Annotated in this window: 48 protein-coding genes; 29 read left to right on the forward strand and 19 right to left on the reverse strand. The window is 44.8% G+C overall.

Annotated elements, in window-relative coordinates; genetic code table 11:
• From ACTQ16_RS09205 to nadB, 3 genes are all read right to left on the reverse strand, one after another.
• Positions 1–498 (reverse strand): hypothetical protein (locus ACTQ16_RS09205; RefSeq protein ID WP_441937105.1); only part of this gene is annotated, 498 nt, incomplete at its 3' end.
• A complete protein-coding gene (locus tag ACTQ16_RS09210) occupies positions 498–845 on the reverse strand; it encodes a helix-turn-helix domain-containing protein (RefSeq protein WP_441937107.1) in 348 nt (115 codons plus the stop codon). The genes ACTQ16_RS09210 and ACTQ16_RS09205, both read right to left, overlap by 1 nt.
• 291 nt (positions 846–1136) lie before the next feature.
• Positions 1137–2726: an L-aspartate oxidase gene (gene nadB, locus ACTQ16_RS09215; protein ID WP_294968885.1), complete on the reverse strand. Its 1590-nt coding sequence runs from the start codon at positions 2724–2726 to the stop codon at positions 1137–1139.
• A gap of 151 nt (positions 2727–2877) precedes the next feature.
• Here nadB and ACTQ16_RS09220 point away from each other — a divergent pair, with 151 nt between their 5' ends.
• From ACTQ16_RS09220 to ACTQ16_RS09240, 5 genes are all read left to right on the forward strand, one after another.
• Positions 2878–3297 (forward strand): PH domain-containing protein, encoded by a 420-nt coding sequence (locus tag ACTQ16_RS09220; protein ID WP_441937109.1) that lies wholly within the window; start codon positions 2878–2880, stop codon positions 3295–3297.
• A 28-nt stretch (positions 3298–3325) separates the two neighbouring features.
• Positions 3326–4603: a D-alanyl-D-alanine carboxypeptidase/D-alanyl-D-alanine endopeptidase gene (dacB, locus tag ACTQ16_RS09225; RefSeq protein WP_441937199.1), complete on the forward strand. Its 1278-nt coding sequence runs from the start codon at positions 3326–3328 to the stop codon at positions 4601–4603.
• Between the two features lie 22 nt (positions 4604–4625).
• The gene (locus tag ACTQ16_RS09230) at positions 4626–5879 is read left to right on the forward strand and encodes a mechanosensitive ion channel family protein (protein WP_441937111.1); all 1254 of its coding nucleotides are present in this window, start codon (positions 4626–4628) and stop codon (positions 5877–5879) included.
• A 151-nt stretch (positions 5880–6030) separates the two neighbouring features.
• A complete protein-coding gene (gene mutY / locus ACTQ16_RS09235) occupies positions 6031–7080 on the forward strand; it encodes an A/G-specific adenine glycosylase (protein ID WP_441937113.1) in 1050 nt (349 codons plus the stop codon).
• A gap of 37 nt (positions 7081–7117) precedes the next feature.
• Positions 7118–7906, forward strand: coding sequence for a DNA/RNA non-specific endonuclease (locus tag ACTQ16_RS09240; RefSeq protein WP_441937115.1), 789 nt, complete (start codon positions 7118–7120; stop codon positions 7904–7906).
• Positions 7907–8034: 128 nt separating this feature from the next.
• On the opposite strand, the gene rbr is transcribed toward ACTQ16_RS09240, so the two are convergent.
• The 3 genes from rbr to ald all read right to left on the reverse strand — a co-directional run bounded on the left by rbr (position 8035) and on the right by ald (position 11631).
• Entirely contained in the window at positions 8035–8577 is a 543-nt protein-coding gene (rbr, locus tag ACTQ16_RS09245) for a rubrerythrin (protein WP_441937116.1), read from the reverse strand.
• Between the two features lie 154 nt (positions 8578–8731).
• On the reverse strand, positions 8732–10360 hold the full coding sequence (locus ACTQ16_RS09250) for a Na+/H+ antiporter NhaC family protein (RefSeq protein ID WP_441937118.1): 1629 nt from the start codon (positions 10358–10360) through the stop codon (positions 8732–8734).
• Between the two features lie 164 nt (positions 10361–10524).
• Positions 10525–11631 (reverse strand): alanine dehydrogenase, encoded by a 1107-nt coding sequence (ald, locus tag ACTQ16_RS09255; protein WP_349226753.1) that lies wholly within the window; start codon positions 11629–11631, stop codon positions 10525–10527.
• A 213-nt stretch (positions 11632–11844) separates the two neighbouring features.
• Here ald and ACTQ16_RS09260 point away from each other — a divergent pair, with 213 nt between their 5' ends.
• The 7 genes from ACTQ16_RS09260 (at position 11845) to ACTQ16_RS09290 (ending at position 17478) form a co-directional block, all read left to right on the forward strand.
• The gene (locus tag ACTQ16_RS09260) at positions 11845–12552 is read left to right on the forward strand and encodes an SIMPL domain-containing protein (protein WP_441933875.1); all 708 of its coding nucleotides are present in this window, start codon (positions 11845–11847) and stop codon (positions 12550–12552) included.
• Positions 12553–12604: 52 nt separating this feature from the next.
• Complete coding sequence (locus tag ACTQ16_RS09265) at positions 12605–14014, forward strand: hypothetical protein (protein WP_441933873.1); 1410 nt, start codon at positions 12605–12607, stop codon at positions 14012–14014.
• A 17-nt stretch (positions 14015–14031) separates the two neighbouring features.
• Positions 14032–14568 (forward strand): thioredoxin, encoded by a 537-nt coding sequence (trxA, locus tag ACTQ16_RS09270; RefSeq protein WP_441937120.1) that lies wholly within the window; start codon positions 14032–14034, stop codon positions 14566–14568.
• A 148-nt stretch (positions 14569–14716) separates the two neighbouring features.
• A complete protein-coding gene (gene eno / locus ACTQ16_RS09275) occupies positions 14717–16024 on the forward strand; it encodes a phosphopyruvate hydratase (protein WP_441937121.1) in 1308 nt (435 codons plus the stop codon).
• A gap of 90 nt (positions 16025–16114) precedes the next feature.
• On the forward strand, positions 16115–16861 hold the full coding sequence (locus ACTQ16_RS09280) for a ZIP family metal transporter (protein ID WP_294968919.1): 747 nt from the start codon (positions 16115–16117) through the stop codon (positions 16859–16861).
• Positions 16862–17000: 139 nt separating this feature from the next.
• Positions 17001–17252, forward strand: coding sequence for a DUF4160 domain-containing protein (locus ACTQ16_RS09285; RefSeq protein ID WP_117693517.1), 252 nt, complete (start codon positions 17001–17003; stop codon positions 17250–17252).
• Entirely contained in the window at positions 17194–17478 is a 285-nt protein-coding gene (locus tag ACTQ16_RS09290; RefSeq protein WP_228113194.1) for a DUF2442 domain-containing protein, read from the forward strand. The genes ACTQ16_RS09285 and ACTQ16_RS09290 overlap by 59 nt, the downstream gene beginning before the upstream one ends.
• Here the strand turns inward: ACTQ16_RS09290 and ACTQ16_RS09295 are convergent.
• The 5 genes from ACTQ16_RS09295 to dapF all read right to left on the reverse strand — a co-directional run bounded on the left by ACTQ16_RS09295 (position 17464) and on the right by dapF (position 23543).
• Positions 17464–17967 (reverse strand): AzlD domain-containing protein, encoded by a 504-nt coding sequence (locus tag ACTQ16_RS09295; protein WP_441937123.1) that lies wholly within the window; start codon positions 17965–17967, stop codon positions 17464–17466. The two genes, ACTQ16_RS09290 and ACTQ16_RS09295, sit on opposite strands and share 15 nt — an antisense overlap.
• Positions 17873–18151, reverse strand: coding sequence for an AzlC family ABC transporter permease (locus tag ACTQ16_RS09300; RefSeq protein ID WP_441937125.1), 279 nt, complete (start codon positions 18149–18151; stop codon positions 17873–17875). Before ACTQ16_RS09300 ends, ACTQ16_RS09295 begins: the two co-directional genes overlap by 95 nt.
• A gap of 1011 nt (positions 18152–19162) precedes the next feature.
• Positions 19163–21352: a glutamine synthetase III family protein gene (locus ACTQ16_RS09305; RefSeq protein WP_441937129.1), complete on the reverse strand. Its 2190-nt coding sequence runs from the start codon at positions 21350–21352 to the stop codon at positions 19163–19165.
• Between the two features lie 56 nt (positions 21353–21408).
• On the reverse strand, positions 21409–22641 hold the full coding sequence (locus tag ACTQ16_RS09310) for an LL-diaminopimelate aminotransferase (protein ID WP_441937131.1): 1233 nt from the start codon (positions 22639–22641) through the stop codon (positions 21409–21411).
• A 62-nt stretch (positions 22642–22703) separates the two neighbouring features.
• Positions 22704–23543 carry a diaminopimelate epimerase gene (gene dapF, locus ACTQ16_RS09315; RefSeq protein WP_441937133.1) on the reverse strand — a complete coding sequence of 280 codons (840 nt, stop codon included), beginning with the start codon at positions 23541–23543 and terminating at the stop codon, positions 22704–22706.
• A gap of 456 nt (positions 23544–23999) precedes the next feature.
• Between dapF and ACTQ16_RS09320 the strand changes: the two genes are divergently transcribed.
• The 3 genes from ACTQ16_RS09320 (at position 24000) to ACTQ16_RS09330 (ending at position 27143) form a co-directional block, all read left to right on the forward strand.
• Positions 24000–24356 (forward strand): P-II family nitrogen regulator, encoded by a 357-nt coding sequence (locus ACTQ16_RS09320; RefSeq protein ID WP_006849503.1) that lies wholly within the window; start codon positions 24000–24002, stop codon positions 24354–24356.
• Between the two features lie 110 nt (positions 24357–24466).
• Positions 24467–25735, forward strand: a complete 1269-nt coding sequence (locus ACTQ16_RS09325; protein WP_297158441.1) for an ammonium transporter — start codon at positions 24467–24469, stop codon at positions 25733–25735.
• Between the two features lie 124 nt (positions 25736–25859).
• Positions 25860–27143, forward strand: a complete 1284-nt coding sequence (locus tag ACTQ16_RS09330) for a glycoside hydrolase 5 family protein (RefSeq protein ID WP_441937135.1) — start codon at positions 25860–25862, stop codon at positions 27141–27143.
• Here the strand turns inward: ACTQ16_RS09330 and ACTQ16_RS09335 are convergent.
• Genes ACTQ16_RS09335 through ACTQ16_RS09350 form a run of 4 tightly spaced genes read right to left on the reverse strand, consistent with a single transcriptional unit; the run spans position 27103 to position 29983 of the window.
• Positions 27103–27345 (reverse strand): hypothetical protein, encoded by a 243-nt coding sequence (locus ACTQ16_RS09335; RefSeq protein ID WP_441937137.1) that lies wholly within the window; start codon positions 27343–27345, stop codon positions 27103–27105. The two genes, ACTQ16_RS09330 and ACTQ16_RS09335, sit on opposite strands and share 41 nt — an antisense overlap.
• A 17-nt stretch (positions 27346–27362) precedes the next feature.
• Positions 27363–28949 (reverse strand): ATP-binding protein, encoded by a 1587-nt coding sequence (locus ACTQ16_RS09340; RefSeq protein WP_441937139.1) that lies wholly within the window; start codon positions 28947–28949, stop codon positions 27363–27365.
• A gap of 12 nt (positions 28950–28961) precedes the next feature.
• Positions 28962–29828 carry a DUF5677 domain-containing protein gene (locus ACTQ16_RS09345; protein ID WP_441937141.1) on the reverse strand — a complete coding sequence of 289 codons (867 nt, stop codon included), beginning with the start codon at positions 29826–29828 and terminating at the stop codon, positions 28962–28964.
• A gap of 11 nt (positions 29829–29839) precedes the next feature.
• Positions 29840–29983, reverse strand: a complete 144-nt coding sequence (locus tag ACTQ16_RS09350) for a hypothetical protein (RefSeq protein WP_294715753.1) — start codon at positions 29981–29983, stop codon at positions 29840–29842.
• Positions 29984–31110: 1127 nt separating this feature from the next.
• On the opposite strand from ACTQ16_RS09350, the gene ACTQ16_RS09355 reads away from it, so the two are divergent.
• From ACTQ16_RS09355 to ACTQ16_RS09370, 4 genes are all read left to right on the forward strand, one after another.
• On the forward strand, positions 31111–31407 hold the full coding sequence (locus tag ACTQ16_RS09355) for a helix-turn-helix transcriptional regulator (RefSeq protein WP_441937143.1): 297 nt from the start codon (positions 31111–31113) through the stop codon (positions 31405–31407).
• 82 nt (positions 31408–31489) lie between these two features.
• Positions 31490–33307, forward strand: coding sequence for a GmrSD restriction endonuclease domain-containing protein (locus tag ACTQ16_RS09360; RefSeq protein ID WP_441937145.1), 1818 nt, complete (start codon positions 31490–31492; stop codon positions 33305–33307).
• A gap of 66 nt (positions 33308–33373) precedes the next feature.
• Complete coding sequence (locus tag ACTQ16_RS09365; RefSeq protein ID WP_441937146.1) at positions 33374–34054, forward strand: hypothetical protein; 681 nt, start codon at positions 33374–33376, stop codon at positions 34052–34054.
• A gap of 720 nt (positions 34055–34774) precedes the next feature.
• Entirely contained in the window at positions 34775–34906 is a 132-nt protein-coding gene (locus ACTQ16_RS09370; protein ID WP_441937147.1) for a hypothetical protein, read from the forward strand.
• 527 nt (positions 34907–35433) lie between these two features.
• Here ACTQ16_RS09370 and ACTQ16_RS09375 read toward each other — a convergent pair.
• From ACTQ16_RS09375 to ACTQ16_RS09385, 3 genes are all read right to left on the reverse strand, one after another.
• Positions 35434–35835, reverse strand: a complete 402-nt coding sequence (locus ACTQ16_RS09375; RefSeq protein ID WP_441937149.1) for a C-GCAxxG-C-C family protein — start codon at positions 35833–35835, stop codon at positions 35434–35436.
• A 290-nt stretch (positions 35836–36125) separates the two neighbouring features.
• Complete coding sequence (locus ACTQ16_RS09380; protein ID WP_441937151.1) at positions 36126–38207, reverse strand: VapE domain-containing protein; 2082 nt, start codon at positions 38205–38207, stop codon at positions 36126–36128.
• Positions 38208–38485: 278 nt separating this feature from the next.
• Entirely contained in the window at positions 38486–38932 is a 447-nt protein-coding gene (locus ACTQ16_RS09385) for a DUF6078 family protein (protein ID WP_441937153.1), read from the reverse strand.
• Between the two features lie 534 nt (positions 38933–39466).
• Between ACTQ16_RS09385 and ACTQ16_RS09390 the strand changes: the two genes are divergently transcribed.
• From ACTQ16_RS09390 to ACTQ16_RS09435, 10 genes are all read left to right on the forward strand, one after another.
• Positions 39467–40195, forward strand: a complete 729-nt coding sequence (locus ACTQ16_RS09390; RefSeq protein WP_295024365.1) for a BrxA family protein — start codon at positions 39467–39469, stop codon at positions 40193–40195.
• A 37-nt stretch (positions 40196–40232) separates the two neighbouring features.
• Positions 40233–40784: a hypothetical protein gene (locus ACTQ16_RS09395; protein WP_441937155.1), complete on the forward strand. Its 552-nt coding sequence runs from the start codon at positions 40233–40235 to the stop codon at positions 40782–40784.
• Positions 40785–40800: 16 nt separating this feature from the next.
• The gene (gene brxC / locus ACTQ16_RS09400; protein WP_441937157.1) at positions 40801–44469 is read left to right on the forward strand and encodes a BREX system P-loop protein BrxC; all 3669 of its coding nucleotides are present in this window, start codon (positions 40801–40803) and stop codon (positions 44467–44469) included.
• A 102-nt stretch (positions 44470–44571) separates the two neighbouring features.
• Entirely contained in the window at positions 44572–45660 is a 1089-nt protein-coding gene (locus ACTQ16_RS09405; RefSeq protein ID WP_441937158.1) for a helix-turn-helix domain-containing protein, read from the forward strand.
• Between the two features lie 3 nt (positions 45661–45663).
• Positions 45664–46182 (forward strand): hypothetical protein, encoded by a 519-nt coding sequence (locus ACTQ16_RS09410; protein WP_441937160.1) that lies wholly within the window; start codon positions 45664–45666, stop codon positions 46180–46182.
• A gap of 154 nt (positions 46183–46336) precedes the next feature.
• Entirely contained in the window at positions 46337–50080 is a 3744-nt protein-coding gene (pglX, locus tag ACTQ16_RS09415) for a BREX-1 system adenine-specific DNA-methyltransferase PglX (protein WP_441937162.1), read from the forward strand.
• Between the two features lie 21 nt (positions 50081–50101).
• Positions 50102–52303 (forward strand): PglZ domain-containing protein, encoded by a 2202-nt coding sequence (locus tag ACTQ16_RS09420; protein WP_441937163.1) that lies wholly within the window; start codon positions 50102–50104, stop codon positions 52301–52303.
• Positions 52304–52339: 36 nt separating this feature from the next.
• Positions 52340–54373: a protease Lon-related BREX system protein BrxL gene (gene brxL / locus ACTQ16_RS09425; protein WP_441937164.1), complete on the forward strand. Its 2034-nt coding sequence runs from the start codon at positions 52340–52342 to the stop codon at positions 54371–54373.
• A gap of 23 nt (positions 54374–54396) precedes the next feature.
• A complete protein-coding gene (locus tag ACTQ16_RS09430) occupies positions 54397–55008 on the forward strand; it encodes an HAD family hydrolase (protein ID WP_441937166.1) in 612 nt (203 codons plus the stop codon).
• A 222-nt stretch (positions 55009–55230) separates the two neighbouring features.
• Positions 55231–56370 carry a DUF418 domain-containing protein gene (locus ACTQ16_RS09435; protein WP_295345978.1) on the forward strand — a complete coding sequence of 380 codons (1140 nt, stop codon included), beginning with the start codon at positions 55231–55233 and terminating at the stop codon, positions 56368–56370.
• A 61-nt stretch (positions 56371–56431) separates the two neighbouring features.
• Here ACTQ16_RS09435 and ACTQ16_RS09440 read toward each other — a convergent pair whose 3' ends face one another.
• Complete coding sequence (locus ACTQ16_RS09440) at positions 56432–57592, reverse strand: dicarboxylate/amino acid:cation symporter (RefSeq protein ID WP_441937168.1); 1161 nt, start codon at positions 57590–57592, stop codon at positions 56432–56434.
• Positions 57593–57671: the final 79 nt, after the last annotated feature.

A 57671-nucleotide genomic window follows, 5' to 3' on the forward strand; every position in this document is an offset into this window, starting at 1 on the left:
GTACTGGTCTCTATGTCCACGTCTCTCAGCCACATGCCACGTTAGGATTTCTTTCGTAAAGACATCGAAATACATGGTCAACTCAAAGAAGAACCAAGAGTATTTGATGACTGTCATGTCAGAGACGATAACTTGTCGAGGTCTGTCTACCGTGTCCCACGTGGAATAAATGAGGTTGGGGTACTTATCCTTTACCTTACGTGGTTTGTAATGTATCTTGTGTCTCGTTTGTGACTGAATACCAAGATATTGGAAGCATTTATAAGAGAAATTGTCGCTGATACTCAACTGTAAATTGATTCTTATGTACGCCGCCACCCACCTGTAGCCATGTGTAGGGTGTTCCGAGTGTATGTCCTCAACCACACCCACCATGAACTCACGATTGATCTCACGGGATGAAGGCTCTCTTCTAAGCCACTTGTAATACCCCGACCGACTTACTCCCATCATCTTGCAGATATCCTTGACAGGATACTCGTGCGATAGCATGTCCACTATTTTGAACTCTTCATTTTAAAACGAACATACTCCGTTTGCCCATCCTCGTTCTGCCTCACCAGATATTTTTTTTTGAGCCGTTCATTCTCAATACGCAAGCGTAGGATTTCTCGCTTATACCCCTCCTTGGTTTTGTCAATGCCCTCAGGAAGTATGTTCCCAATCTCAGCATCAGCACGAGCCAACCCCTCTATGCCTGCTTCTTCATATTGCTTCAGCCACTTCTTAAAAGAAGTTTCCGAGACATTGTTTGCCCTGCAGAAATCACCGAGCTTAACTTTGGAGTTTCCCTTGAACTTACGAATCAAGAACTCCTTTTCCAATGGATTTAAATGCTTTGCCATAAAAAGTTTCCTTTCTGGTGAATACTTGACGATAAGATAACCGTGCTTCGGCAAGTTGTGTGCCCTGTAGAGAGGGCGTAGCCCGAACGTAAGGGCACACAACTCTATCTGCTTGCAAAGGTAATCATTTTCCATCAGTTTTCCACCTTTCTGTGTCTACTTTTTGAGGGGCAGCAAAAGTGTAGTCATCAAAGTCATTAAGGATTTGAGCTTTCATATAAGCAAAGAAAAAGCCGCTAGGATATCGTGTGAGAATATCCTGGCGGCTTTATATGGTAGCTTGAAAAAACTTTATTTCTTGTCGTAAGCGTGAACAGGGTAGTCGATGGTATAGTGAAGACCACGGCTCTCCTTGCGCTCGATAGCCATACGGGTGATGAGGTAACCTACATTGATCATGTTGCGGAGCTCGCAGAGCTCCTTGCTCACCTTGACACGCTTGAAGAGATTCTCGGTCTCTTCGTAAAGAAGGTCGAGGCGGTCCCAGGCACGCTTCAGGCGAAGGTCGCTGCGCACGATGCCCACGTAGTTGCTCATACATTCGCCCACCTCCTTGACGCTCTGGGTAATCAATACCTTCTCCTCGTTGGTCAGGGTACCCTCGTCGTTCCAGGCAGGAACCTTCTCGTTGAAGTCGTATTCATCCACATGCTCCAGACTGTGCTTGGCAGCAGTCTCGGCATATACCACAGCTTCGATGAGAGAGTTGCTGGCAAGACGGTTGCCACCATGCAGACCGGTGCAGGAGCACTCGCCCAAGGCATAGAGGCGGTTGATGCTTGAACAGCCGTTCAAATCTACCTTGATACCACCACACATGTAGTGAGCTGCTGGACGAACTGGGATATAATCCTTGGTGATATCGATGCCGATGCTGAGACACTTGGCGTAGATATTTGGGAAGTGATGCTTGGTCTCCTCAGGATTCTTATGGGTAACATCCAGGCAGACATGATCCAGACCGTGAATCTTCATCTCCTTATCGATGGCACGTGCCACGATGTCGCGAGGAGCCAGGCTCAATCGCTTGTCATATTTCTCCATGAAGCTCTCGCCGTTAGGCAAACGCAAGATGCCACCATATCCACGCATAGCCTCGGTGATGAGGAAGGCAGGATGAGTCTCTCCTGGATGATAGAGAGCTGTAGGGTGGAACTGTACGAACTCCATATCGGCTACGGTACCCTTGGCACGGTAAACCATCGCCTCACCATCGCCGGTAGCAATGACAGGGTTGGTGGTAGTCTGATAAACAGCACCACATCCACCGGTACACATCACGGTAACCTTGCTCAGATAGGTATCCACCTTCTGGGTTTCAGGATTCAGAACGTAGGCTCCGTAACAGTTAATATAAGGTGTACGGCGAGTAACACGGGCACCCAAGTGGTGCTGGGTGATAATCTCTACTGCAAAATGATTTTCCTTGATATCAATGTCTGGGCAGTTGCGTACAGCCTCCATCAGACCGCGCTGGATTTCAGCACCCGTATCATCTGCATGATGAAGAATGCGGAACTCGCTATGTCCGCCCTCACGATGAAGATCGAACTTGCCGTCCTGCTGCTTGTCGAAGTTGACACCCCATTCCACGAGCTCCTTGATCTGCTCCGGTGCCATGGTGACAACCTGCTTCACTGCCTTATAATCGCTGATATAGTCACCAGCAATCATCGTATCTTGTATGTGCTTGTCGAAGTTATCTACTTCCAGGTTGGTAACTGACGCAACACCACCTTGTGCAAATGAAGTGTTCGCCTCATCGAGAGAGGTTTTGCAGATCATGCACACTTTACCTTTATGCGCTCTGGCTACTTTCAGGGCGTAACTCATACCGGCAACTCCTGAGCCGATAATCAGAAAATCATACTTATAAACCATGTGAGTTTATTCTAATAATGCTTAATTGTTTGCAAAAGTACTAATTTCTCTTTAATAATGAGTAAAAAGAGACGGATTTTTTGTAATTTTGCACCGAAATTTATGGTAATATGGTCTTTAAGACTATCAAAATGACAAATATTAACAAGATATGGCAGATAGAACTTTTCATAAACGCTTTACATTGACAGCCCGTTTGGGGGTGGCTGTCTTTGCATTTTTGGCTGGCTATTTCTTCTGGGTGAAGATGGCGATTATCGGCATCTTCCTGGCCATTGTCATCGTGGGCATGATAGAGCGTATTCTGAATACTACTTATACCTTTAAGAAGGTAAAACCTATCGACCGGGATTATGAGATGGAGTATCTGATCATCAACGAAGGAAGGTTCTCGTCCAACAAGAATGTACCGGTCTGCGACATCATAGATGTGCATCCGGTGAAGACTTTTATGGGACTGGACAGGTGTGTAGTGATAGAATATGGTCATAAGAACATGGTGGCCGTTCAGCCTGATAATGAAGAGGCTTTTGAGAAAGAAATTAAGAAACGACAAAGAAGTGAAGAATGAGGAACGAAGAGTGAAGAATTCAATTGTGATGGAAAAGATTAAATATATGATGTTGAGCCTGATGATGGCGATGGTTGTTGCATTGCCAATGCAGGCTCAAGATGTGAATGATGACGAGGTGGTAGAATCGCAGGACGAGACAGAATTGGCTGATTCTACCTTGATTGACTCCCTGGCTACTGATACCCAGAAGTTGCCTTGGCCTGTCTCGGTTCAGGTTGGTCTGGACAAACTCCTGGAGAGTAAGATGTTCGAGACATCGCAGGTGGGATTGATGGTATGGGACCTGGAGGCCGATTCCTGTATCTACAAGAGAAATGAGCGACAGCTGATGCGCCCGGCTAGTACAATGAAGCTCCTGACTGCTATTACGGCATTGGATAAATTGGGCGGTTCTTACCAGTTTAAGACGACTCTCAAGTATACTGGAACCATAGAAAATGGAGTCTTAACCGGCGATGTTTATTGTATCGGTGGCATGGATCCCCGTTTTAACAGCGATGATATGGCAGCCTTTGCCAATGGGTTGAAGGAGATGGGCATCGACACCATCCGTGGCAGTATTTATGCAGACCGTTCTATGAAGGATGCTACTCTGTTGGGCGAAGGATGGTGCTGGGATGATGACAATCCGGTGTTGTCGCCTTTGGTATTCTCCCGTAAGGACATCTTTATGGATAGATTTCTGGCAAAACTGGAGGATGTAGGTATTCTCTACGAAGGGATGTATTCTACCATAAAACCTTGTCCGGCTAATGCTTTTACCATCTGTACCCGTTTCCATACAATGGATCAGGTGCTGCATAAGATGATGAAAGACAGTGATAATCTCTATGCCGAGAGTATGTACTATCAGATAGCTGCCTCTACCGGCAACCGGTCAGCCAGTGCCAAGAGTGCCAGAAATGTGGAACGACAGTTGATTAGAAAAATTGGACTCGATCCGTCCCGTTATAAATTGGCTGATGGTTCCGGGTTGTCTTTGTATAATTATCTGAGTGCCGAACTGGAGGTAAAATTGCTGCGTTATGCTTATAAGAATGATAATATCAAGGAGCATTTGATGCAGTCACTGCCTATCGGGGGAGTGGATGGCACGTTGAAGAGGCGAATGAAGAATAGTTTTACTCATGGTAATGTAAGGGCAAAGACCGGTACTTTGACGGGTATCATCTCACTGGCTGGATATTGCAAGGCTGCCAATGGTCATGAACTTTGCTTTGCCATTATTAATAATGGTATCATGCATGGCAATAATGCCCGTAATTTTGCAGATAAGGTTTGTACCTTGCTCTGTCAACCGTAATTTAGTTAAGACTTAATAGTTTATGGAAGAAATTCGTAAGTTTGTAGATGAAATGATAACATGGGCCGGTGTCACAGGTGATTATGTGCCTATGCTTCGTCATATTTTGCTTACCGTCACCGCTTTCTTGCTGGCGATGCTGAGCGATTTCCTATGTCGGAAGATATTGGTTCCGTTGATATCCAAGATAACGGAGAAGACGGAGGCGTCTTGGGATGATGTGCTTTTCAACAAGAAGGTGCTTACTTCTGCCTGCCATATCGTTCCCGCCGTAGTTATCTGGTCGCTCATGCCGCTTATCTATCTGGAATATCCGATATTCAAGGAGATTCTGGAGCGTGCTACGGGTATCTATATCGTAGTGATGTCGGTACGTACGGCTTTGGTTTTCATCGGTTCTTTCAAAGGATTGGAGAATGGGGATGAGCGCCGTTCTTCGGCTCAGCAGTATTTCCATACCGTCTGCGGCGTACTTCGAGTGTTGATGCTCTTTGTGGCTGGAGTGGTTGTGGTTGCTATTTTGCTGGGTAAGAGTCCGATGACCTTGTTTGCCGGCTTGGGTGCTACTTCTGCTGTTTTGATGTTGGTATTCAAGGATACCATCCTCGGTCTGGCTGCCGGTGTGCGACTCACCAGTAATGATATGCTGCACAAGGGCGACTGGATTACCGTGAAGTCGGTGGATGCCAATGGTATTGTGGAGGATATGTCGCTTACTACCGTAAAGGTGCGTAATTTCGATAATACCATCGTTACCATTTCGCCAGCTACCCTGGTGAATGGTTCGTTCCAGAACTGGATTGGTATGCAGAAGAGTGGGGGAAGAAGAGTAAAGCGAATTGTTTATTTCGATTTCCGCAGCATCCGGTTGGTAGATGAGACTTTGAAGCATACCTTGCTTGCCAAGCATTTCGCCACAGAGGATTCCTTTAAGTTGAAGGAATCTCTTCAGAAGGTGATAGAAAAGGATATAGAGGCGGGAAAGGATATAGAGGATCTGAAGAATCCTGCTGCCCTGGCTCCAACCAATCTTCAGCTTTATCGCAGGTTTATGGAGAAATATCTGCGTCAGCGCCCTGAGGTGAATACGGAACTTACCTTGATGGTTCGTCACATGGAAGCTACCCAGTGTGGTCTTCCTATCGAATTCTATTTCTTCATCAAGGATAAGGTTTGGGTCAATTACGAGCATATCCTCGCCGATATCATGGAACATGCCTATGCGCTTGCCAATGAATTCGGTCTGAAAATTTATGAGCAATATCCGGAACAGTAATTACTTTGAACATTGAGATTTGAACTTTATGAATAGTTACTGTTTCGGCGGATTTGCAATCCGCCGCCGTATGGGTAACTATTGCGGATTTGTAATCCGCTAAAAGGACCGAAGCAAGAAAGTAACGCCCTGAAAGGGCAAAAGCATAATAATGATCAATAACTCTTTTTTTTCAACAGAAATATTCCGTTGGTTTCGTGAAAACGGCAGGGATTTGCCTTGGCGTGAAACCCGCGACCCTTATGCCATCTGGCTGAGCGAAATCATCCTTCAGCAAACCCGCATAGTCCAAGGTTGGGAATATTGGGAACGGTTCATGCAAACCTATCCCAAGGTAGAAGACCTGGCTGCAGCCAGCGAGGATGATGTCTTGAAACTCTGGCAGGGTTTGGGGTATTATTCCCGTGCCCGCAATCTTCATGCTGCTGCCAAGCAGATTGTGGCTCTCGGTTCTTTCCCCAACACCCTTGACGGCATCAAATCCCTGAAGGGAGTAGGCGATTATACCGCTGCTGCCATCGGCTCTTTCGCTTTCGATATTCCGGCAGCTGTGGTTGATGGCAATGTCTATCGGGTGCTTTCCCGATACTTCGGTATTGATACTCCCATCAATTCAACCCAGGGGAAAAAAGAGTTTGCTGCTCTGGCGCAATCGCTCTTGCCTGCATCCGATGCGGCATCCTATAATCAGGGAATGATGGATTTCGGTGCGATTCAATGCACTCCCCAGTCTCCGAAGTGCCTGCTCTGTCCGCTTGCCGAAACCTGCGAGGCTTTGCGTAGTGGCAGGGTAGAGGAACTGCCTGTCAAGAACAAGACCGTGAAGGTGAAAACCCGCCATCTCTCCTATATATATATAAGGTGTAAATCTTCGGTGGCGGATGGTTCTGAAATTCCAGAACCGATGATAGCCATCCATCGACGTGGCGAAGGGGATATCTGGCAGGGATTATGGGAGCCTTATAATATTTCGGATGTCAAGGAACTTCCTTCTTTCGTGAAGAATCCGATATTATTGGCTAAAGATGTCAAGCACGTTCTGACTCATCGCATCCTTCTTGCCGACTTCTATCTCCTGGAAACTGACTGCCGTCCTCAACTCCCAGATGATTACATCTGGATCAAGGAAAGTGAGATAGAAGACTATGGGGTTCCGAGACTGATAGAAATCATGTTGGAAAAGATTAATCCAGCAGAATAGGATAAATACATAATAATCTCTTCATATAGAATTAAAGATGATTCAATTCAATAAGAAATTGAGAGGATGGCTGCTGCTTGGCATCATCGCTCTGCTCTCTACTTTGGGCTTGTCATCCTCTATGTTGCCGGCAGCACAGGAGGATGCACCGGGGATAGAAATCCCTGTTTCCAAGAAAAAGGTATCGCAAACCATCAGAAAGCGTTTTGCCTATACCGTATCATATAATCACGATACCCGTCAGCCTAATTGGGTGGCATGGTCATTGACCCGCGCTCATGCTTCAGGAAAGTTGAAGCGTGGCGACTTTGAGGATGATATGGATATGCCATCACCTAAGGGAATGAAGGCAGATTACTACAACAGCGGTTATGATAGGGGTCATCTCTGTCCGGCTGGCGATAACAAGTGGAATCAGAAGGCTATGGACGAGTGTTTCCTGATGACCAATATGTGTCCCCAGACCCATGCCTTGAATGCGGGTGTCTGGAATAGTATCGAACAGCAGTGTCGTACCTGGGCAAAGAAATACGGTAAGGTATATATCGTATGCGGTCCGATATTCCTGAATAAGCAGCATCGCAAACTGGGTAAGAACAAGGTGGTGGTGCCTGATGCTTTCTTCAAGGTAATCCTCCGAACTGGCAAGAATCCGCAAGCCATCGGTTTTATCTGTCGCAACCAGGGAGCTACCGGCTTGCAGAAAAAGGACTTCGTCAACTCGGTAGATGAGGTGGAGCGTATCACCGGCTACGACTTCTTCTCCAAACTTTCTGATAACATCGAGAAAAAGATAGAGGCAAAAGCCGATATCAACCAGTGGTAAAAAAGAAAATCCCCTGATGCATATCTTATTGCATCAGGGGATTTTTATCTGGTTCTATAGGAAGTCTTCTATATGATAGGTTCTATGTTATAATCCTATCCTATCGTTCAATTTCCTGTAATAGAATCTTAGTAGTTCTGAGCCTCAATCTGGAAGTAGCTTTGTGGGTGGTTGCAGACTGGACAAACCTCTGGAGCCTGCTTGCCTACTATGATATGACCGCAGTTAGAGCACTGCCAGATGCAGTCGCCGTCGCGAGAGAAGACGAGCTTGTCCTGCACGTTCTTCAAGAGCTTGCGATAACGCTCCTCGTGGTGCTTCTCGATTTCAGCCACCATCTCAAACTTGGCAGCAATCTCCTCGAAGCCTTCCTCGTGAGCTTCCTTTGCCATGCGTGGATACATTTCTGTCCACTCATCGTGCTCACCATTGGCAGCAGCCTCCAGGTTCTTCTCTGTATCCTGGATAGCACCGCCCTCCAGGTACTTGAACCACAACTTAGCGTGCTCCTTCTCGTTGGCAGCTGTCTCCTCAAAGATGTTGGCTATCTGAACATAACCGTCCTTCTTAGCCTTACTTGCAAAATATGTGTATTTGTTACGAGCCTGTGACTCACCAGCGAATGCCTCCTGGAGGTTCTTCTCTGTCTTTGTACCTTTCAATTCCTTCATAATGTCTACTTTTATAATATTAATATGTTCTTTATTAAATTCTTTTGCAAAGAAAATGCAAACGAGCGCAATGAAAGCTTGCTTTCAAATTGCCGAGTGCAACTTTTTATGCAAAGATATTAAAAATATTTTCAATATTCAAATAAATTAAGAACTATTTAACTTTTTGGCGCTTATTTAAATAAAATAAAGCAAAACCGAGCATGGCAACACCGAAGATCCACGAGATGATGGCACTGGTTACCATTCCCAGCGTATGGGTGAAACCTGCCACGATGAATGTCAGGAAGCTGACGGTAGCTACAGTCAAGGCATAAGGCAACTGAGATGAAACATGATGCACATGCTTGCACTCGGCTCCTGCACTCGCCATGATGGTGGTATCGCTGATAGGTGAGATATGGTCGCCACAGACAGCACCTGCCATGCAGGCAGAGATGGAAATGATGCGCAAAGGGTCGGCCCCTGGGAATACTGCGATACAGATAGGTATCAGGATACCGAAGGTTCCCCAGGATGTACCTGTGGCGAAAGCCAGGAAGGCAGCAACTAGGAAGATGATGGCTGGCAGGAGCATCTGGAGTTCAGAAGCGCTGCTTGCCACTACGCTAGATACATATTCTGCTGCACCCAAGGAGTCGGTCATGCTCTTCAGGGTCCATGCCAGGGTAAGAATCAGAATGGCTGGTACCATCGCCTCGAAGCCCTTGATCAGACTACTCATCGCTTCATCGAATGGTAAGGTCTTGCGAGCTGTAAACATCACGATAGTTAGAATCAGGGCTGCCAATGAACCAATCACTAGACCTATAGAGGCATTGCTGCCTGCAAAGGAATCTACGAAATTCATATAGTTGGCATTGTTGGCATCAAAGAAACCTCCCGAATATACCATACCTGCCATGCAGAAGATAATCAACATAATGATTGGAATCACAAGATCGCTCACAGAGCCTTTGCTCTTGGATGATTCTTCCTGCTTCGCTCCCACACCATGCTCCACGATCTGTAGCTTGGTATCGCTCACCTCGTCGAGCTTTCCTCCGTTGGTGCGTTCATACCATTCTTTGAGTCTTGCGTCATATTTGCTCATCGCCTTGAAGTCGAAGCCCAAGATCACGATGCCAAACATAAAGAGGATGGTGAAGAATGCGTAGAAATTATAAGGTATCGCCTTGCAGAAAAGTGCCAGTCCGTTCTCGCCTCCCGATACGAAGCCCGATACTGCTGCTGCCCAACTGGAGATTGGGGAGATGATGCAGACAGGAGCTGCTGTGGAGTCGATGAGATAGGCAAGTTTCTCCTTGGTTACGCCGTTGCGCACTGCGATAGGGCGCATCACAGAACCTACGGTAAGGCAGTTGAAGTAATCATCGATGAATATCAGAATACCGAGCAGAATGGTGGCAATCTGCACACCAATCTTCGACTTTACGTGCTTGGAAGCCCATCGGCCGAAAGCCGCAGAACCACCCGCCTTGTTCATCAGTGAAACGATGCTGCCCAATACCACCAGGAATACCAGAATGCCTACATTCCATGGGTCGGAAAGGCAATGTATCAAACCGTATGTCTTGGCATCATCGCCTTCACCTACAGTGTGGTTGGTCAGGTGAACGAGGAATCCGTCGAATCCTGTTCCCATCGAAATACAATATTGAACGGCACCCAGAATCATACCGATAAAAAGAGAAGAATAGACCTCCTTCGTCTTCAGCGCCAGAGCGATGGCGACGATGGGAGGCAGTAACGACCATGCGGTCCCAATCATGTTGTAATCCATTTATTATTAATATGTTTTTAAATTTTTGAATATTCCCTTGCAGAATCGCTGCCCACGAGTCTATCTTTATCATTGGAAAGGCACACAAAAAACATCATAACTTTTAAACCCAACGGAATCGAAGGGCTTAAAAGTTATGTTTCATGAATTTATAATGCGATCTCCTATAATACCATCTCTTCGTATTCCAATCCGAAGACATCGGCAACCGCCTTGAATACTACCTTGCCATTCACGATGTTCAATCCCCGATACAAAGCCTTGTCTTCCTTGCACGCCTTTCGCCATCCCTTGTCGGCAAGAGCGAGGGCATACTTCAGGGTGGCATTGGTCAAGGCGATGGTTGAGGTATGAGGCACGGCTCCCGGAATGTTGGCTACGGCATAATGCACAATGCCATCTACCATGAATGTCGGATCGGAATGGGTGGTTGGATGAGAGGTCTCGAAGCATCCTCCCTGGTCGATAGCCACATCCACCAGTACGGTGCCAGGTTCCATCAACTTCAGCATGTCTCTGGTAATCAGGTGTGGAGCTTTGTCTCCCGGAACGAGTACGCTGCCCACCACGATGTCTACATCTGAAAGTTCTTTTCGGATGTTGTGCTCATTGGAGTAGAGGGTGTGCGCATTGATCGGCAATTCCATCTCCAACTGGCGAAGACGAGGCAGACTGATATCGGTAATCCACACATCAGCGCCTAATCCTGTTGCCATTCTTGCTGCAGCTTCTCCCACGGTTCCACCGCCTAGAACGAGAACCTTCGCACGGTTCACGCCCGGCACACCGCTGATCAGCTTACCCTTGCCGCCCTTGGTCTTCTGCAGATAGTAGGCACCATTGATAATCGCCATTCTTCCTGCTACCTCACTCATCGGAATGAGCAGTGGCAGATGATGGTTGTCGGTTTCTACCGTCTCGTAAGCCAGGCAGACAGCACCACTCTTGATCATGGCATCGGTGAGCTCTCTGTCGCAGGCAAAATGGAAATAAGTAAAAACAAGCTGATCCTGATGGATGAGTGGATATTCCTCGGCGATAGGTTCCTTCACCTTGATAATCATCTCAGCCTCGCGATACACACTCTGGATGTCGGGCAGGATCCTGGCTCCTACCTTCTCATACTCTTCATCAGCAAAGCCACTGTTCTCACCAGCGGTATGCTGCACCATCACTTCGTGTCCATGTCGAATGAATTCAGCTACACCAGCAGGAGTCATTCCTACACGATTCTCATTATTCTTGATTTCTTTTGGAATACCTATCTTCATGATGTTATGTTTTTAAAGGTTATACATCATTTTAACGGGATAAAGATAGTGAAAAAATCAATAGGTTGTATCGTTTGTATAGAAGATTTAACATATCTTTCTTGCCTGGTTAAGATTAGAACATAAAAAAGATTAAAAAAGATGGCTGCTATCATCTTTTTGCTTATCTTTGTCCTCGTAAGCATTTCAAACTTAATAAATGGAGGACTTATTATGAATGTCAATACGGGTATCAAGCAAGCAGTGATCTTAGCCATAGGCATTATCGTGCTTGGATTTTGTGTCAAGTCTGGACTTGAAAGTGTGATTGCCAAAGACCGCAAAGTGGTGGTGAAAGGATTGGCAGAAAAGGAAGTTGAGGCTGATAAGGTGACATGGCCTATCGTTTCCAAGGAAATAGGCAATGACCTGCCTGAACTCTATCAAAAAATCAACGCTACCACCAGTACCATCCGTCAGTTCCTGCTGGCAAATGGTGTGAAGGCAAGTGAAATTAATGTCAATGCGCCTGTGGTCATCGACCTCAATGCTGAGCGATATGGAGAAAACCGCCAGGGGTACCGTTATAACATCACGTCGATTATCACCGTTACTTCGCATAACGTGAAACTGGTTCGCGGCATCATCGCCCGTCAGGGTGACCTGCTCCAGAAGGGCGTCGCTATCGTGGATGGTGGCTACGAGAATCCGGTGAAGTATGAATATGTTGCTTTCCGACAGATGAAACCTAAGATGATGCAGGAGGCAATAGAGAATGCAGAGAAGACTGCTTCACAGTTTGCCGAAAACAGCAAGAGCAAGATTGATAAGATCATGAATGCCGACCAGGGACAGTTCTCTATAGAAGACAGGGATTCGAATACACCTTATATTAAAAAGGTGAGAGTGGTGACTACGGTTACCTATTCCTTGAAAGACTAGTAAAAATCTGGTAATCGGAAAAATCTAGTAATTATATATATCAATGTACGAAATGAAAAAAATGATTTACATGGTGATGGCGCTTGCCTCACTAAGCTACTCAACCCAGACTATGGCGCAGTCACAGGGATTGCAGAAAAAGGTGAATGCCTACTTCCTGCAGTCGCTCAAAGCGCAACAGAAAGCATTGGAGAAAGACGGTAAGGCAGAATTCGCTAAAAACACACCTCTTGACACCAAACTCCATGCCGCTATTGACGGCAAGGATATCGCCAGCTACCAGAAGATGGTCTGGACAGCATGGTGTGATGCCAACAAGAACCTGCAGGAAGAGAAACTCATCGAGCCTGAAGATTTGAAGTTGGAAAAAAACAGCTCCTGGAATCTGCCTCAGTGCCTGGAGCCTAATGCCGTGATGCCTTATTATTATGGTAAGAAGGGAATGGCTGCTGACGGTAAGTTCCCTCTCTTCCTGTATGTTCACGGATCGGGACCTAAGGACCATGAGTGGTCAAATGGCATCAAGCTCGGTCTTAGCTTCCAGGATTCTCCTTCCATCTATTTCATTCCTCAGATTCCTAACGAGGGTGAATATTATCGCTGGTGGCATCTCTCTAAGCAGTATGCTTTCGAAAAACTGATTCGCCAGAACCTGGTAAAGGGTGAGGTGGATGCCAACCGTCTCTATGTATTCGGCATCAGTGAAGGTGGATATGGAAGTCAGCGTCTCGCTTCCTTCTATGCCGACTATTGGGCTGCAGCGGGTCCGATGGCTGGTGGTGAACCTCTGAAGAATGCGCCTGTGGAAAACTGTGCCAACATCGGTTTCTCGTTCCTCACGGGTGCTGATGATACCGGTTTCTATCGCAACGACCTGACCTGGTACACCCAGGTGGCATTCGATTCTGCGCAGTTGGCTCGCCCATTGTCAGTAGATAAGACTCCAATCTTCCGCCATCGCATCCAGCTCTTGCCGGGTATGCAGCATCACATCACTTATGGTCTGACTACTCCTTGGCTCAAGCAGTTTGTTCGCAATCCATATCCTAAGACCGTACTTTGGGAGGATTTCGAGATGGATGGAAGACATCGTTCCGGTTTCTACAACCTGCAGGTGCTGGCTCGTCCATCAGAGCAGAGAACTTACTACGAGATGGATATCGACAAGAACGTGGTTTCCATCAAGGTGAGCAATGTGGATTATACCACTATCTTGAAGGATAAGCAGTGGGGCATTGATCTGAAGTTCAACCGCAGCTATTCTGTAGCAACAGGTGGAAGGCTGAGGGTTTATCTCAACGACCAGTTGGTTAACCTCAATGAGCCTGTAACCATCATGGTAAATGGCAAGCAGGTATTCCACGGTATTGCCAAGGCTGATTTGCAGGCAATGGTGAATAGTTGTGCGGAATACTTCGACCCATGTCGAGTATATCCTGTTGCAATCGATTTGGCTTATTAATTTTAAAGAATGATTAGATGAAGAAAAATGTTTGTTTATATGCCATGATGGCTTTAGCCTTTATGGGATGTTCGCAAAACAACAAGAAACAGGAAGGCATCTCAAAGGGGCTGCCTTCTCGTGTTGAGTCTGAGAGTAAGGCAGAGAAGGTTGGTCAGTCAGTAGCTGGCAGTAGTAATCAGTCTGCTTCTGTTGGAAAGGTGCAGGTGCTTACAGCTTCCGATTTCAGGAAGAAGATTATGGATTACGAGTCTCATCCCGATGAGTGGGTGTTTGCAGGCTCCCGTCCTGCCATTATCGATTTCTATGCCACCTGGTGTGGACCTTGCAAGATGATGGCTCCCATGGTAGAATCTCTTGCCGGGAAATATGCCGGCAAGGTTGATTTCTATAAGGTGGATATTGATCAGGAGCCAGAACTGGCTTCCGTCTTCGGCATCCGTAGCATCCCTACCTTCCTCTTCATCCCGATGAAGGGCAATCCCACTATGCAGATGGGCGCCATGCAGAAGGAAGATTTCGAGGAGATAATCGGGAAAGTGATGGGGAAGTGATAAATGGTGATTTACTGCATACTTATAAGTAGGTTTTTCTTGGCAAATACCTAGTTTTGATGATGTCCGAAATTTGGTGGTTTATCAGATAATACCTAAATTTGCACTCGGAAAAAATGTTTAATGTAATTAAAAGTATTATAGTATTATGATTATCGAAAATGTTCATGCAAGAGAAATCTTGGATTCTCGTGGCAACCCTACTGTAGAGGTTGAAGTTTCTTTGAAGTCAGGTGTCGTAGGTCGTGCATCGGTTCCTTCTGGTGCATCCACTGGTGAGAACGAGGCGCTGGAACTTCGTGATGGCGACAAGAACCGCTATGGCGGCAAGGGTGTCTTGAAGGCTGTGGAGAACGTGAATCTGGTGATTGCGCCTGCTTTGGCTGGCTTTTCTGCCTTAGAGCAGCGTGCCATAGATTATAAAATGTTGGAACTGGACGGCACCAAGACCAAGTCAAACCTGGGTGCCAATGCCATCCTCGGTGTTTCTCTGGCTGTGGCTCATGCTGCTGCTGAGTATCTCCATATCCCATTGTATCGCTACATCGGCGGTTGCAATACTTACACTCTTCCTGTTCCTATGATGAACATCATCAATGGTGGTGCTCATTCTGATGCGCCTATCGCTTTCCAGGAATTTATGATCCGTCCTGTGGGTGCTCCTTCAGAGAAGGAGGCTATCCGTATGGGTGCTGAGGTGTTCCATGCTTTGGCTAAGCTCCTGAAGAGCCGTGGACTTTCTACTGCCGTAGGTGATGAGGGCGGTTTCGCTCCTGCACTCAATGGTATTGAGGATGCGCTCGACTGCATCTGCCAGGCTATCAAGGATGCCGGTTATGAGCCAGGAAAGGATGTGAAGATAGCCATGGACTGTGCTGCCAGCGAGTTTGCCGTTCAGGAGAATGGTGAGTGGTTCTACGATTACCGCCAGTTGAAGGATGGCAAGAAGAAGGATCCTAATGGTAAGAAACTGACTGCTGCCGAGCAGATCAAGTTCCTGGAGGAGCTGATTACCAAATATCCTATCGATTCTATTGAGGATGGTCTTGATGAGAACGATTGGGACAACTGGGTGAAGTTGACCGCTGCCATCGGCGACCGTTGCCAGTTGGTAGGTGACGACCTCTTTGTTACTAACGTGAAGTTCCTGGAGAAGGGTATCAAGATGGGTGCTGCCAACTCTATCCTCATCAAGGTGAACCAGATTGGTTCTCTCACCGAGACACTGGATGCTATCGAGATGGCTCATCGCCATGGTTACACCACCGTTACTTCCCATCGTTCTGGTGAAACCGAGGATACTACAATTGCTGATATTGCCGTAGCAACCAACTCTGGTCAGATTAAGACAGGTTCTATGAGTCGTACTGACCGTATGGCTAAGTACAACCAGCTTATCCGCATCGAAGAGCAGTTGGGTAATAACGCATCTTACGGTTATAAGAAGTTGAAATAGGAATGATGATATGAAATTGGAGAACACCAATTTCACCATAACAAAACATAATTAGTAATAACTGAATAACTTCGATATATTTTATTGATTATGACAAACGTATTGATTAGTGCTGCCGGGCTTTGCGGTGCCACGATTATAGGTGCCATTTTGGGATTCTTCGTCAAGGAGTTGCCCCATAAATGGAATGATGCTGTGTTGGGATATTGTGCCGGAATCATGCTGGCAGCTTCCACGTTGGGACTGATAGTGCCAGCCTTCGAACAGACCAGTCTTTGGTGGCTGGTAGTAATCGGCGTGATGGCAGGAGCCCTGTTCCTGAATGTGCTAGATTGGGTAACTCCCCATCTTCATCACATCACGGGCCTAGACCCCGAGGAGCATCGCAACAATGTCAGGCTCAGTCATGTGATGCTCTTCGTGATGGCGATAGCCCTGCACAAACTGCCCGAAGGCATGGCGGCTGGAGTGAGTGTCTGTTCGGCAGAGGGAGCAACGGAGTGGGGGGTATCCTTCGGTATCGCCCTGCAGAACATCCCAGAGGGTATGGTGATTATTGCTCCCTTGATGTTGGCTGGTGTTACAGCAGTCCGCACCTTCTTCATTTCCATTTTCATCGCCCTGCTCGAAGTGGTAGGCATTCTGTTGGGTTTCGGTTTGGGCTCAGCCTCTACCACCTTCCTCCCCGTGATGCTGGGTTTTGCCGGTGGTGCCATGCTTTATGTAACGAGCGACGAGATGATTCCTGAAACCCATGCCCATGGTTTTCAGAAGCAAGCCACTTACGCTCTTCTCCTGGGATTCATCACCTTTGTGTTGATGGAGAAATATGTATAATCAGATTCTGATGAGGAGCATATAGCAAAGGGTGCCTGCCATATAAAAAGGTGTAAATATCTTAATGAATGATAGTACTATCAGATTATTTGTTTATCTTTGCTGACGGAAGTGAGAATATCTTAAAAGAAAGATAATTATGAGTCCAAAGTTTAAAGAAATAAATGGTTTTGTGTTTAAGATTTACTCCAATGAGGAATTACGAATGCATATTCATGTCGTAAAAGCGGAAAATGAGGCTAAGTACTGGTTGGAACCAGATATTGAGTTAGCAGAAAATTTTGGCTTTAGTAGTAAAGAATTAAGTTTCATCGAAAAAATACTTAAAGAAAATGGAGACGATTTTAAAATCAAATTCGCAAGACACACAGGTAAGCGTCTTGATGATTAATGATAAGGGCATTATGCTTTCTGTAAAAGGTAATGATTATTTTATATCTTATAATAGGATACCTTGGATGAAACATGCATGCATCTCTGATGCCCTTGAGGTAAGAATGAGTGGTAAAAATGCTATAGAATGGCCCAAACTTGATGTGGATTTGGAAATTGATAGTTTGAAACATCCAGAACGTTATCCCCTCATTATGAAGAGAAATGAATTAGAAGTATTGTAATGTTCCTATAAAATGTTGAGCCTTTCTGCATACTCTTGCAGAGAGGCTGTTCTGATTAATTATATCATCAAAAAGTTGGAAAAGTGTAAGTAATGGCCTGAAAATGGGTTGGAAAAATGTATAAAATTGGCTGTTGAGCAGCATATAGCAGAGGGTGCCTGCTGCTATCGACCACATCATATTCCTTTTCCATACGTGGATGAGGATGGTGAAGGCTACGGCTGCCACCTGCGCCAAGGAATCCTTTGAGGTCGAAGGATAGAAACGGACCGATGAGGCCGCCCAGCGTTGCCCCAATAACCCAATAGGTTTCATCGAGCCAGGTAATCCAGAGCAGGTATCATCCTCTGTCGGTTCCTTCCGGAATCTTGGAAGTACTAGCCAGGGCAAAGGTCTAGCCCGACATGCCGAAGATAAGGAAGAATTTCTTCCATCCCAATCCTTTATATTTTTCGAGCATCGAGAGCCCATAAAACAGATGTCGTGCATTCACCATCAATACCATCAGGAGGGCTTGTAGGGGATGGAAGCTGCCCAGCAGCATGTTGCTCAGCAAGAACTCTGCACTGCCGGCATAAACGGTAATGGCGAGCAGCATAGGGTACAGAAAGTTGAAGCCCAACTCATGCATATAAATGCCATAAGTCAGTCCCAAAAATCCATATCCTGCCATGATAGGCAGTGAAGTATGGAAAGCGTGATATAAAGCAACCTTTCTTTTTCCCCTCTCTCTTATTTATGTTTGTAGATTCGTCTTGCCTGTAATTGAAAATTCCTCCTGTAAATCTTCTGCAAAAGTACTCACAAATTATGAGAAAAAGAAAGATTCTGCCGGGAATATGAGTATGGCAGATGAAAAATAGCATAGTTGTGGTATGGTTAGTGCAAACGTTTCAGTCTGTAGTACTAACGAATAAAAGTTATTGATTATCATATAAGAAGTTGTCAGAAAATATAGTATATGTTTCTGGAACAGTTAGTATCGTACCCCGCACAACAGCTGTTGTGCGCTCGCATAACAGCTGATATGCGCATGTACAACAATTGATGTGCATGCGTAGTACAGCTGCTGTGTATCCACTTGATATATCAAAACGGGAGTATCGAATTCTTTCGTTAAAGGCGGTTATGCTTGTCGTTTAAGGTGTATAATTTTTGCTTGAAGAACCATAAAATAATCCCAAATCCTGGCTATTTCTTGAATTGAACCCTAAAGAGTGTTAATTTATTAAACCTATATTGATATTTTTGGGCTTTTCTTGTGCTTTTTCGATAAAAAGCAAGGATATTTTGTACAGTGCTTTCTATGTTTTTAACATTAAATTTCTTTGCTTTCCAGATAAATTTGCAACCTTTGCACCAGAAACCCCACTGATAGTGCATTTGCACAGCAATGTTATTTAACCCATCTTGCTATAAGGTGGGGTTTTTTATGCAGTTTAGGTACTACTTTAGGTACTCAATGCTTTGTTGAGGCTGTTTTGAATGTGGTTTTACTTTATGTAACTATCTGAAAATAAAAAGGCTACACCATTTCACAATGATGCAGCCTGCAAACTTAAACAACCAATAAAAGAAATAGATTGATCGTTCAATTGTTATATCTGATGAAGAGTAGCTCTTGTTAGAGCTTTGTTTTTTATCTGTCAGAAATATGTCTTATCTATTTTGAAGACATTGCTGATTAGCGGATGAAGAGAAGCTCACGATACTTAGGCAAGGTCCAGAGCTCATCGGCTACTGTCAACTCCAACTTGTCAATCTGATAACGGATCTCCTCCATCTTTGGAGCTACCGTGTCATGATAAGCAATTGCCTTATCGTGCTCATTCTCAATCTTGTTGGCTACCTTGCGGGCATTTACCAACTCCTCAACACCTGTCTCGATGATCTGAGTGCGCTCGGCAATCTTCTTGATGATATTGATGTTGCGGGCAGTCAACTTCTTGCCTTCCTCGTCACCGAAGATGTCAATCATGTTCTCCACATTCTTAGCCAACTGACTCTGATAGTGAGTAGCCACTGGGATGATGTGGTTCATGCTCAAATCGCCCATTACACGAGCCTCAATCTGAATCTTCTTGGTGTAGGTCTCCCATTTCACCTCGTTACGGGCTTCCAACTCGTTCTTCTTCATGACGCCCATATCCTCGAACATCTTGATAGATGCAGGGTCGAGATAACGCTCGAAAATCTTTGGACAGCTCTTCTCGCAGTCCAGACCACGCTTGGCAGCTTCCTCTACCCATTCATCTGAGTAACCATTACCGTCGAAACGGATAGGCTTGCAGGTCTTCAAATCCTGACGAACGATATCGATGATGGCAGATGTCTTGTCCTCACCCTTGGAAATCAACTCATCCACACGCTTCTTGAAGTCGGTCAAAGCCTCGGCTACGGCTGTATTCAATACAATCATTGCTGATGCACAGTTAGCCTCAGAACCTACGGCACGGAACTCGAAACGGTTACCGGTGAAGGCGAATGGTGATGTACGGTTACGGTCGGTGTTATCAATCATCAACTCAGGAATCTCAGGGATATCCAACTTCATGCCCTGTTTGCCTGCTACGGTGAAGAGATCCTTCTTGTCGGCTTTCTCAATGTGCTCGAGAAGGTCGGTCAACTGCTTGCCGAGGAATGAAGAGATGATTGCTGGAGGTGCCTCGTTGGCGCCCAGGCGATGCGCATTGGTTGCGCTCATGATAGAAGCCTTGAGCAAACCGTTGTGCTTGTATACACCCATCAAAGTCTCTGTGATGAAGACTACGAAACGGAGGTTGTCCTCTGGTGTCTTGCCAGGGCCATGAAGCAGGATGCCGGTATCTGTAGCGAGACTCCAGTTGTTGTGCTTACCGGAACCGTTGATGCCTGCGAATGGCTTCTCATGGAGAAGTACGCGGAAACCGTGATGGCGAGCCACCTTCTTCATCAAGCTCATCAAGAGCATGTTGTGGTCAACGGCAAGGTTGGTCTCCTCGAAGATAGGTGCCAACTCAAACTGGTTTGGTGCTACCTCGTTGTGACGGGTCTTGCAAGGAATACCGAGTTCAAGAGCCTGGATTTCCAAATCCTTCATGAATGCCTGAACACGCTCAGGAATGGCGCCGAAGTAGTGGTCGTCCATCTGCTGGTTCTTTGCAGAATCGTGACCCATCAGGGTGCGGCCTGTCAGCATCAGGTCAGGACGTGCTGCATACAAGCTTTCATCTACCAGGAAGTACTCCTGCTCCCAACCGAGATTGGAAATAACTTTCTTGACATCTGGGTTGAAGTAGTGGCAAACCTCTGTTGCTGCTACGTTTACAGCGTGCAATGAACGGAGCAATGGAGCTTTATAGTCGAGTGCCTCACCTGTGTAAGAAATGAAGACAGTAGGGATACAGAGTGTATCATCGATGATAAATACAGGAGATGTTGGATCCCATGCAGAATAACCGCGAGCCTCGAAGGTTGAGCGGATACCGCCAGATGGGAAAGAAGAAGCATCAGGCTCCTGCTGAACGAGCAACTTGCCTGAAAATTCTTCGATCATACCACCCTTGCCATCATGCTCGATGAAGGCATCGTGCTTCTCTGCAGTACCTTCTGTCAATGGCTGGAACCAGTGGGTGTAGTGTGTTACGCCATTCTCGTCAGCCCACTGCTTGATGCCTTTGGCTACGGCGTTGGCGATGTTACGGTCGAGACGAGCTCCGTTGTCGATGACATCTACCAGTTTCTCATAGACATCTGCAGGGAGATACTTGTACATCTTCTGTCGGTTGAATACCTTCTTTCCGAAGAATTCACTTGGTCGCTCGCTAGGAGCGGTTACCTCAACAGGCTTTCTCTTGGAAGCCTCTGAAACAGCTTCAAATCTTAAGTTGCTCATACCTTATATAATTTAAAATTTCTGATTTTCAATGTTTTTATAATCTGTTGGAATGTTTATTTTCCCAGCCATTTGGCTATTCTCTCCATGGCTTCCTTGCAGTCCTCATGCTCGCCGAAGGCGGTGAGTCGGATGTAGCCTTCGCCCGATGGACCGAAGCCGACACCTGGAGTGCAGACTACGCTGGCACCATAAAGCATCTCTTCGAAGAATTTCCAGCTAGGTGTATTGTTTGGCGTCTTCACCCAGAGATAAGGTGCATTCTCACCGCCATATACTCTCAAGCCGAGTTTCTGGAGTTCTGCTCTCATGAAGTGGGCATTCTCCATATAGTAGTTGATGGTTGCCTTCACCTGTTCCTTGCCCTCAGGGGTATAGATGGCTTCGGCAGCACGCTGGCTGATATAGCTGGTACCATTGAACTTGGTGCACTGGCGGCGGTCCCAGATAGGATTCAATGCCACTTCCTCGCCGGCCAGTGTCTTTGCCTTCAGTTCCTTTGGAACGATGGTGTAACCGCAGCGCACGCCAGTGAAACCGGCAGTCTTCGAATAGCTGTGGAATTCTATTGCCACCTTTCTGGCTCCGCGGATTTCGTAGATAGAATGAGGAATTTCCGGGTCGGTGATATATGCCTCGTAGGCTGCATCATAGAGGATGATGCTCTCGTTCTTGATAGCGTAGTTTACCCATTTTCTGAGTTCTTCCTTCGAGATGACCGTACCCGTAGGGTTGTTTGGATAGCAGAGGTAAATCATATCCACACGGTGGTCAGGAATCTGAGGGATGAAGTCATCGCTTTCATCGCAAGGCATGTAGGTTACGTTACTCCACTTGCCATTCTCAAAGATTCCCGCTCTACCTATCATCACGTTAGAATCTATATAAACCGGATAAATCGGGTCGGTAACGCCGATGTTGTTATCCCATCTCAAAATCTCCTGGATATTTCCCGTATCGCTCTTGGCTCCATCGTTTACGAAGACCTCGTTGGCATCGAGATGAATGCCACGGGGCAGGAAGTCGTTCTTGATGATAGCCTCGCGGAGGAAGTCGTAGCCTCGCTCCGGACCGTAGCCTCGGAAGGAAGCCTGCACAGCCATCTCGTCTACAGCCTTGTGCATTGCCTTGATGACGGCAGGGCAGAGAGGCTGGGTTACGTCACCGATGCCCAGACTGATTACACGCTGCTTTGGATGTGCAATCTTGTAGGCGTTCACCTTCTTTGCGATGTCGGCAAACAAGTAGTTGTTGGCCAACTTCAGGAAATGTTCATTAACTAATGCCATATTTTGTTTCTCCTTTTATTTGTGGTCATTATCGACCATTTGTTATTTAAGTTTGCTCTTATTTATAATTCAATTTCTCCTTCGAATGAGAAAGCTGCAGGTCCCGTCATGTAAACATGATCATCAGCCTCACTGTATTCTATCTGGAGCGTTCCGCCATCCATCACGATACTGCTCTTTCTTGAAGCACGCTTGGTCAGGGCTGCGGCTACGGCAGTAGCACAGGCTCCTGTTCCACAAGCCATAGTAATTCCGCTTCCCCTTTCCCAAACTCGTGTCCTTATGATGTCTGTATCAGTTACTTGTGCAAATTCTATGTTGCATCTCTGGGGAAATGCCTTGTCTCTTTCCAGGATTTTACCATAGTGGGCGATGTCGATGGTGTCGATGTCATCCACGAAGGTAACGAAATGCGGATTACCCATGCAAACATAGGTGCCTTCAAATTTTCTGCCGTCAGCTTCCAGCGTTGAAGGACCGATGAATTGCTCAGGATTTTCCAATATCGGTTTCAGCATGTCTACTGTTACCGATTCCACAACTTCTTTATTATCCTGAAGATGAAGTTTCAATATCTTGATACCCGAAAGCGTTTCCAGTCGGATGGTGTCCTTTCGGGTCAATCCTTTTTCGTAAAGATACTTACCGATGCATCGGCTTGCATTGCCGCACATCATCGCTTCTGAACCATCGGCGTTGAAGATACGCATCGAATAATCTGCTCTTCTGCCGTCGTGCGGCTTTCCGATGAGAACCAGTCCGTCGCTTCCTATGCCCGTGTGATAAGCACTCCAGGCAATGGCCGCCTTCTCTGGGTCAGGGATGTTATACTGCTCGGTGTCTACATAAATGTAGTCATTACCCGCTCCCTGCATCTTGGTGAAATGAACAGTTTCTTTCATATTGCGTTGTCCTTTAAGTTTGAATTTCTTCTTTTATCTCTCACGTCTTGTCTCTTGTTGAGATTTGACTTTTTGCTAATCAATCGATACTTTCGATGACTATTTGTTTGATTTCGGTTGCAAAGGTACGACTATTTGTTGAAATATGCAAGAAAAAGCATACATTAAATAGTGGATATTTTTTGCTCTCTTACAATTTGTAATGCAATAACCGTTTGCAGATTACAATATGTAAGAAGAAAACAGTTAGGTTGGATAAATTTAAAATTTCGGGAGAGAAGTAGAAACTAAATGTGTTGAATTTCTTTAAAATGCTGACAAAATGTATTAATTTTGCAGCCGAAAACGAACATAATGTAAAAGAAAAGCTTGATTTAAATAGCAACCAATGAAGGTCCGTTTTCGAAAAGAGACAATCAATAAAGGTATTAACACATTATTAATTATTAAAGGATTATGAAGAAGATTGAGGCAATTATCCGTAAGTCTAGATTCGAAGATGTCAAGAAGGCGCTTTTAGCAGCCGACATCGAGTGGTTCTCTTATTATAATGTAAGAGGAGAGGGAAAAATGCGCCAGGCTCGCATTTATCGTGGTGTGATGTACGATACCAGCAGCATTGAGCGTGTGCTCCTGAACATCGTGGTTCGTGACAAGAATGTGGAACCAACTATCGCAGCCATCCAGGGTGCAGCACAGACCGGTGAAGTTGGAGATGGTCGAATCTTCGTGATTCCTGTATTGGATACCGTTCGAATCAGAACCGGCGAGCGAGGCGACATTGCTCTCTATAATGCAGAGAAAGAGGAATAAAGATACTTTGAACTTTGAGGTTTGAACATTGAACTTTATGATTGGTATTGAAGTTTATATTTGAGAGACTATATTATAATATTGTATTCTAATTTAACTATAAGATATTTATGAGCAGTTTATTATTGACAACACTCGATACGGGTAACACAGCGTGGATGATCATGGCAACCATCTTGGTGCTCTTGATGTCAATCCCAGGTATTGCACTTTTTTACGGCGGTTTGGTGCGCCAGAAGAATATCCTCAGCATCCTGATGCAGACGGTATTCATCGTGGCAGTAGTCAGTTTGATATGGGTAGCCTTCGGATATTCCTGGGCTTTCTCTACAGAATATGCGGATAGCGGCAACCCTTTGGCTTGCATCATCGGAGGTTTCGATAAGTGCTTCCTCCACGGCATCGGTTTGGATGCCATCATGCCAACGGGCATTCCTGAACTCACTTTCGTGATGTTCCAGTGCATGTTTGCCCTCATTACTCCAGCCTTGATTCTCGGTGCATTCGCCGAGCGTGTCAAGTTCAGCGGTTATGTACTTTTCACCATTCTCTGGGTTATCATCGCCTATCTTCCAATGGCCCACTGGGTATGGGGCGGCGGTTTCCTGCAGGAGATGGGAGCCATCGACTTTGCGGGTGGTACCGTGGTTCATATCAATGCCGGTGTAGCAGCTTTGGTCATGGCACTCTGTGTGGGCAAGCGTGATGATTATCGTGCGGGTCATCCTATCACTCCTCACAACATCACCTTCGTGTTCATGGGTATGTCGTTCCTCTGGTTGGGATGGTTCGGATTCAATGCCGGTAGCGGTTTGGCTGCTGATGGTCTGGCTGCCAATGCCTTCCTCGTAACCCATATCGCAACAGCTGCAGCAGCCACCACCTGGATGCTCATCGACTGGATTGTGAACAAGAAGCCAACCACGGTGGGTGCTTGTACCGGTGCTGTAGCCGGTTTGGTAGCCATCACTCCTGCAGCAGGCAGTACGGATATCTTAGGTGCCTTCTGCATTGGAATCATTTCCACCATCGTCTGCTTCTTCATGGTAGCGGTAGTAAAGGAGAAGTTCAAGTATGATGATGCCCTCGATGCCTTTGGTGTGCATGGTATGGGCGGTATCCTGGGTTCTATCCTCACCGGTGTCTTTGCCACAAGATATGTAACTGGTGCCGAAGGCGTTGAAGGTGCTCTCTATGGCGACTGGCATCAGCTTTGGATTCAGGTGGTAGCCACCGTTGTGAGCATCATCTACAGCATCGTAGTTACTTTCATCATCTTCAAGGTAGTTGATAAGACGGTTGGTGTACGTGTTGACAAGCGAGTAGAGGAGGAAGGTCTCGACATCTACGAGCATGGTGAGAGTGCTTATAGCAACTAAAAGACATTTATAAGGATTTGTATGTAGAATGGGCAAGAAAGTATCATATTTTCTTGCCCATATTTATTATCTTTGCACCCGATATTTACATAAACTTCAAACTTAATCATAAACAGAATCATAGATGAAGAAATTATTTGTTTTATTGGCGATGGCATTGGCTACATGCAATCTCTTAGCAAAGTCAGACTTCGTACAGGTAAAGGACGGACATTTCGTTCGTGATGGTAAACCTTATTATTATGTAGGCACCAACTTCTGGTATGGTGCTATCCTGGGCTCAGAGGGACAGGGCGGCAACCGGGAACGACTCTGCCGTGAACTTGACAAGATGAAGGAGATGGGCATCGACAACCTGCGCATCCTGGTGGGTTCCGATGGCAAGCGTGGGGTGAAGACCAAGGTGGAACCTACCTTGCAGGAAGCACCGGGCGTTTATAATGATACTATACTTGCCGGTCTCGATTATCTCCTGATGGAGATGGGCAAACGCAAGATGGTGGCTGTGCTCTATCTCAACAATTCCTGGGAATGGAGCGGCGGTTACGGCTATTATCTGGAGCAGGCAGGTTTAGGCAAGGCGCCACGTCCTGATGAGGATGGCTATTCGGCATTCATGAATTTCGTGGCTCAGTATGCTTCCTGTGATAAGGCTCACCAGCTCTTCTATGATTACGTGCGTTTCATTCTTACTAGAACCAATAGATATACAAAGAAAAAATATAAGGACGATCCAGCCATCATGTCATGGCAGATAGGCAATGAGCCTCGTGCCTTCAGCAAGGAGCAGTTGCCTGCTTTCGAGAAATGGCTGGGAGAGACAAGCAAGCTGATCCGTTCACTCGATAAGAACCATCTTATCTCCATCGGAAGTGAAGGCAAGTGGGGCTGTGAAGGCGAGTTGGATTGCTGGGAGCGCATTTGTGCCGACCGTAATGTGGATTATTGCAATATCCATTTGTGGCCTTACAACTGGAGTTGGGCAAGAAAAGACCATTTGCTGGAAGATTTAGGCGTATCCTGCAAGAACACAAAGGAGTATATCGATGAGCATCTTGCTGTTTGCGGTCGCATCCGTAAGCCGTTGGTGATGGAAGAGTTCGGTTATCCTCGTGACGGTTTCTCCTTCTCTCCTTCTTCTACTACAGAAGGTCGTGATGGTTATTATAAGTATGTCTTCAGTCTTGTTGGCGACAATGCCGCCTCTGGTGGTTATTTTGCCGGTTGCAACTTCTGGGGCTGGGGTGGTTTTGCCCAGCCGAAGCACGAGCAGTGGCAGGTGGGTGATGATTACACCGGCGATCCAGCTCAAGAAGCTCAAGGTCTGAATTCCGTCTTTTCTACAGATAAATCAACGCTTGATGTAATCAAGACACAGGTTGATAGAATGAAGAAGATAGGAAAGTAGCTTTTGTATTTTGCAAGGTTAATTTTTTCTTGTTGTCTTTAAGTGAATGAAACAAGGAGGCAACATCAGATAGGTCGCTTTTAAGTTGACCTATCTGATGTGATAATTTATTTACTTCATCTTCGATGATAGTAGATTTGCTTTCATCGTCAATGCTTTCTAATCTGTAGAGCAGACTTCTTAATAACTTTTCTAATTCCATATATTCAACCTCCTATCTTATATTCGCCCAAAGAAATCCGTATATTCTTCATCGAGAATTTTCCACGAACCATTGATTCTGTTTCCTTCTTTCACTATCAGATTTTGCTCCGTCAATCGTTTGAGGTATTTTTGTACCTGGCGTGTTGATACGTTTAGCTTATCTGCCATTTGCGCAGTTGTCACTTTTGGATTAGAAGTGATAAGTTTGTAGATGGCTCTTTTTGCCTTCACGAACTCTTTTCTTTGCTTGGCTTCTTTGGCTGTTTCTTTCTTTTCGTTAGCGAACTCTTTTTCTGAGTTGGCGAACTGTTTTGTGTCGTTGGCGAACTCTTTTTCTGAGTTGGCGAACTGTTTTGTGTCATTGGCGAACTCTTTTTCTGAGTTGGCGAACTCTTTTGAGTCGTTCGCGAACTGTTTTTCTGAGTTGCCGAACTGTTTCTCGTTATAATTGAGATTCCATAGAGTCACATGAAATTCTCCAGAATTAGATTTGAATTCTGGTGCTTTGTTCCCAGGGAACTTTTCAAAATGTTTGTATTCCTTGACAATCTTCTTCATGCCACTCCCTCTGCGTTCCATCAATTCAAGTCGGTTGAAGAAATCTGCAAGGAGAGGGTTACGACGTTTGGAAGGTACGTTCATTGGGTCAAGATGTTGGATAAGACTTCCGTCCATCATGCCTCCCGGTGAATATACTTCCATTCGATTATCATACATGTCTATGTGGATTTCACTGCCAAGTTCTAAGTAATTGCGATGAATGATGGCGTTACTTATTACTTCTGTTACGGCACGCTCAGGATAGTCTGGAAGTTCTTCTCTGTAAGTAGCTTCTTTCCACCACTTCTTGTGTGAGTTATTTTTGACAAATGCTACGGCATCTTGCAATTGCCCAATGACACTTCCTTCAAACTCTGCGTCATCCAAAGCTTCGCCCAATCCACTTGTCATATCAAGCCCATTCCATCTTGTACAGAATATTCTTGATTGACGGATTGGAGAGTCATCTGCTATTAGTGCACCTGCGTTGGTAAGTTTTCCTTGTGTGTCGATGATACCCCATGATGTGAACTCGGAATCCTCAAAAGAGCGTCCCAAGCGTTTGAAATGTACGGATTTCAATTTGGTAAATGACATATCATCAAATCTATATGGAGCGGCAAGAGTATCGTAGTTTTTGCCTGTTCCTTTGAGAACAAGATTTCTCAATTGGATGCGGTCTGCTACAACAGATTCGTTTCCAATGCGGATGAAGGCGACACGTTGTTTGTCACCTATATAATAATAAGGTGTCTCGTCACCAGAGGCGATATGCAATAAAATCAGTTTTTTACCCTCAACTTCTTGAAATTCCAAATTGATGGTTGGGATAGGATCCAACTTAGTCTTGATGGCTTCGCTGATGAGTTCGGCATCTTGTTCCGCATTTTCAAGTCCTACTACTTGGTCTTCATCAGTAATGCCAAATACAAGTGTGCCACCTTTGCCATTAGCAAAGGCAGATACGCTTTTGAGCCAACTCTTAGGTCGCTTGGCTTCTATCTGTTGTTTCTTGTCGTAGGCTGTCGCCTCGCCAATTAATGTATGTATGTCAAATTTCATAAATAATTTCTGTTAGTTATACAGATACTTTTCTGAATCGTTCATGTAAGTGTACATGTAATAATCTCCTATAAGTTGGAACATTCTGTTCATTTCTGTCAGAAAGGGTAGAAAAAGAGCAATATGTTCGTATAAGTATGAGTTGTGTTTCATCCAATCTATATATTTGAATGAGGACTCTATAACGATTTGAATGGTTGGAACAAATAGCCTGCCATGTTTTATTTCTGCATCATTTGGGAAATACATACCATTTTCTTCATGTTTTGTAAGATATACTTGCCTTGTTTCACCCCAATCAGAATGAATCGAATCTGACATAATAGCATAGAGAGAATTGTATAATCCTTCTCCATCTATTTCTTCTATCAGTTGGCGCATATTCTTTCCTCCAAAACTTTTTTGAGCAGACTCTAAGTCTTCCAACTTGAAACCTTCTGATTTCAAGTCTTCTAAGAATTTCTTGTTTCTTACATCAAAATATCCATTCTCTTTATCTTTAGAAATTTTAAAAAATCTATATCTGTCTTTGAATGAGTATAGTCTGTATTCCTTTTGCGCTTCTTCTCCATGAATTATTAGGTAACTCATTTTAATGTATGCTTCATAAAGGACTCTACTTAAAATAAGGCAGAGGTGTATGTTGTCAGCTTTGTACGCATTATAAAAGTCAGCTAATAGTTTGGTCTGCTTTATGAACAAGCCAACAATAGTTGCTTCATTTTTATAGAACAAAGGTATGTTCTCTTCGAACGGATCTATGATTTTATTGAGCATCATAATTGTGTTGTCCACTAATGGGTAAAGAAGTCGTTCTTCCTTATCCATTAATGGTTCAATATCTTCTATCTTTTGAAATTTAGAGAATGGAGTTACCATATTTTTTGATTTTAATTGTCATATCCAAATTTATTCCATGCTTCGAGGACGAGGCGCTTGGTGCGGTATTCTCCGTACTGGCGTATCTCGTTGTCTTTCAGCACACGGAAGGTCTCGTTGATACAGCCTTTGCCACAGATATCTTTTTGTTTCAAGTATATCTGATTATTATTGTCATTCTTTTTTGCAAAGATACGCTTAATATTCGTAATTACCAAATGTTTAAGGCATTTTTTTCAAACAGTTATTTAACGTTAGAATAAGTCTGTTGCTTGTTTGAATGCTTAATCAAAATACAGGATCTTTGTACACTAGCACTTTGACTGTATGTTTAGTACGGTCGAGGTGTTATCTTTATATAATAAGGTGTAAACCTGTTTTTTACGATGATCTCCTTCTTCTTTCTTTTGGGATAATTTGGGGAGAGTAATCAATTTGCAGTTGGTCTGTGAACGCAGAAGGTTGATGCTATTTTGTCGGTGTAAATGTCGGTGTAAATGTCGGTGTAAAATGTCGGTGCAAATATTGTTTTGGCGGTAATGTGGCGGTAATAGTGGCGGTAATGCCGATGTAAATGTCGGAGAAAAATGTCGGAGACATGTCGGTAACATGTCGGAAAGAAAAATAATTGAAACCCAATATGTTATCGTTTTATGGGGAGTTGGTTACCAACAATAAATGTCGGAGACTTTGTCGGTAACCTTGTCGGAGACTTCAAGAACGGAGAAAAAGATTTGGCGGTAATGAAAATAACTAGTATTATAAGGTATGAAGGAAGTGATAAAACTGGTGTTTTCGGTCAGCTACCATTAAAGTCGCAAATGGGGCAAGTGGACAAATTTGTGTTTGAGATGAACAAGATGAGATGTTCGTTTAGAAATCTTACTTACTGCTCACAAGTGACAGATAATCATCGTGCATTTTACTTACGACGAAGCGTAAGAAACTAACGAGAAACAAGAAATTCACTAAACCACAATCCGAAAGCATAGCTAAATATAAATTGATGCGGAAATGAACGGCAATTATCCGATTTTGGGATTTGGTGAAACATACAACTCGTTTCAAGAATTAAGGAATAGGCGAAAACTGAAGTGGAACTCGAATGGGACTCATAGATCATAGTAATAGACTATTTGCGTAAAAGTTACGTTATTTATGTTGTTGAACATCTTTTTGAAGAAAATATAGGTAGAATAGAACATTTCTTCGTGCTTTTCTTGGTAGTTTGTCGGAATTTATTTATTTTTGCAGAAAAAGTTCAAGAAATCGATTACTCAATATGTTGCTCTCAGATAAATTGAAGGAACTTCGTGAACAAGCGAAACAACCGCAACGGAAAGTTGCAGCAGCACTCGATATTGACACTGTCACCTACAGTAAGATAGAGAACGGGAAATATATGCCGAATCGAGATTTTGTCCTAAGGCTAGCATCGTTCTTTGAATGCGATAGCGAACAACTTATCAAGTTGTGGCTCGCAGACCGAATTGTGAAAATGGTGAAAGGAGAACAGGTTGTTTCTGATGCAATGAAACTTGCAAGCGATTTCATCAACAGACAATCCATAGGGCAATAAATACAATTCGAAGGATTGGTTTTGGGTGATAGTATAAATGTAGAAAAGACACATAGTTCTAAAAAAAATAGAAATAAACGACATGATAAATTCCAATAACGAATCAATAGCGGACATCCTGAAGTCTATAGACGAAGGTAAAACACAGCTGCCAGACTTTCAGCGAGGTTGGGTTTGGGAGGATGGTCGCATCCGTGCTTTAATTGCCAGTATTAGCAATGGTTATCCCATCGGTGCAGCTATGTTCCTGCAAACGGGTGGAGACGATATTCGCTTCAAATATAGACTTTTTGAAGGCGTGGATAAGTCTAAGGAAAATGTCGAACCAGAAAGACTTGTTCTCGATGGGCAACAACGCAATACGTCCATCTACCGTTCTATGTATAATAAGAAGGCCGTAGAAACAACGGATGGAAAAAAGAAATCGATAAAGCGGTTCTATTACTTGAACATCCCAAGGTGTCTTGATACCTTGACAGATAGGATAGATGCCGTTGAATCTATTCCTGAAGACAAAATAGTCAAAGAGAACATTGGACGAGATATTCGACTTGACCTTTCAACGAGAGAAAAAGAGTATGCGGAACATCGATTTCCTTTGAATATCGTGTTTGATTCACAAGAAATGATGCGATGGCAAAGGGGATATACCAGATACCATAACTCGGATGATGTAGATAATAATTGGGATAAATTTTATGATACCGTCATTGCTCCAATGACAAAGTATCAGATACCAGTGATACAAATAGGCAACGATGTTCCCAAGGAAGCTGTATGTCAAGTATTTGAGAATGTCAACCAAGGTGGAGTTTCACTTACTGTTTTCGAACTGGTGACAGCGACATTCGCAGCAGACAATTTTGAACTTCGCAAAGACTGGGCAGAGATATGGAAAGATTTGTCTACGTATAGACAACTATACTACAAGAGACAACAATCATTTACAGGAACAGATTTTCTGACAGCTTTGACATTGTTAGCTAGTTATGAAAAGAAAAACAGCGGAATAGCGGTCTCGTGCAAGAAGCGAGATGTTCTTCGTCTTACTTATGCCGATTATAAAAAGTATAGAAATCGCCTTATAGCTGGAGTAAAGGAATCTACAAAGTTTTTGTCTAGTCAGCGTATTTTCACAGCTTTGGACATGCCATATACAAGTCAACTTATACCTTTATCTGTCATTTTTGCTATCAATCCAAACGCTTGGTTTGACGCTGGCAACAAAAAGAAATTGGAGAAATGGTATTGGTGCGGTGTGTTCGGTGAATTGTATGGTGGTGCAAATGAAACAAGATACGTGACCGACATATTGGGACTTATGGAATGGGTGAATGATGATGCATCAGAACCAGACACTGTTCGCCGTTCAAACTTCCACGCCTCGCGTTTGCAGCAATTATACACTAGAAATAGTGCCGCCTATAAGGGTATTATGGCTCTTATATTAAAAGAACATGCCCTTGACTTTATAAAGGGAACGGAAATGGATTTTGCGACTTTTGTAGAAGAAGCAACAGACATCCATCACATATTCCCGCAAAATCATTGTGAAAAATCAAATATTGACAGAGGATTATGGAACTCCGTCATCAACAAGACTCCTATATATGCTCGTACAAACCGTATCATTGGTGGATATGCACCGAGTAAATATTTGTCAAGTATAGAAAGGAATCATGGTGTCACAGCAGAAGACCTGAATAGGTATCTTTCATCACATCAAATAGATGTGGAAGCTATAAGGAATGATGACTTTTACACCTACTTTGAAAAGAGAAAACAAGCTTTGCTTGATTTGGTTGAAAGGGCAACGGGGAAAACGATTTCAGGTCGTTTTGATGACATTCAAAACGAGTCATCCTATGTTGATGAAGCAGAAGTCAATGAGATAGAATGAATATCACAAACTAACAATTAGTGCAACATAAAAAAATATATTGTAATTTTTTGCTCTCTTTTATTGTTGTCTGCATGTTCTGGTAATAAACATAATGACAAGCATGAGGAGGAAGTTTCTTCCGAAAAAGAAAGCATTGCGGCTTCAGATGCGAAGTCTAAGTATTCATCAGAGAAATTGGATTCCTTGGCATTATACGCTTGGGGAGACGTAAAATTTGGAATATCACAAAAAGAGGCTAAAAGGAGTGAAATCTTTAAAGGGGGCGACAAGTACGATAATTCTCTATCTAGTGACTTTGATTACGACCTTGCCCTTGGTAGGGGTATGGGGCTTAATGGCTTACTTCATATATGGGGAGATTTTATTGGGAAAGGCTACTCTTCACTTGAACAAATCAGACTAACTGTTGGATGTTCTGATTTTGATAATTTCTTATCTGACGTAACGACTATTATTGATAGATTTAAAGATATTTATGGAGAGCCTAGCTTTGTAACAGGCGAAGACATGACGGCATATAACTTAGGAGACAAAAAAATAGATGCTATAAGTTGGAGTTTTAATTCTCCGCATAATGGAACAAAATATATTTTTGGCACTATTGTGGGAAGTGATTATAGCCATTATGAATTCGAAATTACAATTAGTAATTCAAAGTTTAAAAAGAACCCCACAAAAGTGGATTTGGAGGAAGAAAAGCAAAGAAAGGAAAATGAAAGGAAAGCTATAAAAAATGCATTCTGATAGTAGAAATATATCCGCCTGGCTTTAAGTACATTAAGGTCAAGCGTTTTCCATTTCCCATAGTGCTGTGCTATCATCACAGCAATGACACTGCAAAAACCAAAGAAGCCAAGGACGAAGAAGAACCAAACGAACCATTGGACGTAGTGACCAAGGTAACAGTCCTCATATTCCTTGTAACGTTCACGGACTTTCTTCCGTTCATCAGCAAACATGGAATTGACTTTACGAATATGTACTTGCATCTGTGCGGTCATACATTGGTGTTCTTTGGCAAACAGTTCTTGTATTTTCTTCGAGTCAGCATCATTGACTTGCACAGACATCTTTAATTGGGTTGGCGCATTTTCCAGATCATTGTCTGTATGCTGTTGATTGTATCAACTTTTTTGCCGATAGTGGTCACTGCATTCGACTCATTCGGCTAATGCATTCGAATCCTTCAGCTAACTCTGCCGTATGTGGTAACTCAATGAAGTACATGAAGTCGTGAAATGAAGTGGATGAACTCGCATAATGAAGTTCATGATTTCTGCACAATTGCCAATACAAGCGAATGGTAAAGCAAAAAGTGGTTTACTCCTACTTTTATGATTCTTCTTCCATCACCAGCAAAGATTTTGGCAAAATCGGGCTGTTTTTTTTTATTTAACTCTGAAATTGAGTGGAATATCAGAGAAAATCTATAAATTTGCATCCAAATACAATATTATGTAAAGAATGGAAGATAGAGAACAGTTGCTGAAAAGTGACCCAGAGTTCGAACGCCTCGCCTTTACGGTGTTGGCTATCGAGGCTTCGGCACAAAAAATGGGTATATCGCCGTCTGAAATGAGAAAGCGATTGGATTAAGTTGGGACTAATAAATGAGGCTGTGGCCCATCATTCCCCATAAGACAAAAGTCGCCATAGACTTGTGGCGCAGTCAACCACTAGGGTTGTACTTCATAACAAATAAAATCATTTTAAAGCCCTGGTGCGAGACGCATCGGGGCTTTTTGACGCCAAGTCCTACAGCTTGATGCCATATTTTCTGATGCCTTCTCCCATCATCTCTTCCGGAATAAACATTTTGAGGGTATCGACAAGGGTATTCAGCATACGCTCACGGATGAAATCCTCTCTGATATAGATTGATATGCGCCTCTGCGAAAGCGGTTGAGTGCCACAATGTATTTCAGTTGCTGAAAATTCATATCGTTATTCTGTTTATATCATCAGTCAAGTACAGGGCTTATCTTGCCTTGAGCTTGCAGATGAGTTGAGTCATGTTGCCCATCGGACAGAAAACACACCAGGTTCTAGGACGGTAGAAGATGGTGAGTACATGCCACGCAACGGTCGTGCTCGCTTTGCACCTTGTATTTTGCCATTGCCTTCTACTTATCGGTTAGTTTATCCAATTGTTCTTCCAGCAGTTCTGCCGCATCCGCTACGCAGAGTGGGCATTCTCTGAGGACCTTTCCTGTGCCCACCCCTTTGAGAAGCTTGCATTGGGTAGCCCCGTTGCGCTGCTGGAATTGAGTCATAATCTGTCGCATCGCCTTGACAGACTTAGCCTTATCCTTTGTGGCAAGGCCTAATACTACTCCCGCTCCTACTAGGGCGCCGCAGGTACCTTCCATATTACCCATTCCTGCCGCAAAGGCATTGCCCACATTTCTAAGTGTCTCTTCATCCATACCCGTATAATCATAATAGGTACAAACCACAGCCTGGGTGCAGTTGTGTGATCCACAACGCTTCTTTTCTGCTGCTATTTCTTTTCTTGTTTCCATCATTATTCTTGTTTCGTTTAAAATTCTGGTGCAAAGTTACGGTTTTTATGATAGAAAAACGAAAGTTATTGGCTATTTTATTATAGACATTTTCTATTAATGGTTTTTGCCTAACTTACATTGGTTGTACGTCATAGCGAATAAGAAATGTTTTTCTGTTTTTATTGCCACATCTATCACCAATGCATTTAACTCTCTGATTATAAGTGAATAATGCGTGGCAATAAGCGGTTTTTTTATTGCCACTTAATGCCACGCATTGCCACGCTCTTTTTTATAAGGAAATGAGTGGGTTATTTTTTAACTACCAGATACTCAGTGCCAAATCTTGTTCTTCGGTTCTTCAATCCTTCGATATTCTGGAGCTCTCTGCCCAATTTCTGTATACTCGAAACCTGGAGGGAGGAGCCGAATTTCTGCTTCAAAATGTCGAAAATGGCGGCTGCCATCAGATATTCGCCATTTTCCGGGGTACTTGCAGGCTCGAAAACCTGCAGAAAACATTGCTTGATAGGGGAAATCTGCTCAAATTGTCTGTTATGTTGCATGATGATGGCAGTTTCCTTGACGTCAAAATAGGATTTTTCGCCACGCTCCAGCGCCTGCATCGCCTGTGCATAAAGCTGCTCATAGTTCAGTCTGCCACTCACATCGATAGGTCCCGTCAGCTCTACACCCAGGAAACGGCGGTTGCCGGATGGGTCGGCGAGGATATCCGTCATGTTGCTCGTGGCGATGAAGGAGGCGAGACGAGGGAATTCCTGTACATGACTTCCGTATGGCGGCTTGATTTTTACCGTTGGCAACTGCAGCAGATTCTTCAGAAAACCCTGTTGAACCTGTGGTGAAATCTGATTGAACTCATCGAGATTGATAAGCAGAAATTGTGACATTGCCTGCAATACCTGACGCTTTTCTGACAGAATCATATTGTCGGTGAAGCCCCAGGATAATTCGGCAGGAATCAGACGGCGACAGAAGGTGCTCTTGTTGTAACCCTGCTTGGAGATGAGTAGTGGCATGGTGCTGTTGCCATATTGCTTGCGATATACACCGCGCCACTGGTCTACCATTCCCAGGAACCAGGTGTAAAACCAGTCTTCCCAGTGTGGATTGTTGGTGGGTACGGTTCGTGCCAGGGCACGGATGCGGTCCTTGCCGTCCCATTTCCCCAGACAGTCATAGAGATAGGACTCTATCGGACTGTAGTTTCTGATGCGGTCTGACTCCAGAAAATTTCTTACGTCCTTGATGCTTACGTGGATGTCTGCTATCTGAACAGCCAGCGTCATGCTCTTCTGCACGCGCGCATCCACCGGCTTGAAATCGCCTATCCATGAATTGTTGGGACGGTATTCGGTGTATTTCATCACGGTATTGTAGCGGAACTGGTAACGGCTTTCCAGATAGTTGATCATCTGCAGAATGTCGGCACGTCCTTTTCTGGCTGAGGCTGATTTCTCCACTCTCTTGTCTTTGGAATGGGAATCGTAAGCGGTGCCTACAATCTGACGGAGTTGCTCTTCTGCCACCTTGCTCCAGTTATTGCGGCGAATGTGGACAAAGGTTTCTTCTTCGTTGAGGCCCATGGCGCAGAGCTTGCTGGCGATGGCTGAGAGGCTGGCTAAGAATCGGTCGTTGTCGTTCTTCCAAGAGATGTTGGCTTTTTTCATTTCCGTCATCGTCTCTTCTGATGCCTTGCGATAGAGAAACTCATAATCTTCGTAGGCTTTCAGGTCGTCGATGCTTTTGGGTGCTGTGGCAACCGCAAACTGGTTTGAGGCAATGCGCATCGCCACCGCCTTATTGTTATAATAAGGTGAAGCATCCATCGTAAGCATGAAGTTTGATTCCAGGGATGGCTTTTCTGGTTTGATGGTAGCATGAACCTGCGCCTGATAGAGCGTCTTTACCTGTTCGTAGGCTGATTGGTAGAGTAAATCTGCTTCTTCCTCTTTTGTCGGGATTTTTCCTTCTTCGTTGCAGATGTTGACGAGTACGATGAGGCTTCTTCCGTCGGCTCCTTCGATAGCAGCGAAGGTCATCGGCAGCAGACTTGCGGCAGTCTTGGCGGCATCTTTTTCCTGATTCGTCATGAGATTGGTGAAGTGGAGCATCACCAGTCCGTTCGATTTCTGAAAGACGAGATTGCCACTTTCGTCCTTGCTGAATTCAGCGGCAGGATAAACGTGTTGCCATTCTCTGATGCCTTTATAGTACTGGTAATCGCCTTCCATCAGCGGCACGCTCATTCTGAATCTGGCGACACTTTGCTTGGCATCGTCCTTGGCGATGCGCTCTAGAAAACTGTCAACGGTTTTCGTACTGACCATCAACTTGTTCTGTCTGTTGATTCTTGTAATGGTAAACTTCATACTTCTGCTAAATTATTGATATGATGTTACTTGTGGTTATTAATAGCATTGCTTTCCGGATGCAACTGACGACCTAGATTCTGCTTCCAGGCATCAGGGATGTTAACCCGAGAGTTTGCCCAGTTTTGCCCAAGGCCTTGGGTACTTTTGCCCGGCGGTGTCGGGTAAAAGTCATCGTAGTCTCGGGTATGAGTCCTCATGTCCGTGGTTGTATTTCCTTATCGTCTCGGGCACAGTTGCTCATGGTCGTGGGTACAGGTCCTCATGGTCACTGGCTATCAGTAGTTAACCTCTTCTGTATATCGGTCGAACCTCATATTGGTGTATCCACGTCCTTTACACCATTGCAGGATGTACTGTTGCTGTTCAGGAACGAGTCCTGTTTGTCCTAATTTATAGCGATAGTATGAAGTGCTGCTTCCGAAGTAGGAAGTCATGTGTACTCTGAAACTTCCTTCATCTTTGCGTTTCAGTTCGTCAAGAATCTTCTCAAATCCGTATGCCATTTTCATCAGACGGAGTTGCAGGAAATGTTCGCATTTCTTGTCGTGATAGGCATCGGGATAGATGGCGTAACCATTGGTCTGTTCCGGATTCTTGTAAGTTACGGATAGATAGTGTGCACATTCCTGTGCCAGGGGGCATTGCTCGTTGAAGCAATAGCTCCATGAGTTGTAAACAACTCCTTTAGCGAAGTAAAGCCTTACTAAATCAGCTTGTGTCATTAGCTTATGGTTTTCTAAGTATAAAAAGTGGTTTCACAGGAGTCATAAGCTTCTAGGTGGAATCGGCAGGAACTTTTCCTACTGAGTGCAAAGATACAAAAAATGTTGGCAAGTGCAAGTCTTTTCTCCACTTTTTTAATGTTTTTCGTCGAAAAAATATTCTTTTCTTCGATATTTCTGTGTTTTCCGCAGCGACTCCTCTGTTTTTCGCCGTAGCGTGGCATTAGGTGGCAATTGGTGACAACAGAAAATGCCCTTATTGCCACGCTTAAATTGTTGAATATCAGTTAGCTATCTTATAGCGTGGCAATAGTGGCATTAGTTTTAGAAAAAAATAATGCTACATGAGAGGGTTTAAGTATTCACATCGTTCCAAAGCGTGAGGTTTGATGATAGTTTAACTCTCTGGTTTAATTTATTAAGATGGAAGGAATAATCTACTTTTGTAATCCTAAAAGCATAAGTTTTTTCTCATTTTATTTGCTTAGATGAAATATTTTCCGTACCTTTACACCCAAATAAGAGAAAATAAAAATGGCAATAAAATATGATTCAAGTGTAAATGTCTTGGGGAGTATTCCCGATTATTCGTCGATGATGGATTTCATCTGCGAATACATGGGGCGTATGCCCGATGGACAGGGAAGTTTTTCTTTCCGTACCCACAAGACATTCACCCGATTCCTGGCTGCCATCAAAACGGCGATTCTGACTTTTGCCAACGACAGACATAAGCAGCTTTTCCTGGATGCTTTGTCTTCAAAAGAATTCTCCTATCGGGAGAAACTGATGGTGCTTTATTGGCAAATCGTGTATGGCAACCTGCTCTTCCGGCGAATTTCAGAAGAAGTGTTTATGCAGGCTGTCTATCAGGGGCGAACCACATTGTCGGCTCTCGATGTCCTTGCCTTGCTCCATCACATCAAGGAAACGGAAAAGGGAGAGTTCAATTGGTCGGAAGCCACTTTGAAGATATGTGCGTCTAAATATCTCACCATCTTGAAGAAACTGGGGTTGGCAGATGGAGCCATCCGAAAGCAAATCCTTTATCCGCCGATGACTTCACAACTGTTTGCTTATTTCATAAGAATGGCAATGGCGATGTTTCCAGCCCAAAACAGTCTGGATAATCCGATGATGGTGTTTAGCTTCTATGATAAAACTTCTCTCATCGCTAAATTGAAGCGCATAGAGTTCATGTCTTTCTGGAATATTACCCAGATAGGAGATGAGGTGAAGATAGAAGTAAGGGAGAAAAAGTAAAGAACAAAGAATTCAATTGTGAAATGATAATATGACAATGATGCAGACTTTCGATATAGAGCACAATCGCCTTTTTAATGAGCTTACAGCAACGCTCAAGGAAGACATTGTGAAAATAGCAGGCAAATGTAATGGTGGAAAGAGCATACTTTTTGTTTATCCACCCAGAGACGAGGATGCCTATGTGGCTAAGGCCCGTGAGGAATTGACTGATGGATATAGCTTCATTGATGTGCGTGAAAGTTTCAGACTGTTCCTGGATGAAGCAGGCATAGACATCTTTGAATCCAGTTACAAGGATTTCGGCCAGGAAGTATTCTTCAGTCAGAATTTTGAAGAAGGTACTTTCTTTTACGCACTCATCGAACGGATTAAGCAGGTGTTTGCTGAAGGAAAAGTGCCGGTACTTGTACATACGGGTGCGCTTTATGGCATGAATTTCTCGAATATCAACATCATGGAGCATTCGGCGGTGATGGATTCACACATTCCGCTCGTGGTGTTCTATCCTGCCACTATCGAAGGCGACCAAATCATGTTCCTCGGCAAGCAGCCTGCCTCTAAGTATCGCTGCATTGTCATCAAATAACAAACTAACAATAAAGATGAAAATCAAAGATATTCTGTCCATCCAGTTGGACAATGACATCAAGAATGTAATCGACCTCAATTTGCAGAGCGAGGATGAAGTAAAGGAAGAACTCGATGGCTTTATCCTTACCGAGAGTCTTGCTACCCACTTGTCTGATTTTCTCGACAAGTTTACCTCTGATATGAAGGAAACGGGTGTCTGGCTCAGTGGTTTCTATGGTTCGGGTAAGTCTTACTTTGCCAAGATGTTGGGCTTCCTGATAGAAAACCCGTCTATTCAAGGTACCAGTTTCCGGGAGAGATTTTCCCATAAGCTGGTGGGACTCAAGAATGAGGACTTTATCAGGAATCAGATAGATTCTCTTGCCAAGTCGAAATACCAGGTAGTTTTGTTCGATTCTGCAAAGGTAGATAACAGGCAGGGCATAGCTCATATGGCGATGAGCCAGTTCCTGCTCTCGCTGGGTCTGATGGCCAACTGGATTGGTTTCATGGAATATCATCTTTTGTTGGGTGGTCAATATGCTGCCTTCCTCCAGAAGGTAGAAGAGCAGAACAATGGTAAGAAATGGCAGAATCTTCGCCGCAATATGATGACCACAGTGCCTGTTTTCAAGAAGGCGATTAGTGCTATCATTGGCGAGGAAAACTTCGTGGAAACCAAGGCTATGGTGGAAGAACGTATCAGTTCATACGATGCCGATAAACTGAAGGAGGATCTTTCCCTTTATCTGGATAAGCATCCTCAGGAAAAGATTGTTTTCTTCATTGATGAGGTGAGCGAAGCCATCACCCAGAAGAAAATCAACCTGCTCGACCTGGAAGGTCTCTCTGAATCACTTTCAGCCCTGGGCAACCGTGTCTGGACGGTGGGTATCGCCCAGCAGGCTTTCAATGATGTGCTCAATGCGGCTGGGTTGAACCTGCATCTGCTCAACAAGGTAGAAGCCCGATTCAAGACCCGTATCCCTATTGCTGCCGAAGAAATCGATAAGATTATCCGCAAGCGACTGCTCGACAAAACCGATGCAGGCAAGCAGGAACTCCAGAAATATTTCACCAAGAACAGTGGTATGATTCAGGCGGTTACAAATATTTCCGGACTCGCCCTGAGTGCTACCAAGGATGGTGAAACTTATGCCGATTACTATCCTTTCTTTGAGCACCAGTTTACCATGTTGCAGTATTTCCTCTTTGGTTCTCGCGATACGGTGACCAGCCAGATTGGTACCCGTGGTATGCTGATGTCGGTGTTCGATGTCTTGAAGAAAGAGTCAATGACCGAGGAGGAGGTTTATACCCATGTTTCGGCTGTGGAACTCTGTAATCAGGCAATGGATAATGTGCCAGAGTCTCTTCGCATCCGTTACAAGCAGGCTGAAGACCATATCCAGGCTGATGGCAGTTTTAAAATCGTGAAAGGCAAGCAGCTCTTGCAGGTCATCTATTTCCTTGCCAAGTCGGATGCACGTACCACGGTAGAGAATATCACCAGTTCGTATGCCCGCCGGCCGGAACAGTATTATGAGATTCTGGACGAGGTGAAGCGTGCTGTAGCTCTGTTGGTAGAGAACAATGTGCTTCTCCAGACAGCCGACCAGTATCGCATCACCAGTCAGATAGAGCAGCAGATTATCGACGATATGAGCAAGTACGAGATTCCTATCTATCGCCAGAAGGCTGAAATCATCAGCCGCATGAAGCAGTTGCGCCTGGTGAAGGCGGCACAGGGCTTTACGCTGGATGGGGTGAAGTACAGTTTCTGTGTGGAAACCAGTAATGGCGAGAACTTTGCCAACCAGACAGAGCGCTATATGAAGGTGGTGCTCTATGATGTTTTCTATGAGGATAGGGAACAGGTGATTGCACAGATTAAGCAGGATACCCAAGACGAGAAAGGCGTGATGTCGATAATTCCGACAAATACCTACGCCAAGCAGATTCTCGATTTGGCAGCAGAACTCTTGCGCATAGACTATATCGACACCAAGACTTATTCTACCGATGAGGAGAAGAAGGTGCAGCGTACCATTACTGATTCCCGTGGCGACAAGCAGACACAGCTGGAAGACTTGGTGCGCCGTGCCTATCAGGAAGGAACCATTGTCTATGCCTATAATGCCTACCAGTTGACTGAGGAAAACTGTCTCAAGGAACTGGAGGGAGTAGAGCGCAGAATGGCTGGCAATGTCTATACCCGTCGTTTAACAGCTACGTTGGATGATTCCATTGCCAAGCAGGCATTAACTGTGCCTGTTGCCAAACTGTCCAAGCTCTTCGGACCTTCCGAAGAATTCCGGTTCTTCGATACATCAGGCAAGTTTATTGGTGATAATCTGGCTGTGGTTACAGAAATTCTGAATCGCTGCAAGTCGTTCAAGACGGGTGTTGACCTGGAGCGTGACCTCCTGGCTCCTCCTACGGGTTATTCCTATGGTGTAGTGGTAACCACCCTTGCAGCCTTGCTTCGTGGCAACAAGATTATCGTCAAGTATGGTGGCGAGGATTTTCATTCAGCCACAGATGAAGGTGTCAGCAAGGTCTTCGATAGTGTTCGTATCTTTGAGAAGGCAAGTTTCAAGGCTGTACTGCAATCGCTTTCTTACAAGGATCGCCAGGAAATCGTTGACATTCTGAAGGAAGACTGTAAGTATAAGAAGATTCTCCCTTCTGAGGATCAGCCTAATTACAACAAGAATGATTTCGAGATAGTGGATTGCATCCGCACCTTGTCAAAGGCTTTGTCAAAAATGGTTTATGACAAGATTGAGAGTGATGAGGATATGGCGGCTTTGTTCCCTACATCGGTCAAGGCACGTGCCATCTTCAACCGTTTCAACAAGACGGTGACGGATACCAACTATCTCAATATGGCGAACGACTTCCTTGACGAAGCCGATGAGTATATCAAAGCCTTGGAGCGTGTGCAGAAAGACCTGCATTTCATCGATACCCAGTTTGATGAGATTGAGGATGAGAAAGAATTTATCGCCGAAGTAAAGGATGAGCTGGAGAAGACGGGCAGTGACATGACCGCCTTCAACCAGAAGCGTGACCTTTGGCGTCAGGCTCGTGAGAGTGACTTGGTTCGCAATGCGCAGATGATGCGACAGACCACCCAGGAAATCAAGGACCTCTATTATCATCTGATGCAGCATAGTGCCGAACAGCTTTCAGAGGCTTGTGTAGAGCTGCTCAACAGGGCTGATGCTTTGCGCCAGAAATGTAGTGCTTATCCAGAGGAGTGGAATGTGTCTATATATAATAAGGTGAAAGGACTAGAGCAGAGCTATCAGAAGCTTACTGCCATTGATGCCCGTCTGGGCGATGGATGGAGCATCCGCTGCCGCAATATCAATATGCAGCTCAGAGATATGGAGTATAAGTTGCAGCAGGTAAAGAATGATGCACAAAACCTGGACATTTGGGAGATGGAAATCAACACCACCAACCCGAATCCAGCTCCAAAACCTCAACCAAATCCGGTGCCTCAGCCAAATCCTGCTCCTGGTATCCCGCCACAACCCGCACCTCAGCCTGTACCTCAACCAAAGGTATATAAGATGCGCTCCAAGATGCCTCATGGTAAATGCTCTGTAGCTGAGTATCGTAGCTGGCTTCAGCAGCAACTCATACTTGTGGGTAAGATGGGTAAGGACGATGAGGTTGATTTTGAGGAATAAATAGTTATATAATGTTAACAAGTTGCATTTTTTAATGGAGAATCGGTTGACATTAGGAAATATTTCGTACCTTTGTCAACAGAAATAGTTAAAGTTAGAAATATGTTGAACGAAATGGAAACTTTCGCTAAGCGATTACGTCAGGCGAGAGTAAAAGAAAAGATCTCTATGGAGGCTTTGAGCCGATTGCTAAATGGCTCAGTTTCCAAGCAGGCAATCTCAAAATACGAGGCTGCCAAGATGATGCCGTCCAGCACGATTCTCATAGCTTTGGCTGATGCACTTCGTGTGGATTTAGATTATTTCTTCCGTTCATTTGCATTTGATGTACAGGAAATGAAAGTTTCTTTTCGCAAAAAAGCGAGTGTTGGAACGAAAGATATCGAGGCATTAAAGGTGAATATCCAGGATGAAATCGAACGCTATCTTGAGATCGAAGAAATCTTGGGTGATGAAGGTGATTCTTTTGAAGGAATTCCTTGCGAACAAGTGTTGCTGAGCTATAATGATATGGTTAAGTATGCACAATTTGTTCGCAATAAGTGGCAGTTAGGTTCTGACCCTATCGCTAATGTACAGGATATGTTAGAGGCAAATGGGGTTAAGTTCATTACAACTGAAGGACCTGATGGGTTTGATGGCGTGAGTGGAATGATCAATGGGAAATTTCCTGTAATTGTCTTAAACAGTAAAATAGGTACGGCAGAGCGTAAGAGATTTACTGCATTGCATGAGCTTGGACATTTATTGTTTAATGATAAATTCTCAGAGAAATTAAGTACTCGCGAGATAGAAAATATGTGCAATGCTTTCGCAAATGAAATGTTGTTGCCTACATCTGTCATAACGAAAACGCTTGAAGGCAAAAATAAGATATCTCTAAATGAACTTATCTTTTTGCAGGAAACCTATGGCATATCTATAGATGCTATCATGTATAAACTCTTCCAGAAGGGCATTGTTACGGAGAAAAGATATAAGAGCTTCAGAATCCGTAAAAATGTGGAAAAGGAAACTTTTGGGAAAGATGTTGATAAAGAGCGTTTCCTCGAATTGCAGACGAAAAAGGTTTCTCGTTTCAAGGCAATGGTCTATAGTGCGCTGGCACAGCAATTGATTACGGCTTCTAAAGCTGCTTCTTTGCTGAAGTGTTCAGTTACTACTGTTCGTGATACCGTTAATGTAATATAGCCAATGGAGAAGATAGTCGTAAGTGATACAAATATATTCATAGACTTGATAAGCGTGGATTTGCTTACCGACTTCTTCAAGTTGCCTTGGGAAATCCATACAACAGACATGATAATTCATGAGTTGTTGATTGCCGAGCAGCAAGAGGCTATAAGAGTCTTTGAGGAGGAAGGAAGATTGCTTGTAAAAAAGCATTCTTCGAAAGAAATGGTTGAGCTGGCTGTTATGCGCATGGAAGCTTCAAAAATTTCTAATGCAAGCATTCAGGATTGCTCCGTGTGGAAACTGGCTAAAGATATGGGCTGTTCTCTTTTAACCGGAGATGGTAAACTCCGAAAAATTGTGCAGAAGGATGAAGTGGAAGTCCACGGAATTCTTTACCTGTTTGAAAAGTTATTAGAGCACGATATCATTGATAGTGAGACTGCCATTGAAAGGATGGAAGCTCTCAAGAATATTAATACTCGTTTGCCAAAAGATGAAATCGATAAGCGAATTCATAGTTGGAAGATGAAAAAATAAGGTTTAGACCTTAAATATTTTCTATGAAAGTGCGTGGAAACTAAAAGTTTCTGCGCACTTTTTTAAGTTTCTATCTTTTTCTTTGAATTATTTCCCATATTTTATGTATCTTTGTGCACTAAATAGATTTCGAAAAGTTTAAAATACAATAGATATGAAACTGATAGACCATGTTCTGAAAATTAGAGGCCTCATTCAGCAGGCCATTGACAATAGATTCTCTCGACTGGGATTGCAGGAGGAGGCAATGCCGGTGGAGACGCTGTCGGATGAGCAGCAGACTAAACGACGTGTGCTCGATACCATCATCGCTACCCACCAGGCTGCGATGGGCAATTATGCTGAGGCTCGAAAGGAGGCTATCAAGGAATGTGTCTTTACACTCTTCAACCGACTGGCGGCTGTGAAGGTGATGGAAGACCGTGAACTCTTTCCTGAGGTGATTCGCCGACGTGCAGAACATGGCAATCTGTCTTATTCGCACAAGATGTGGCTCGAAGAGCACCCTGAGGAGAGATCTGCTGAACGAATGGGACTGAAAAACTTCCTGAGAGATAAGTTTGCTGAACTCTTCGATGATTTCGGTATTCCGCTCTTTAAGGCAGACCATCCTTACGCTATTCTGCCTACTGCCGATGAACTCGACGAGATTATCACGGCTTTCAACAGTATTGAACTGGATGAGCAGTGCGGCGAGGATATCTGGAAGGGGGATGATATCCTGGGCTGGATGTATGAGAACTTCAATGCCATAGAAAAGGTGCAGCTCAAGGAGAGTGGAGAGAAAATAGAATATGATAAGGTTTTTCTCCAGAGTCAGATATATACTCCTCAGTGGGTAGTCAAGTTCCTGGTAGATAATACTCTGGGCAAGCAATATCTGGAGATGTATCCTGACAGCCGCTTCATGATTGATGAGGAAACCGGCAAGACCAAGTATCTGATAGCCAATGCGCCGAAGCAGCAGGTGCGCCATCCTAAGGAGAATGGGGTGCTCGATATCAAACTTATCGACCCTGCCTGCGGTAGTGGTAACTTTCTTATTTATGCCTTCTCCGTGTTCTATGATATGTATGTAGATCAGATGGAGAACTATGGTGCCGACTTCAGTCGCCGTGATATTCCGAAGCTCATCGTAGAGCACAATCTCTATGGTGTAGATTTGGACGAGCGTGCCGTGCAGATTACCCAGATAGCCCTGTTTATCAAGGCGATGCAGCTGAAGGGGCGTCGTGGCAAGATGCCTACTTATTGCAATGTGGTGTCTTCTCATTTCTCCTTGCCTGATTATGAGACGATTGAGGCTACATTTGAAATGGGCGATGCGCATTGGGATGAAAAGCAGCGAGAGGTGATTAAGGATATCTGGAATGACCTCTGCAATGCCCATAAGTTTGGATCGTTGCTCCGATTGAAGGAAAAGATTGAGGCGATGATGCCTAAGCAGGAGCGTAATCTTTTTAATGACTATCAGATTCATGATTTCTTCTCTTTCAAGAACCAGGCAATAGAAATGCTTCGCAAGCAGGTGCAACTGTGGGGTGGAGAGGGCAGCAATGCCTATAGCCTTTCATTGGTGAATGACGCCATGACTTTCCTGGATATTCTTACCACGTCTTTCGATGTGGCAGTGGCGAATCCGCCATATACGGATAGCAGCGACTTTGGTCCAGAACTGAAGGCTTTTGCTGAGGCTAACTATAAGAAGCCGATGAAGTTCAACATCAACCTCTATGCTTGCTTTATCAAGAGATGCTGCGAGTTGACGGATGAATTGGGTAAGGTGGGAATGATTCATCCTATGACGTTTATGTATATCAAAACGTTTGAGGATGTACGCAAGTTTATTCTTAACCAGACTCATATCAATCTCTTTGTAGAATATGGATTGAGTAATCTCTTTGGTAGCGTCATGGTGGATTCTGCTTTTTATGTTTTAGAGAAGGATAAGTCTGAAAAGAATGATTCACTTTTTGTCTCTCTTGACCAATATACAAGAACTCCGCAAGAAAAGTTTAAGAAGCAATATTGCTTAGAAGCGTTGTCTGATATCGTCGTATGCAATGAGAACAAGCATGTCTATCTCCTTCCACAAGATAAGTTGAAGGCTATCAAGTCATGGCCTTTTATCTATTGGATTTCTGATGAGTTTAGAGAGAAATTTGGAAGTGATGATTTAGAGACTTTTGCGAAGAATTCTCAGGGTATGTCAGTTTCTAATAAGGAAAAGTATCAAAGGTTCTATTGGGAGGTTTCACCTAAAGATATTTGTGAAATTAAGGGTGATGGAAAGAGATGGGTATTTTTCTCAAAAGGCGGTCCATTTAATAAATGGTATGGAAACAACTGGTTAGTTGTTGATTGGGGCAATGATGGTTATGATTTGAAACATTTTCCAAAAGCTGCTATAAGAAATCAAGCTTATTATTTTATAGAAGGAATCACATATAGTAGTTCTGGGTCTAAAGGAACATCGTTTAGATATCTACCAGATAACTACTTGTTTAGTGGTGGAGGTCCGTCTATAACAGTAAAGACTTCTTGTTCTATTTCTTGGAAATATGTTTGTGCTGTATTAAATAGTAATATAACAAATTATATGTTAGGATGTCTAAATCCTACAGTTAATACAACTCAAGGGGATTTGAATCGTATTCCATTTGTTATACCAGAGAAAGAAGTTGAAGATGTTATAAATAAAATAGTATCATCAAATATTAATATCAAAAAGCATCTTTGCACCTATTCTGTCGTAGAGCAGAACTACTCTCACTCACCAATCACTCCAGCCTCATCCCCAGAGTCTGAGCTCACCCATTATTACAATTACGAGAATGCTCTCTTGACTCAGATTCTCTTAAACGAGGCAATCATCAACCGTATTGTCTTCGATGTCTATGAGTTGAGTGATCACGACCGCCAGATGGTATTGGATAAGGAAGGTATTCCTGTGGGTGACTTGAGCGTATCGCAGGTAGCCCTGGAGGCATACAAGGCTTGGCTGAAGGAAGAAAATACCGAGTTCCCAGCCTCAGCAGAAGTTTGGGAGCATCTGGATTCCCTTGCCATCGACAACGAACAGCCACAAATCTCTGATTTCGAAAAGCTCTATCAGAACAATTATGGCTGGGAAGAGTTCTGCAACAGCGACAACCATCGCATGAACCCTATTGAAGCATGGTATCAGTTCCGCCATGCCGGGGTGCTTCCGCCTCAGCGAACCCAAAGCCTCTGCTTTGAGCTGATAACCGACGTGATCCGTGCCATCCTGAAGAAAGATGACGATGGCGTCATCCCACTCTGTGAACGTATGGGTGAGGAGCCATTGGATGTACGCATTGAGCAGGAACTGGTGGAGCGAGGTTATAGCGGGGCGCAAATCTCGCAGATAGAGCAGTTGCTCTGCATGAACTTGGGTACAGGCAAGAGTTTGAGAAAGTATCTGTATGAAAAATTCTTCCAGCAGCTCAGCGACCATCTCAACCTCTTTATGTATCTGCCAAAGACACCATTCATCTGGCATCTTACCAGTGGTGACCCGGCAAGCGGTCATTCTGCCATCGACCTCTATGTAAGCATCTACACCTGGAGCCGAGACACCCTCTTCCGCATCAAGAGCGTGTATCTCGCCAACCGGGAGAGCGGTCTTTCCGACCGCCTTGCCGCCATCGACCCAACCACGGCAAACGGCAAGATAGAGGCAGCCGAAATCAAGGAACAGCTGCAGGAACTACATCAGTTTGCCGACAAGATAGATGCCCTCCTTGCCAGCGGCTACGATCCGAAGCTCGACGACGGTGTGGGCAAGAACATAGCCCCACTGCAGAAAGCCGGCTTGCTGAGCTACGAGGTGCTCAATAGCGGACAGTTGAAGAAATATCTCAATGCAGATTGGTAAAACTAAAAAGAATAAATAACAATGATAGACAAATGGTTCATTGACGATATAAACAAGGCTGCGGCAGGAGAGGGACGAGTCGTAGTGACCGATGCCAGGAAAGAAGGAAAATTCCTCTTGAATTATCTTCCTTCTCAGTTTGTGCTGCTGCCTGTAGCCAGCTCTGACCTGGATGAAATCAAGGCGAAGTATGAGGCGGAGACTCATCATGCTGGCGAGAAAGTGGTGTTTTATACCCAGAGAAGCAAGGGAGAACTGACTTTCCTCCTCGAATATGCCGAGACGCAAGGTTGCATCGTGCTTGATGATATGGAAACTTACATCCGCAAGCATTTGTTTGATGCCATCCAGATCAATACGCAGTTGCCAAAGGCGGAATTGCTGGTGGCTGCCAAGTTGAGCAAGGGAAAAAGCCTGAACTGGTGGAAGGGCATAGCCATGGGGCTGAACAAGCCGATGGAAACCGACAAGCTCCTGATGGATTTGCTGGCCGCACCTGCATCTACAGCCAAGAACATGGACAAGGATGTATGGAAGATATTCACTGCCGAAGTCTTTGCTATGATAGGCAAACCGCAGACGGAACAACCTGCAGAGGTGCTGGCTCAAACCGTGATGGATGCCATCTTTGATGGTCTGGTCAGCAATCAGATTTCAGCCTCCCTGCTCTCCATCTATCACAGGTGTACCAGTAGGCATGATATGGATGCAATGATGGCAGACTACATCGCCCGATATACCAGGTTGAAGGAGGCTGATCCGCTGAAGGCTCATCCCGACCATCCATTTCTGGCATTAGACCATGCCCTGTTCAAGCGCCTGAGCCATGCCATAGAAAACGGAGAATTTCTGGCGGGCTATACCCAGTATATCGATGCCCGCATCCAGAGCAGACAGGCTGTAAGCTATAAGGCAGCCTGGCTCAAGGATGTAAAGACCATCGTAGAGTTCAAGAACGGAGAACTCTACAAGGTGGCATCCCTGCAGGATTTCGCCACGTATTACCGTGCTCATTTTGCGATACTTGATACGGCTGTGCGCCATCTCTATGCAGCTTGGCTGCACGATGAGAAATGGCTGCGCCCTTTCCAGTATCTCTATGAGCAGGCAGAAAAGGAACTCCTGGATAAATGGTTTGCTTTGGCAAAGGATTACCAGCCTTCGCAGCAAGGATTACTGAAGGAGAAATTATCGGGTAAGGGCAGAATCGCCATCCTGGTATGCGACGGCCTGCGACTGGAAATCGCCGAAACCATCTATCAGCAAGCCAAATCGAAGAAGTCTAACGACTATGCCTTCGCCATGCTCCCATCCGTTACGGAAAACGGCATGAGTGCCTTGTTTGGCTGTGAAGGCGTGGAACTGTCGGCACAGACCCGCTATGGCCATCTCAAGACTCAGGTGCCTGATGTTGAGGTGATACAGGCAGACAAACTGAACAGTAGCATCACCGCCCAGCATCTTGTATTGATGTATGGTGATATAGACCAGGTGGGCGAGAAGAAGCAGTTGGCGGCATTGAAGGACATCAATAATTATGAGAAGGAGATAGCCGAAAAAATAGAGAACCTGCTGGATATGGGATATGCCAAGGTGTATGTAACAGCCGACCACGGCTTCGTTATTACGGGCATCCTGGATGAGGCTGACAAGATTCCAGCTCCGCATGGTGACATCCAGAAACTGGATGAGCGATTCTGTCTGGCTAACGATCAGCTGACTCCTTCTTCCGTAAATCTGATAGCCCGACAGGATGATTTCTGCGGATCAGCCTATCAGTATTATGCACAGACCGACAAGCCGTTTGTAACCAAGGGAGCTTACGGCTATGCACATGGTGGCTTTACACCGCAGGAATGCATCATTCCTATCTATGAGTTTGGCAAGGATGCTGGTGTTGAGGCGCTGCAGGTGAATATCGCCAACAAGAAGGAACTGCAGCATGTGGCTGGTCAATACTTCAAGTTGAAGATTCAGGCAGAATCATCTTCTGATGTCTTCAAGCAGGAGCGCCGCATCGAACTGCATCTCTATGAAGGAAGCCAGCAAAAATCGACACAGATTGTTACCATCAAACCGGGGCAACTGCTTGACAATAATGAATTTGAAATGCCATCATCAGGAAACATAAAGGTGGTTCTGGTAGATGCAGCCACCAAGGAGCAGATTGATTTCTGCGAGGTGAAGTCGGCATCATCAAGAGACCTGGATGACTTGTTTTAAAACGTTGCCTGTAAAAGGGCAAAAACATGATAGACAATGATAGAATTAGATAGAAAACTCCTGGATTTGTTCCAAGGCTTTGTGGTAAGAAAAGACATCGTCCGTGCCGTGAAGGTGGGAGCCAACGTACCTGTATTCGTATTGGAATACCTGCTTGCCAACAGTTGCAGTACCGACGATGAGGAAAAAATCAGGGAGGGAGTGGAGAGCGTGAAACGTGTGCTCCAGAAACATTATGTGAATCCGGATGAGGCGAATGTGGTTCAGTCGAAAATCAAGGAGGAAGGTTCCTACAAGGTGATTGACAAGATTTCCGTCCGTCTGGATGCATCGAAAGATAAATATTGGGCAGAACTTTCTAACCTCAATATCCGTGAGGCGAATATCGACGAGAGTCTGGTTATCCAGCACGAGAAGATGATGATGGGTGGCATCTGGGCTATCATCGACATCGACTATGATTCGAGCATGATGATAGGCAACAAGATTTATCCTTTCGTGGTATCCAAGATTCGTCCTATCCAGCTTTCTAATTTCAGCCTCGACCGCATTGTGGAAGCCCGCAGGGAATTTACCAACGAAGAGTGGCTGAACGTGCTGTTGAGAAGTGGAGGCTATGAACCGGAATCGGAGGGAATGACGGAGCGCATGAAGATGCTTCTGCTTTCTCGCTTTATCCCTTTGGTGGAGCCCAATTTCAATATGGCGGAACTGGGTCCACGCAGTTCGGGTAAATCTTTCGTGTTTAAGGAGTTGTCTCCTTATTCCATGCTGGTGAGTGGCGGACAGGGTACTGCTGCCTCTCTGTTTGTGAACAACAGCAATGGTCAGATTGGTGCCATGGGCAAATGGGATGCGGTCTGTTTCGATGAATCTACCGATGAACTGTTTAAGGATAGGGAAGTGGTGCCGCTGATGAAAGACTACATGGAGAGTGGATCGTTCTCGCGTGCCGGTAAGAGTGGCGAGAAATCGGCCAATGCCTCCATCATTCTGAATGGTAACATCAACCAGCCAGTGGAGACGGTGTTGCAGACGAGCCATCTGTTTAGTCCTTTCTCAGACAAGATCAGCGATGATACGGCCTTTCTGGACCGTATCGGTTTCTTCCTGCCGGGATGGGAAATCATGAAGTTTGCTCCAGCCAATTTCACCAACCATATCGGTTTCAGTACCGATTTTTTCAGCGAAATGCTGCATCATCTGCGTAAGGACAACTATACCAATGCGCTGGACGATTATTTCACCTTGGGTTCACAGCTGAGACAGCGTGATACCAAACCGGTGAGAAAGACGGTGTCTGCCCTTATCAAGCTGATGCACCCAGATGGCAACTTCACCAAGGAAGACATCAGCAAGTATCTTAGCTGGGCGATAGAGATGCGCCGAAGAGTAAAGGAACAGTTGAAGCGCATCGGTGGCATGGAGTTTTGGGATACCAATTTCTCTTATATAGACAAGGAGACCCAGGAGGAAACCTTTGTTTCCGTGCCGGAGGAACGTGGCAGCAACCTGATAGAAGATGCACCTTTGGCTCCAGGCACCTGCTATACGGCAACCAGCGATGGCGACAAGGTATCGCTGATTAAGGTTGAGGTGATCACCATGCAGGGCAATGGCAAGTTGGCGGTGAGCGGCACTTCTTCTGCTGAGGTGAAGGAAGACATCCGCAACACCTATAACTATATCCGTGCCAACGAGAGCAGTATTCTCTCGCAGAAACATTCGCTGATGCGGCTGGATGTAACGGTGCAGGTGACGGCATTGCTGGGAACCACGCAGGTGGGCGGTATCGGCTCGGCAGTATTTGCCGCCATCGTATCATCGGTATTTGGCAGAAACCTGAAGCCTGCGCTGGGCATCATCGGTAACATTTCTATTGGTGGAGCGATAGTCAGGGCTACCAATTTCTCTGATAGGGTATCATTACTATCAGAGAATGGAGCCAAGACGGTGCTGGTTCCGATGGATAATCTACAGGAAATGGCCACCCTTCCTGCCACGATTTTGGGTAAGACGGATGTGCCTTTCTATGCCAATGCACAGATGATTATTCAGAAAATCATATAAAAATAGAATAAAAGATATAGATTATGCAATACAAGAATATCATATTCGATTTAGGTAATGTCTTGGTGAAACTCAATCCGGAAGGATGCATCGGGGCTTTCAAGGCGATAGGAATGGGGGAGTTGGCTAATCCGAATCCTCAGAGTGAGGGGATGAAGCTGATGAGCAAACTGGGTGTGGGAATGATTACCACCGAAGCGTTCTGCGATGCAGCCCGCGAGTTGACTGGGACTGATGTGACGAATGAAGAAATCATCGATGCTGCCAACAAGATGCTGGTGGAGATTCCTGATGAGAAAAAGGAACGACTCCTGCAGTTGAAGAAGGCTGGCTATCGTCTCTTCCTCCTGAGTAATACCATTGATGTGCATTGGGATTATTGCGTGGAGCATCTCTTCCCTTATCAGAACTATGGGGTAGAGGATTATTTCGAGCACTGTTTCCTCTCTCAGCGAATGCATCTTGCAAAACCTGATGCCCACATCTATGAGGAGGTAATCAGGCAGGCGAACATCCATCCCGACGAAACCCTTTTCATCGATGATCTGAAGGAAAACTGCGAGGCTGCCGAGAAGCTGGGCATCCATACCTTCCAGAACGTGAAGTTTGATGATTGGCTTGCACTTCGGTTCTGACGGATATGTCAGAATCGAAGCTTTTATTCGTTAAATAATTTTGTGTTAATTTGCATTTTTTCTGATGAATAATCGCAAGAACTCCACACTTTTTCTAACGAATAATCAACAAATTCCCACACTTTTTCTGACGAATAACTTAGGAAAAGGCTGATTTATTCGCTTTTTCCAACAAAATGTTATACCTTTGTGGGCTAATAATAACTAACTTACAAAATCGAAATGAATTTTTACAAGACATTAGGATTGAAAAACAGCCGTATTGACGTGGCTGATGCCTTGCGAGGATTGGCAGTGGCTGGTATTATTCTCTATCACTCCGTGGAGCATTTCAATATGTATGACGGAAGTATAGCGCATGCTTATACGTTGGGGTGTGATGATTGGATGGCAGATGTGCTGGCATTGCTGCTGTCGGGAAAGATGTATGGCATTTTTGCCCTGCTTTTCGGATTGAGTTTCTTCATCATGAACGATAACCAGCAGCAGCGAGGAAATTGCTTTTCGGGTAGATTCGCCTGGCGAATGTTCCTCCTGGCAATGCTCGGTATTGTGAACACCGCCTTTTTCGATGGCGACATTCTCTTCTCTTATGCCATCTATGGTCTGGTTCTCATCCCATTGAGCTATCTTCCTACCAAATGGCTCTGGTGGGTGGTTGCCTTCCTCTTTATCCAACCGATAGAAATCTATTCCCTCATTACCGGATGGCAGGTAGATGCATCGGCATTGGGAGAGGTGTATGGAAATATGTATCATGGTCATCAGCACGGCAGTTTCCTGGAGAATGCCTATGGAAACCTGCGATACGGACAGGTGGCTACCTATTACTGGTGCATGATGAAGGGAAGACATACGCAGACCATCTGCCTCTTCATACTCGGAATGCTGGTGGGAAGAAAGCGTTGGTTCTACAATGAGAACAACAACCTGGCTTTGTGGAAAAAGGTGCTGGCGGTTTCCATCCTGGTATTGATTGTGGGAGGCATCGCTGATGTGCGCCATATGGAAACATGGAACAGTTGGCTTTATCCTATCTACAACTTCTTCATCCTCTCGTTTGTAGTTTCAGGTTTCGTATTGCTGTGGTACGGTAAGGAATGGTTCAGAAAGGGATTGTCGTTCCTGCGCCAGTTTGGTAAGATGAGTCTGACCAACTACTTCCTCCAGTCTATCATCGGTTGCGGACTGTTTGCCTATTATGGTTTCAATCTTCAGACGAAGCTCGGCATCACCTACGCCTTCTTTGTGGGCATCGCCATGGTGGTAGTACAATGTCTGTTCTCTAACCTCTGGCTCAAGTATCACTCCCACGGTCCTTTCGAGGGAATATGGAAGAAGCTGACCTGGATTAAATTCTAAGTTTTCAAGATGATAAAATAAAAAAGGTGTGTCATGGACTAATGACACACCTTTTTATTTTTTATTGATCCTTTCTGAATATCTTATCCACAACTACGGCAATGGCACCATCGCCCGTTACATTGCAGGCGGTGCCGAAACTGTCCATCGCAATATAGAGGGCTATCATAAGCGCCTGCATATCAGCATTGAAACCCAAAACAGAGGCTAGCGGACCGAGCGCTGCCATCACGGCTCCTCCCGGAACTCCCGGAGCAGCTACCATGCAGATGGCGAGCACGAAGATGAAATTGAGAAAGAGAGGGAGATTGCACGGCATACCATTGATGAGACAGATGGTTAGCGCACAGCAGGTAATCTTCATCATTGAACCCGAGAGATGGATGGTGGCACAGAGCGGAATGGTGAATCCGGCAATGCCATCGGTGACACCGTTTTTCAAGGTCTGCTTCAATGTTACCGGGATAGTGGCTGCCGATGAGGAGGTGCCCAGTGCTGTGAAGTAGGCTGGTAACATATTGAGCAGCAGCTTGAACGGATTCTTATGGGTCAAGCCGCCTGCCAACAGGTATTCGTAAAGTAATATCACGATATGGAGCACGAGAATCACGAGGATAATCTGAGCGAAGACGAGCAGAATATGGTATGCTTCGCCCGAGAAAGTCATGCCCAGGAAAATGCCGAAGATGTAAAGGGGGAGGAGGGGGATGATGACTTTGGCGATGACACCGGAAACGATTTCCTTGAATTCCTGGAATATCTTTTGCATGGTGCGGCTGCCTTTATGGGCAATGCCCAGTCCGGCGATGAACGAGAATACGAGGGCACTCATCACATCTACCATGGCAGGTATCTTGATTTCGAAGAAGGGTTTGAGTTCTTCCACTTTGTCTACTGCCACATGGGCCGAGTTGGCAATCATGTGTGGAAAGAGAGCAGAGCCTGTGCCATAGGCTAGTAGACCTGCCAGGATGGTATCGGCAAAGGCGATGCCCACGGTGGCAAGGAGGAGTTTTCCGGCTCCATGTCCGATATCGGCAATGGCTGGTGTTACGAGACCGATGATAATGAGCGGTATCATGAAGCCAAGAAACTGGCTGAAGATTCCGTTGAAGGTGAGAAACGCTCTGACGGCTGCTTCATTGAAGAAATTGCCGAAGACTACGCCCAGCAGGATGGCAATGATGATTCTTGCCAATAGTGGCATTTTGATTCTTTTCATATCCGTAGTTTTGCTTTTTTGTTTGCAAAGGTACGGCTTTTCTTACTATTTTCCAAGCTTTTGCTCAATAAAAAGCCTA

The organism is Prevotella sp. LCP21S3_D2 (assembly GCF_052118345.1).
GTDB lineage: Bacteria > Bacteroidota > Bacteroidia > Bacteroidales > Bacteroidaceae > Prevotella.

Bases quoted from the DNA above. Each gene is read 5' to 3' on its own strand.
- ACTQ16_RS09210 (WP_441937107.1), bottom strand. From the start codon at position 845: ATGGCAAAGCATTTAAATCCATTGGAAAAGGAGTTCTTGATTCGTAAG.
- nadB (WP_294968885.1), bottom strand. From the start codon at position 2,726: ATGGTTTATAAGTATGATTTTCTGATTATCGGCTCAGGAGTTGCCGGT.
- ACTQ16_RS09220 (WP_441937109.1), top strand. From the start codon at position 2,878: ATGGCAGATAGAACTTTTCATAAACGCTTTACATTGACAGCCCGTTTG.
- dacB (WP_441937199.1), top strand. From the start codon at position 3,326: ATGGAAAAGATTAAATATATGATGTTGAGCCTGATGATGGCGATGGTT.
- ACTQ16_RS09230 (WP_441937111.1), top strand. From the start codon at position 4,626: ATGGAAGAAATTCGTAAGTTTGTAGATGAAATGATAACATGGGCCGGT.
- mutY (WP_441937113.1), top strand. From the start codon at position 6,031: ATGATCAATAACTCTTTTTTTTCAACAGAAATATTCCGTTGGTTTCGT.
- ACTQ16_RS09240 (WP_441937115.1), top strand. From the start codon at position 7,118: ATGATTCAATTCAATAAGAAATTGAGAGGATGGCTGCTGCTTGGCATC.
- rbr (WP_441937116.1), bottom strand. From the start codon at position 8,577: ATGAAGGAATTGAAAGGTACAAAGACAGAGAAGAACCTCCAGGAGGCA.
- ACTQ16_RS09250 (WP_441937118.1), bottom strand. From the start codon at position 10,360: ATGGATTACAACATGATTGGGACCGCATGGTCGTTACTGCCTCCCATC.
- ald (WP_349226753.1), bottom strand. From the start codon at position 11,631: ATGAAGATAGGTATTCCAAAAGAAATCAAGAATAATGAGAATCGTGTA.
- ACTQ16_RS09260 (WP_441933875.1), top strand. From the start codon at position 11,845: ATGAATGTCAATACGGGTATCAAGCAAGCAGTGATCTTAGCCATAGGC.
- ACTQ16_RS09265 (WP_441933873.1), top strand. From the start codon at position 12,605: ATGAAAAAAATGATTTACATGGTGATGGCGCTTGCCTCACTAAGCTAC.
- trxA (WP_441937120.1), top strand. From the start codon at position 14,032: ATGAAGAAAAATGTTTGTTTATATGCCATGATGGCTTTAGCCTTTATG.
- eno (WP_441937121.1), top strand. From the start codon at position 14,717: ATGATTATCGAAAATGTTCATGCAAGAGAAATCTTGGATTCTCGTGGC.
- ACTQ16_RS09280 (WP_294968919.1), top strand. From the start codon at position 16,115: ATGACAAACGTATTGATTAGTGCTGCCGGGCTTTGCGGTGCCACGATT.
- ACTQ16_RS09285 (WP_117693517.1), top strand. From the start codon at position 17,001: ATGAGTCCAAAGTTTAAAGAAATAAATGGTTTTGTGTTTAAGATTTAC.
- ACTQ16_RS09290 (WP_228113194.1), top strand. From the start codon at position 17,194: ATGGAGACGATTTTAAAATCAAATTCGCAAGACACACAGGTAAGCGTC.
- ACTQ16_RS09295 (WP_441937123.1), bottom strand. From the start codon at position 17,967: ATGCACGACATCTGTTTTATGGGCTCTCGATGCTCGAAAAATATAAAG.
- ACTQ16_RS09300 (WP_441937125.1), bottom strand. From the start codon at position 18,151: ATGGCAGGATATGGATTTTTGGGACTGACTTATGGCATTTATATGCAT.
- ACTQ16_RS09305 (WP_441937129.1), bottom strand. From the start codon at position 21,352: ATGAGCAACTTAAGATTTGAAGCTGTTTCAGAGGCTTCCAAGAGAAAG.
- ACTQ16_RS09310 (WP_441937131.1), bottom strand. From the start codon at position 22,641: ATGGCATTAGTTAATGAACATTTCCTGAAGTTGGCCAACAACTACTTG.
- dapF (WP_441937133.1), bottom strand. From the start codon at position 23,543: ATGAAAGAAACTGTTCATTTCACCAAGATGCAGGGAGCGGGTAATGAC.
- ACTQ16_RS09320 (WP_006849503.1), top strand. From the start codon at position 24,000: ATGAAGAAGATTGAGGCAATTATCCGTAAGTCTAGATTCGAAGATGTC.
- ACTQ16_RS09325 (WP_297158441.1), top strand. From the start codon at position 24,467: ATGAGCAGTTTATTATTGACAACACTCGATACGGGTAACACAGCGTGG.
- ACTQ16_RS09330 (WP_441937135.1), top strand. From the start codon at position 25,860: ATGAAGAAATTATTTGTTTTATTGGCGATGGCATTGGCTACATGCAAT.
- ACTQ16_RS09335 (WP_441937137.1), bottom strand. From the start codon at position 27,345: ATGGAATTAGAAAAGTTATTAAGAAGTCTGCTCTACAGATTAGAAAGC.
- ACTQ16_RS09340 (WP_441937139.1), bottom strand. From the start codon at position 28,949: ATGAAATTTGACATACATACATTAATTGGCGAGGCGACAGCCTACGAC.
- ACTQ16_RS09345 (WP_441937141.1), bottom strand. From the start codon at position 29,828: ATGGTAACTCCATTCTCTAAATTTCAAAAGATAGAAGATATTGAACCA.
- ACTQ16_RS09355 (WP_441937143.1), top strand. From the start codon at position 31,111: ATGTTGCTCTCAGATAAATTGAAGGAACTTCGTGAACAAGCGAAACAA.
- ACTQ16_RS09360 (WP_441937145.1), top strand. From the start codon at position 31,490: ATGATAAATTCCAATAACGAATCAATAGCGGACATCCTGAAGTCTATA.
- ACTQ16_RS09370 (WP_441937147.1), top strand. From the start codon at position 34,775: ATGGAAGATAGAGAACAGTTGCTGAAAAGTGACCCAGAGTTCGAACGC.
- ACTQ16_RS09375 (WP_441937149.1), bottom strand. From the start codon at position 35,835: ATGATGGAAACAAGAAAAGAAATAGCAGCAGAAAAGAAGCGTTGTGGA.
- ACTQ16_RS09380 (WP_441937151.1), bottom strand. From the start codon at position 38,207: ATGAAGTTTACCATTACAAGAATCAACAGACAGAACAAGTTGATGGTC.
- ACTQ16_RS09385 (WP_441937153.1), bottom strand. From the start codon at position 38,932: ATGACACAAGCTGATTTAGTAAGGCTTTACTTCGCTAAAGGAGTTGTT.
- ACTQ16_RS09390 (WP_295024365.1), top strand. From the start codon at position 39,467: ATGGCAATAAAATATGATTCAAGTGTAAATGTCTTGGGGAGTATTCCC.
- ACTQ16_RS09395 (WP_441937155.1), top strand. From the start codon at position 40,233: ATGATGCAGACTTTCGATATAGAGCACAATCGCCTTTTTAATGAGCTT.
- brxC (WP_441937157.1), top strand. From the start codon at position 40,801: ATGAAAATCAAAGATATTCTGTCCATCCAGTTGGACAATGACATCAAG.
- ACTQ16_RS09405 (WP_441937158.1), top strand. From the start codon at position 44,572: ATGTTGAACGAAATGGAAACTTTCGCTAAGCGATTACGTCAGGCGAGA.
- ACTQ16_RS09410 (WP_441937160.1), top strand. From the start codon at position 45,664: ATGGAGAAGATAGTCGTAAGTGATACAAATATATTCATAGACTTGATA.
- pglX (WP_441937162.1), top strand. From the start codon at position 46,337: ATGAAACTGATAGACCATGTTCTGAAAATTAGAGGCCTCATTCAGCAG.
- ACTQ16_RS09420 (WP_441937163.1), top strand. From the start codon at position 50,102: ATGATAGACAAATGGTTCATTGACGATATAAACAAGGCTGCGGCAGGA.
- brxL (WP_441937164.1), top strand. From the start codon at position 52,340: ATGATAGAATTAGATAGAAAACTCCTGGATTTGTTCCAAGGCTTTGTG.
- ACTQ16_RS09430 (WP_441937166.1), top strand. From the start codon at position 54,397: ATGCAATACAAGAATATCATATTCGATTTAGGTAATGTCTTGGTGAAA.
- ACTQ16_RS09435 (WP_295345978.1), top strand. From the start codon at position 55,231: ATGAATTTTTACAAGACATTAGGATTGAAAAACAGCCGTATTGACGTG.
- ACTQ16_RS09440 (WP_441937168.1), bottom strand. From the start codon at position 57,592: ATGAAAAGAATCAAAATGCCACTATTGGCAAGAATCATCATTGCCATC.